Source organism: Paenibacillus sp. CB74, assembly GCF_055687625.1.
Genome location: NZ_JBVMUS010000002.1, coordinates 288,357 through 346,027, shown reverse-complemented (window position 1 = coordinate 346,027; position 57,671 = coordinate 288,357). Strand labels below are relative to the sequence as shown.

At 42.6% G+C, this 57,671-nt stretch carries 37 protein-coding genes and 2 pseudogenes (2 of these 39 cut by a window edge); 32 read left to right on the top strand and 7 right to left on the bottom strand.

Annotated elements, in window-relative coordinates:
• The 12 genes from ACX9NY_RS31775 to ACX9NY_RS31720 form a co-directional block, all read left to right on the top strand.
• Positions 1-2,505, top strand: partial view of a type IV secretory system conjugative DNA transfer family protein gene (locus tag ACX9NY_RS31775; RefSeq protein ID WP_472479561.1) — the 3' portion only. Its footprint begins 447 nt before the window's first position; 2,505 of the gene's 2,952 nt are visible here — the last part of the coding sequence; its start codon lies off the left edge, out of view; the stop codon is at positions 2,503-2,505.
• A 327-nt stretch (positions 2,506-2,832) separates the two neighbouring features.
• Positions 2,833-3,756 carry a S1 RNA-binding domain-containing protein gene (locus tag ACX9NY_RS31770; RefSeq protein ID WP_472479559.1) on the top strand — a complete coding sequence of 308 codons (924 nt, stop codon included), beginning with the start codon at positions 2,833-2,835 and terminating at the stop codon, positions 3,754-3,756.
• A 242-nt stretch (positions 3,757-3,998) separates the two neighbouring features.
• Positions 3,999-4,895: a replication-relaxation family protein gene (locus tag ACX9NY_RS31765; RefSeq protein WP_472479557.1), complete on the top strand. Its 897-nt coding sequence runs from the start codon at positions 3,999-4,001 to the stop codon at positions 4,893-4,895.
• 116 nt (positions 4,896-5,011) lie between these two features.
• Positions 5,012-5,227, top strand: a complete 216-nt coding sequence (locus ACX9NY_RS31760) for a hypothetical protein (protein WP_472479555.1) — start codon at positions 5,012-5,014, stop codon at positions 5,225-5,227.
• A 198-nt stretch (positions 5,228-5,425) separates the two neighbouring features.
• Positions 5,426-5,968: an NYN domain-containing protein gene (locus ACX9NY_RS31755; protein ID WP_472479553.1), complete on the top strand. Its 543-nt coding sequence runs from the start codon at positions 5,426-5,428 to the stop codon at positions 5,966-5,968.
• A 217-nt stretch (positions 5,969-6,185) separates the two neighbouring features.
• Positions 6,186-7,490 carry a CHC2 zinc finger domain-containing protein gene (locus ACX9NY_RS31750; RefSeq protein ID WP_472479551.1) on the top strand — a complete coding sequence of 435 codons (1,305 nt, stop codon included), beginning with the start codon at positions 6,186-6,188 and terminating at the stop codon, positions 7,488-7,490.
• A 206-nt stretch (positions 7,491-7,696) separates the two neighbouring features.
• A complete protein-coding gene (locus ACX9NY_RS31745; protein WP_472479549.1) occupies positions 7,697-8,041 on the top strand; it encodes a helix-turn-helix domain-containing protein in 345 nt (114 codons plus the stop codon).
• 217 nt (positions 8,042-8,258) lie between these two features.
• A complete protein-coding gene (locus tag ACX9NY_RS31740) occupies positions 8,259-8,813 on the top strand; it encodes an SMODS domain-containing nucleotidyltransferase (RefSeq protein ID WP_472479547.1) in 555 nt (184 codons plus the stop codon).
• A gap of 53 nt (positions 8,814-8,866) precedes the next feature.
• The gene (locus ACX9NY_RS31735) at positions 8,867-9,277 is read left to right on the top strand and encodes a hypothetical protein (protein WP_472479545.1); all 411 of its coding nucleotides are present in this window, start codon (positions 8,867-8,869) and stop codon (positions 9,275-9,277) included.
• Between the two features lie 43 nt (positions 9,278-9,320).
• Complete coding sequence (locus ACX9NY_RS31730; protein WP_472480366.1) at positions 9,321-9,731, top strand: type II CBASS E2 protein; 411 nt, start codon at positions 9,321-9,323, stop codon at positions 9,729-9,731.
• A gap of 1 nt (position 9,732) precedes the next feature.
• Complete coding sequence (locus tag ACX9NY_RS31725) at positions 9,733-10,698, top strand: CBASS cGAMP-activated phospholipase (protein WP_472479543.1); 966 nt, start codon at positions 9,733-9,735, stop codon at positions 10,696-10,698.
• A 165-nt stretch (positions 10,699-10,863) separates the two neighbouring features.
• Complete coding sequence (locus tag ACX9NY_RS31720; RefSeq protein ID WP_472479541.1) at positions 10,864-11,712, top strand: hypothetical protein; 849 nt, start codon at positions 10,864-10,866, stop codon at positions 11,710-11,712.
• A 97-nt stretch (positions 11,713-11,809) separates the two neighbouring features.
• Here the strand turns inward: ACX9NY_RS31720 and ACX9NY_RS31715 are convergent, their stop codons facing one another.
• From ACX9NY_RS31715 to ACX9NY_RS31700, 4 genes are all read right to left on the bottom strand, one after another.
• Positions 11,810-12,331, bottom strand: coding sequence for an NUDIX domain-containing protein (locus ACX9NY_RS31715; protein WP_472479539.1), 522 nt, complete (start codon positions 12,329-12,331; stop codon positions 11,810-11,812).
• 3 nt (positions 12,332-12,334) lie between these two features.
• The gene (locus ACX9NY_RS31710; RefSeq protein ID WP_472479537.1) at positions 12,335-14,068 is read right to left on the bottom strand and encodes a ribonuclease J; all 1,734 of its coding nucleotides are present in this window, start codon (positions 14,066-14,068) and stop codon (positions 12,335-12,337) included.
• 105 nt (positions 14,069-14,173) lie between these two features.
• Positions 14,174-14,593 carry a universal stress protein gene (locus ACX9NY_RS31705; protein WP_339296966.1) on the bottom strand — a complete coding sequence of 140 codons (420 nt, stop codon included), beginning with the start codon at positions 14,591-14,593 and terminating at the stop codon, positions 14,174-14,176.
• 16 nt (positions 14,594-14,609) lie between these two features.
• Positions 14,610-16,073, bottom strand: coding sequence for a SulP family inorganic anion transporter (locus ACX9NY_RS31700; protein WP_472479535.1), 1,464 nt, complete (start codon positions 16,071-16,073; stop codon positions 14,610-14,612).
• A gap of 164 nt (positions 16,074-16,237) precedes the next feature.
• Between ACX9NY_RS31700 and ACX9NY_RS31695 the strand changes: the two genes are divergently transcribed.
• The 16 genes from ACX9NY_RS31695 (at position 16,238) to ACX9NY_RS31620 (ending at position 45,695) form a co-directional block, all read left to right on the top strand.
• Positions 16,238-16,780 carry a recombinase family protein gene (locus tag ACX9NY_RS31695; RefSeq protein ID WP_472479533.1) on the top strand — a complete coding sequence of 181 codons (543 nt, stop codon included), beginning with the start codon at positions 16,238-16,240 and terminating at the stop codon, positions 16,778-16,780.
• A gap of 489 nt (positions 16,781-17,269) precedes the next feature.
• Positions 17,270-17,428, top strand: a complete 159-nt coding sequence (locus tag ACX9NY_RS31690; protein ID WP_472479531.1) for a hypothetical protein — start codon at positions 17,270-17,272, stop codon at positions 17,426-17,428.
• Positions 17,429-17,882: 454 nt separating this feature from the next.
• Complete coding sequence (locus tag ACX9NY_RS31685; RefSeq protein ID WP_472479529.1) at positions 17,883-21,911, top strand: S-layer homology domain-containing protein; 4,029 nt, start codon at positions 17,883-17,885, stop codon at positions 21,909-21,911.
• Between the two features lie 331 nt (positions 21,912-22,242).
• Positions 22,243-26,634 (top strand): AAA family ATPase, encoded by a 4,392-nt coding sequence (locus ACX9NY_RS31680; RefSeq protein ID WP_472479527.1) that lies wholly within the window; start codon positions 22,243-22,245, stop codon positions 26,632-26,634.
• Between the two features lie 164 nt (positions 26,635-26,798).
• Complete coding sequence (locus ACX9NY_RS31675; RefSeq protein ID WP_472479525.1) at positions 26,799-29,141, top strand: InlB B-repeat-containing protein; 2,343 nt, start codon at positions 26,799-26,801, stop codon at positions 29,139-29,141.
• A gap of 746 nt (positions 29,142-29,887) precedes the next feature.
• Positions 29,888-31,231: a carboxylesterase family protein gene (locus ACX9NY_RS31670; protein WP_472479523.1), complete on the top strand. Its 1,344-nt coding sequence runs from the start codon at positions 29,888-29,890 to the stop codon at positions 31,229-31,231.
• An 825-nt stretch (positions 31,232-32,056) separates the two neighbouring features.
• Complete coding sequence (locus ACX9NY_RS31665) at positions 32,057-33,256, top strand: Ger(x)C family spore germination protein (RefSeq protein ID WP_472479521.1); 1,200 nt, start codon at positions 32,057-32,059, stop codon at positions 33,254-33,256.
• A 971-nt stretch (positions 33,257-34,227) separates the two neighbouring features.
• On the top strand, positions 34,228-35,634 hold the full coding sequence (locus tag ACX9NY_RS31660; protein WP_472479519.1) for a sucrose-specific PTS transporter subunit IIBC: 1,407 nt from the start codon (positions 34,228-34,230) through the stop codon (positions 35,632-35,634).
• Positions 35,635-35,654: 20 nt separating this feature from the next.
• Positions 35,655-37,898 (top strand): beta-glucosidase BglX, encoded by a 2,244-nt coding sequence (gene bglX, locus ACX9NY_RS31655; RefSeq protein WP_472479517.1) that lies wholly within the window; start codon positions 35,655-35,657, stop codon positions 37,896-37,898.
• A 2-nt stretch (positions 37,899-37,900) separates the two neighbouring features.
• A complete protein-coding gene (locus ACX9NY_RS31650; protein WP_472480364.1) occupies positions 37,901-39,274 on the top strand; it encodes a glycoside hydrolase family 32 protein in 1,374 nt (457 codons plus the stop codon).
• Between the two features lie 12 nt (positions 39,275-39,286).
• Positions 39,287-39,790, top strand: coding sequence for a PTS sugar transporter subunit IIA (locus tag ACX9NY_RS31645; protein WP_472479515.1), 504 nt, complete (start codon positions 39,287-39,289; stop codon positions 39,788-39,790).
• Positions 39,791-40,019: 229 nt separating this feature from the next.
• Complete coding sequence (locus tag ACX9NY_RS31640) at positions 40,020-40,847, top strand: helix-turn-helix domain-containing protein (RefSeq protein ID WP_472479513.1); 828 nt, start codon at positions 40,020-40,022, stop codon at positions 40,845-40,847.
• 482 nt (positions 40,848-41,329) lie between these two features.
• A complete protein-coding gene (locus ACX9NY_RS31635; RefSeq protein ID WP_472479511.1) occupies positions 41,330-41,530 on the top strand; it encodes a thiaminase II/PqqC family protein in 201 nt (66 codons plus the stop codon).
• 665 nt (positions 41,531-42,195) lie between these two features.
• Positions 42,196-43,053: an ABC transporter permease gene (locus tag ACX9NY_RS31630; protein WP_472480362.1), complete on the top strand. Its 858-nt coding sequence runs from the start codon at positions 42,196-42,198 to the stop codon at positions 43,051-43,053.
• 17 nt (positions 43,054-43,070) lie between these two features.
• Positions 43,071-43,949 carry a carbohydrate ABC transporter permease gene (locus tag ACX9NY_RS31625; RefSeq protein ID WP_472479510.1) on the top strand — a complete coding sequence of 293 codons (879 nt, stop codon included), beginning with the start codon at positions 43,071-43,073 and terminating at the stop codon, positions 43,947-43,949.
• Positions 43,950-44,009: 60 nt separating this feature from the next.
• Positions 44,010-45,695: an extracellular solute-binding protein gene (locus ACX9NY_RS31620; RefSeq protein ID WP_472479509.1), complete on the top strand. Its 1,686-nt coding sequence runs from the start codon at positions 44,010-44,012 to the stop codon at positions 45,693-45,695.
• A gap of 63 nt (positions 45,696-45,758) precedes the next feature.
• On the opposite strand, the gene ACX9NY_RS31615 is transcribed toward ACX9NY_RS31620, so the two are convergent.
• On the bottom strand, positions 45,759-47,393 hold the full coding sequence (locus tag ACX9NY_RS31615; protein ID WP_472479507.1) for a response regulator: 1,635 nt from the start codon (positions 47,391-47,393) through the stop codon (positions 45,759-45,761).
• Positions 47,371-49,101 carry a sensor histidine kinase gene (locus tag ACX9NY_RS31610; RefSeq protein ID WP_472479505.1) on the bottom strand — a complete coding sequence of 577 codons (1,731 nt, stop codon included), beginning with the start codon at positions 49,099-49,101 and terminating at the stop codon, positions 47,371-47,373. Before ACX9NY_RS31610 ends, ACX9NY_RS31615 begins: the two co-directional genes overlap by 23 nt.
• A 1,039-nt stretch (positions 49,102-50,140) precedes the next feature.
• Between ACX9NY_RS31610 and ACX9NY_RS31605 the strand changes: the two genes are divergently transcribed.
• From ACX9NY_RS31605 to ACX9NY_RS31595, 3 genes and pseudogenes are all read left to right on the top strand, one after another.
• Complete coding sequence (locus ACX9NY_RS31605) at positions 50,141-51,310, top strand: stalk domain-containing protein (RefSeq protein ID WP_472479503.1); 1,170 nt, start codon at positions 50,141-50,143, stop codon at positions 51,308-51,310.
• Positions 51,311-51,677: 367 nt separating this feature from the next.
• Positions 51,678-51,932: a hypothetical protein gene (locus ACX9NY_RS31600; RefSeq protein WP_472480368.1), complete on the top strand. Its 255-nt coding sequence runs from the start codon at positions 51,678-51,680 to the stop codon at positions 51,930-51,932.
• Positions 51,887-52,033 (top strand): annotated as a pseudogene (locus ACX9NY_RS31595) (IS110 family RNA-guided transposase); the annotation flags it as partial. The gene ACX9NY_RS31600 and the pseudogene ACX9NY_RS31595, both read left to right, overlap by 46 nt.
• A gap of 133 nt (positions 52,034-52,166) precedes the next feature.
• Here ACX9NY_RS31595 and ACX9NY_RS31590 read toward each other — a convergent pair.
• A pseudogene (locus ACX9NY_RS31590) lies at positions 52,167-52,426 on the bottom strand (nickel ABC transporter substrate-binding protein); the annotation flags it as partial.
• A gap of 275 nt (positions 52,427-52,701) precedes the next feature.
• Between ACX9NY_RS31590 and ACX9NY_RS31585 the strand changes: the two are divergent.
• A protein-coding gene (locus ACX9NY_RS31585) for an S-layer homology domain-containing protein (protein ID WP_472479501.1) crosses the window boundary here: on the top strand, positions 52,702-57,671 show its 5' portion. It continues 4,870 nt past the right edge of the window; 4,970 of the gene's 9,840 nt are visible here — the first part of the coding sequence; its start codon is at positions 52,702-52,704; the stop codon falls past the right edge of the window.

Genomic DNA, 57,671 nt, shown 5'->3' with positions numbered 1-57,671 from the left:
GCACTGAATGGTAGCGCACTAGCAATTCACTATTGTGCTATATTCGCCTGGTACATCGAACATTATCTGTTTGACTTCTTTAGCCAGATTAAGTCTGATCAAGATTACTTAATTGTCCATTCCATGACTAGTTTTGGTTATATTTTGATGGCTATTCCAGTTTTGATCTGCCTAAACGGGCTGTATCTAATTATGAAAGAATTCCATATGAATGAAGATCTACGGACGATGTTCTTTAGCTGGGAATTTGGACTTCTCGCTCGCCATGCATTCAGTCTTAAATCTGATAGCACCGATGTAATCGTCGGATGGGATGAAAAGACCAACAAACCTATCGTACTCTCCGAAAAGTCACGCTTTTTACATGAATTAATTATAGGAGCTACAGGAACAGGGAAAACCTCTACAACCATTCTCACGAGGATTGTCCAAGATCTTGTGCGGATTGCTAGAGGAAAGAGGGTCGGGATCTGCGTCCTTGAACCTAAGGGTGACCTGATTGATGATGTGTTGCTGTTGTGCGAAAAATTGGGTATACCGAAAAGTAAGATTCGAATCATCGACCCAACTAAAGCGGATCGCACGATAAAGTTTAATCCGTTTGTTGGACCGATGGATACCGCTGCAGAAACGTTCCGTGGTGTTCTTGATGCACTCGCAGGAGACCAAGATGACTTCTTCAAAGGGCAGCAATCAGAGACATCAGCCTTGTATACCATGTTGGGAAAGATAAGACATGGAAACTCCTTCTCCATCATGCACATGCAAAAAATGTACGGTGACCCTCGGTACCTCGCTGATATGACAGAAGATGTGCGCAAATGGTTGAAGGAGACTTATGAGAACCCTGTCCTAACTGAGGAAGATCGGTTGCAATTAGACCGGTATGAGCGCATTTGTTCTTACTTTGAGAATGACATCTTGGACTATAGAACCTATCGAGACAAGGAACAGAAAACCCAGCCTATTCTTTATCCTGATGGACACCCTTATGAAGGGAAACAAGTCGTAGAAAACAAAAAGGATAAATTCGTTGCTGGAGCCAAGAAATACATCAATGATATCTGTACGAATGCGCTGCTCTCTTCCCTAATGGTAGCTGAAGAAGGGGATGAAGTGCTCGATATCGATCAATTCTTAGCTGAGGGGGGCGTACTCCTGGTCAACACTGCCCTGGGGGAACTAGAAGAATTAAGTCTAAGTTTCGGACAGTTCTTCATTCGTCAGTTCCAATCCAGTGTATTTAGAAGACCGAAGGAAAATCGATTCCCAATATACTTTGATATCGATGAATTCCCACTGTTTATCAATGAGGCGTTCCAGCGTTTCTTGACGGTTGGACGATCCTATATGGTTGGTACGTTAATTGCAATTCAATCTCTGGGGCAACTGGAGACCGTTGTTCGGGGTTATGAGAAAATCATTATGTCCAATGCGTCAAACAAGACCGTTTTTGGCCGTGGTGAGGTCAGCGATAATGAATTGTTTAGTAAACAATTTGGTGAAGAACCTGTCGTTGAAGAAAGCATGAATGAGTCAGTATCACCAGCTAGTCAGCCAAATCCCTCTACGGGATACCGGTATAATACGTCAAGAAAGGAGATGCCGAGATTCACGCCTACCCAGATTATGGAACAGAAATTCAAAGGATTCATTGTTCAATTAGTCGGGCGTGACCAAGCTATTGAAAGACCAGTACAAGCTTATGGTAAATTCATTAATGAAACCAAATTCATTAAGCGTTTTGTGAAGATCGGACAAGCCGAATTGCAAACGGTGACTCATAAACCGATACAGAATCCGCTTCATTGGGTGAAAAATCTCGTGATCAGTATGGAAGCAAAAGAGGATGTACTTGAGGCCATTGCTAGAGAGAAAAGTGAGGAAAACGCCATACAAACAGCAGCTGAAGAGGGAGATCCGATTGAAGAAAATGCTGCAACCGTTGCGGAAGAAGTGCCAAATAACAGTGAGGCATTCCTAAGTCAACGTCCTGGCTTGCCGGTGCGTAATGATTTTGAAGAAGAAAACCAGGAACCGACAATCTCGGTAGACTCACCTGAGATTACGATAACTTGGCCAGAGATGCACGAGCCAGCTCAAGTAGTGCATCAAGGAGAGTCGGATTTCATTTTCTATGAAGATCCCAACCCTGAAGTTAATCCAGAGCCAGAGAATGCGAGTCGAAATACCGAGGTATATTCTGAGCCAAATGCTGAGGTTAAAGCCGAGGTTCAAAATTTTATTCGCAAGGTAGGTAATGAAAAAGGTGAACCTCCAGCAAGGTCCGATGAGTATTCTCAAGAATTGCAAACATCAAGCCAAAAAACCTTAACCATCCTTGATTTGATCGCATCAGATGCCACACCTAGTGAAACGGAATTGCAGGGATCATCACATGACGATAGCATGCCAGAAACTGAATCGGTCTCAGATGTTCAACCCAATTTCGATGATGGAATTCAGAAAAGAGTACCTGTAATGATTGCAGAAGATGATCTCTAAAATGTAATTATCACCGAAATAGTTTTAATATGTTGAAAGTAATGATGGGGCATGTCTAACTCACAGGTTTACTGTTTTTTAGAGATGCTTCTCTTATGTTCGATCACCTAATAGAAAGAGGAGAAAACACTTTGCCAAACAAGAAATAATTAACGATTAATAACTGAAGCAGCGATAAGTTGACAACTGCCCGGTAACTTAATACTATAGGGTAATCATATAGGAACTACAAAGAGGAAGCACCTCTAAGGCACAGGGAATACCTGTCCTTAGAGGTGCTTATTTTTGTTTTTTCACTAAAAATAAAGAAAAGAAGGTGCCTAATTCATGTCCACACTTACAGAAGAACAAAACACACCAAAGGCAGAAGTATGGAGAGATCTTCGTACTTCCAGAAGTCGTACGCGAGTCCTTTTTGCTGAAGTAGTCGGTCTAGAGGATCTGTCCTTAGCAGGTCAATCCATGAAGTGTCTTAAACTGGACTACAAAGGTATTTACGGATATATGCCTAGCAACAAGATTGATAATTACGAGTTTAAAAACTTGCAGCATCTTATGGGCAGCATGTTTGAATTTGTTGTGGATGAAGTCATTACGCCGAGGCAGCAGGATGAGGCTGAACCTCAAGAAGAAGTAGAAGTTGAGTACTTCTTGGCCAACCGTATTAAAGCACTCGAAGTCATGAGTGAACTATTCTGGAAGAAGGTTGAGATTGATCAGAGATATACCGCTTTTATTAAAGGTATCGATGCTTTTCGGCTGTATTTGTTAGTTGAGGGTGTCGAAATTGTTCTAGACCGTACCGAAGTGGATTACAACCTGTATGACGACTTGCGTACAGTATTTGAAATCGGTCAGACCATTGACGTGAAGGTTACGAAAGTGGATAGACCAACTGAGGACAAGCCTAAAGGCGACGTATCAGTTAGTGCCAAGGTATTGATGGAAGACCCATGGCGCTTCATCAAAGATTTCAAAGAACGTGGTACGTACCTGGGTACGTTACAAAGAGTACACCCTGAATTCGGCATGTTTGTTGAATTGAAACCTGGACTCACCGTCAAGTGTAATGTTCCTGCAGGAGCAAGTCGCCGGCCATTCAAACGGGGTGATAAAATCAATGTAAAAATCCGTCATATAGATCATGTAAAACATCAAATTCTGGGAACGGCGATTAATCTAAACAATTCAATTGGGGCAAATAACAAAAATATGTCGAGGTCCGGACTTCGTTGGTCCGGTAAATACTAATTACAGTGGGAAAAGGAATACTCGAATTCCCCGAAGGAAAACAAGGGTCAGTAGAGCGTGCTTCTACGCTGTCCCTTGTACCTCCACCGGCTACAAAGAATCCTTATGCTGAATCGTTGTGCCCCAACGACATCATGGATTTCCTTCTACCCAACGGAGAACTCTTCGGATTATATTCAGATCCCTATGCTACGTTAAGGTATCATAAGCCAGGGGAAGGATTGAGAAACGGCAGGTTTTGGTTGGAAGAACGTGTTGATGACGGCACGTTTACAGAACGTGAGATCCGATTGCTTGAATTCCTTACAACGGTGCGGGTAGCTACTCGCAATCAGATCCGTAAAGCGGTCTTCAAAGTCTCCGATGATGAAGTGGTTGTCAAAGAGTTTTTGCGAAAGTGCCGTAGGAAAGGTATTTTATGTGCCTTTACATGGGTGAGCCCTCTAAAGTCTGATCGGAAAAAGCCGTTGGTTTACGCCTTGACGAGAATAGCCGTTTCAGCAGCTCAGTATGTTTTGAAACGTAACATCCATGATGATTTCTGGTTCCAACCGATCGAAATTCAACCAGGTCGTGGTCCAGAAATGGGTCCACTATTTCAGGACCTAATTTCAGCTGAGTTGTATGCCGAGTTAACTCATATTGATCGTCTTATAACCTGGCAAAGAACACCTTTGCTACGACTCCAGAATGGTCATATTCACCATCCTACTGCAACGTTTGAAGTTATCAAAGATGCCAACGCAATCAAGCTATTCTGGCTGGAAACAATACGTGTCGGACAGGACTGGGTAAGTAAGACCCGTAACAGATTTCAGAAAATCAAAATTGCATATGATAATGTAAGTGAGTATCAAAAGCCACTACGAATTATCATTGTTGCGGACGGGGATTCTCGTATTTCCTTTCTTGAGGAGCTGGCGAAGCAATATATGCCTGATATCGAGGTACGCTTTACAACAGATGAACGGATCATCGCCGGTCTTGGTGAGGATACATTTTTGAACTGGGACCAAGAAAAAGGTGAACCCATTGCCAAACGCATTAGTTTTCTTCAACCAGGTGCTCCGGGAATGACGGCTTCAGAGTATCGCTCAGCGCAATTTGATGCACCTTATGATGAAGATTATGATGAGTAGACGGCCCTTCTTATTATTGCAACTGTACTGCTTAAACTAAGAACTAGGAAGAATAACTCCTGGTTCTTAGATTTCTTTTCTCATGAGTGTCTGGTATGAAAGGGGAATAAGAACGGATGAACGATCAAAATCATCAAAATCAACAAATGTACAGAATTCAACCCGGTGACAACTGGAGATTTGTAGAATTTGAAAATGAACCAGTCACTATTAATAATAATGAATATTCTTTCAATTCTTTCGTAAATTCGGGGAATTTCATAATACATGAAGTAGTTGCTATGAAGCAAAAGTATAGTGTACTCTACCACGTTTGGTATGAGGAAAAATAGTCTATCTGAAGCCCATTACATAATTTACCCACCAGGAAAAGAATGATATAGTTATAGTAAATTATGAGAATAAATGAACTACTTCCTGCCACGCGGCAATAGGAAGATTAACATTCACTAGCATGCAGCTTAACCCAATCTTTGATGGTTAAGTTTGTGTTCTAGTGTTTTTTTATTTAAAAATAGTGGGGTGTAATAATGATTAAAGCAGCAATACTAGTCGATGAGAACAATTTAGTATCACAGTTGAAGATGATGGGTATCCAAGGATTACATCCATGGGGATCTATCAGAGAAGTCATGAAAGAATTATTAGAAAGAGAGTATGGACCTACGGAGGTCGTATGCCACTTTTACGGAGCAGCTGCACCATTAAATAAAAACATCAACGAGCACTACAATAGAAAAAGATTCTTTCAAGCACTGAGGAAAGATAATATTATCGTGCACGAAGGGAGATGTATAAGCAATAATTCTAAATGGGAAGAGAAAGGGATTGACGTCATGATTGCATTGGATGTCGTTGAGCTCAGTAGAACCCAAAATATCATATTCTTATTTTCTGGAGATTCTGATTTAGCACCGGCTGTTGAGCGAGTGAAAAGTCCTTGTAAGGTTGTCACGGTGATAAGCAATCAATTATCATCCAGATGGATCAAGAAAGTCTCCGATAGCGTGTTGCCTTTAGAAGCGTTAATGGCAATCATCGACAAGTCCCATATTAGATATATTGATAAATAGAAGTGCGCATGTAGCACTTCTTATTTTTCAATAACTATGGTAAAATGATAGATATATTATTGGTTTTACTCAGAATCTTGCCAAGCGGCTAAAGATTAAGTTTTGCGCTAAGAATGGCCATTTATGGTATTAACTTTCCTGAATTGGGTTTGTTGATGCTGTAAATGGCCTTTTTTGGCTTTTTTCACAACCCATATTACTACACGGAGGAAAAAGTATGAAATTTCTATCAGAAGAGACCGTCAACCTTGTTAAAGCAATACCAACAGATGAACTTGCAGAGCGTTTAGGAATGTACTTGAAGCGATCAGGAAAATACTATAACCTTTGCTGTCCGAATCCTAACCATAGCGATGACCTAAAGCCATTAACTTTTATTTTTCAATCAGGTCTATTTGTTTGTTATGGGAGTGGAGGCTGCGGGGCTAAAGGTGATGCAATCGCATTCTATAGCTGGCATAAGTATGGAACATATACAGCCAAAACTGACTTCTATTACATGGTTGAAGAATTGGCTGACTTTATGGGTATTCAAGTGAGGTACAAAGATGGATCGGTCAAAGAATTAGATGCTTCAAGACCAACTTATGTTCCAAAGGAACGGACTGTCGTTCAAATTGAACCAGCGAGTGCGGATATTTGCGACCGGACATATCGTAGGTTTTTAGACTTATGTCCTCTTTATACTGACAATTTAGAAGAGTGGACCGGCCCTAAGCGTCAATATACCAAACAACAAATAGGCGCAATTGGGCTTAGATCCATACCCAGATCAGTGGAAGAAGCTAAACGCATCGTGAATACTCTAATAAAGGAAGGATATCAAATTGAAAGGGTACCTGGGTTCACTCAGTTTTTAGTAAAGGATGGAGATCCATCAAATGACCTGGATTGGTTTTGGCTCATTGCTGGTGTGGGGAAATATTACATACCGGTTCGTGATTATTTAGGTCGTATTGTACGTTTGCGACTCCGTTCCAACTTTGAAGACAAAAAGAAATACTTGTGGTTCAGTACTGAGCCCATTGAAAACAAAAGCCGTGGAGGTGCCTCTTCTGGTGCTCCGGTTAATGTGGTCATCCCTTCAGCTTATCTCTCAAAGTGGAGTCCTGGCACTGATCTTATGAAGGTATATCCGTTCAAAAAGGTACTGATTATTGAGGGCGAACACAAAGCTTACATTTGTGCGGATAAGATACGTGAACTGAATGTTTTTGGAGAGCCTATTGCAATTTTAGCGGTACCCGGCTCAGGCAATTACAAAGAGGTAATTGGTATTCTGAAGTATTGGGGGATAAAAGACGTTGCTTTAGCATACGACATCGATGCATTTTACGATGAAAAAAAAGCAACCAAAAAAAATGAATACGTTAATAAACATTTAATTGAATTGACTCAGACTTTGTTGGAGGAAGATCAGATGAACTGTGAATTACTCACATGGAACCCGAGAGAGGCCAAAGGACTCGACGATCTATTTTTGCAAACTAATAAGTTTCCAGTTACTAATAAAATAAAATAAATTATGGTTGTTCTGTTACATTATAGTTGGTAAATTGCCATTATAGTTTGACAATTGCCATTATAGTTGGTAAATGGACATTATAGTTGGTAAGTGAAAACGACGATCAAGCTTAATATAAGCTAATAACTTATAGAGTAATATTAAACAGTCCTGATGATTAAATGTCATCAGGACTGTTCTTTAATTTGTAGGGGGGTGTTAATTTGTCCACCATTGGAGAACGAATTAGAAGCATCCGGAAGCTACATAAGTATAATCAAACGGAGTTCGCAGTAATCATTGGGGTTTCTCAGGGGACACTGAGTGAGTTGGAACTAGATAAATATAAACCTTCGTTAGACATTGTTATGGCACTTCACGATCAATTTAAAACAGATCTCTATTGGTTAGTTTATGGACTTGACCAAGTCAGTGATGTATCTATCAGTAAAGGACTTGGAGATAGTGAAGTCAGACTTATTTCAGAGTATAGGAATTTAAAACCAAGTGACCAGGATGAAATTAGAGACTTTATTAAGCTGAAAATACATCGATATCATCTAAAGTAATGATTATTAAGGCGTTACATTTCAACTAAATAATATAGTAAAAGGGTAGTGCTGAGTGAAATAATCAGACACTATCCTTGTTTATTGTCAGGCATCAATAAGTTGCTTATTGAAAAGGTGAAATTCTCCTTATCATCAGTACACACACAATATATTGTGGTATAATGTATTATCGACACTATAATTAGTGTGTAAAATGAATTTTAGGAGGGGAATCATGAAACTATCTGATCATTTCAAGCAACTACTTGGGGATATCTCATTAAATCCTGCTCGGGTAGACAGAATCGATAGTGCATACGAAACTTGGAATAATATTCTAGAGAATGATGATGAGATTAAGGAGAAGTATCTTGATTTTTTTCTTCAAGGTTCTTATGCTACTAAAACTTCAATTAGACCTCAGAAGCAGGGAGAAGAATTTGATGTTGATGTTGTCCTAAAGCTTGATTTAGCCGAAGATATAACTCCTAAAGACGCATTAGATTGGCTTGTTAAACGTATGAAAACAAATGAGAGTTACAAAGATAAAATCAAGGCAAGAGATCGTTGTGTTCGTATAAATTATGCTGGTGATTTTCATATGGACATCGTCTTAGCTAAGACGTCAGAAAACGACCACATTTTAATACCTAGTAAAAAAAAGAGGGCGAGTGGAAGAAGACTAATCCCGAAGGGTTTCAAGAATGGTGTAGAGATGTTCACTATGATCATAATGAACAATTTAGGAAAATCACAAAATTACTCAGGTATTGGAGAGATCATAAGGTAGGTAAACAAACAGCTCCAAAATCGATATTATTAACGACTTTGATCGGAAATAGTATGGTTGGGAAGAATTCTGTAGCCGAAAGCTTGTTAGAGACCATAAAGCAAATACTTATTGATATTGATTCGTATATTCAACTTGATGATACTGTTTTTATTGAAAATCCTTCGTTAACTGAAGAAAATTTGGCAAGGGATTGGGATAAGGAAAAATTTGATAAATTCAAGAAAAAGCTTTCTACTTTAAAAGATGACGTTCAGAGTGCTTATGATGAGAGTAACAAAGCTGAGAGTATTAAAAAGTGGCAAGCTATCTTTGATAAATTCCCGACAGAGCTCAATGAAGCATCTGCAATGGCAACTAGAATTAATACGGGAGCTGTTCTAGTAAATACAAGTGGTCTATTAAACACAGAAGAGGGGATTAACTCACCGAAGCACCGTTTCTTTGGGGTGAATTTAAAATGATAAAGAAACGAAAAAAGAGAATTCCACCTAGACGCGTACACTCATTAAACTTAGCTTTGCAAAACTTCTGGATAAGTTCTTTCCTCAGTTCGAATATCAAGATGACGCCAAACAGTGGAGTGGCAGATTAATATCCACGCATATGCAGCAAAACTATTCAGTCAAAATTGTTTATAAATCTGAATACCCTCAAGTGTTTATTACACATCCGCAAATTATAAAAAATAGCCCGCATACATACGATGATAATTCTTTGTGTCTGTATTATCCACCAGATAAGAGTTATAAAAAGGATAAACTAATTGCAAAGACGATTATTCCTTGGACCTGTGAGTGGCTATATTACTATGAAATCTGGTTAGAGACAGGAGTTTGGTGGGGACCTGAGGCTCCCCATAGCATTCATTCATCCAAAGGAGAAAAGATTTTAAGAAAAATCGGTAGGGGGCTGTGATTTGGACTGGGAGCAAATTAAGAGTAATGGTTGGATACCACGTGACGGGAAAAACTTACGCATATTATCTCTTGATGGGGGCGGCATTAGAGGAATATTTCCTGCAAGATATCTAGCGAAATTTGAGAAAGAGACAGGCATGCCCGTCAATCAATACTTTGACATGATCGTAGGAACATCGACCGGGGGAATATTGGCATTAGGGCTCTCTATTGGGATACCAGCAGAAGAGTTAGTCACATTTTATGTATCTAATGCGCAAAACATTTTCAAAAAAAGAATGTTTAGTATGAGAGGTATATTGACTAACCAATATAAAAATACGGGGTTACGTGAAAAGCTGGCAGAGGTATTTAAAGATAACAAGATGATTGATGCTCAAACCATGCTATGTATTCCGTCCGTTGAGCATAGTAGGGCCTCGCCCAAAGTTTTCAAAACTCCACACTGTCAGCACTTGTTTAATGACGCTCAATATCTGATGTCAGATGTTGCTTTAGCAACTTCAGCTGCACCAACATATTTTCCCGCAGTTTCAATTGACGGCAATGATTGTAAAATTGATGGAGGACTCTGGGCTAATAATCCGGCTTTAGTGGGTATAGCTGAAGCTTTTGTTCTTGGTTATGATGTGAGTACGGTAAGAATGCTATCATTGGGGACAGGATCTCATATCTATAACGTGAATAATAAGATAGCGGAGAAGAGTTCACTCATTAGGTATCGAGATCGAATTGTGGATCTTACCATGCAACTGCAAACGACAAGTGCAGCATACACTGCCGGCCATTTATTAAATGAGAATATACATCGTGTTGATTTTCAATTGAAGCAACCGATGAGGTTATCTGAAACTAAGTTATCTAAACTAAATGAATTACAACACGAGGCAGATACTCAGTTTACAAGTTCTTATATGAAAGTAAGCTCATTGTTCTTACAAAGTGCCACTAAATCAGTCGGGTAGTATTTTGGATGTCGCATTCAATTCAATTAATGATGAAAATAGATAATTAATAATTTGATACACTCCCATTTAGAGCGATCACATTGAGATTGCTCTTTTCGATGTGTTTAAAAAAATGAAATTAGTTAATACATGATCCTAACTTGACGAAAAGGGGAAATGGGAGTGCCTTTCAAAGCTTTGGAGGAATTTGTGGAGAACTTACAGTACAGTAAGATGGTAAAGCTAAAAAAATGTATGGATCTACTTCGAGTATCTATAGGAGAAGATCAAATCAAACGAGGCTTAAGACGAATGGAGTGGACTGAATTAGGGATTGTCGGTTCATTTAGTTCGATGAATGTATATGAGAAGCACAATAAAAAATTAACGGAGTGCTTCGATAATCATGGTGTAATAGGGCAAGTCATGAACATAAAATGGCGGGAACTGCTATCGCACGAGCAGTTGCTTATCTCAGGCCTATGTAAACCGAAAGAGCCTTATATAAGATTCACCCCAAAAAGAACCAAGAATGAGTCTGCTTATGATTTTGATGTATACCAGTCAAAACTTGCGAACCAATCGATTCACTCGCAGTTAATCGAATGGAAATCAAATAAATGGCTGTATAACCGTTTATTCGACTCGTGGGTGATTATTCGTAAACGAGCTCTTCAGGGACTACTGGAACAAGAAAAACGTAAAGAAATCTTGCCAGTCGGAAGTATCTCTTTGATTGAGTCTGATCCGGAGATAAGCTCTTTACACGTGCAAAAATATCTGGGAAATGAACCCCTTATAAGTCGTGGTCGTGTGGATATGTCGAAAGTAAAAGAGTACGCGGCAAGAGGATTTTTTTCTCTACCTGAGATTCAACAGCTTCAGAAAATATCAGATGTAAGAAGCGCATATAGCTTAATGGAAATTAGTAGTGAGAGGCAAGCATTAATAGTACAACTTAGGAGAAATATGCACTACTCTTTCCTAAGCCCTCCTCCTCAAAATTACGTTTTGATGCGAAATGAAATGTGACATGTTTTTTCACCTTGGCAATACTAGATTAAATTAGAGACCTCAAACATAACTAGATGTTTAAGGTCTCTTCTAAATCAACTATTGAACCTGTGAATTACTTAAGTAATTCAGAAGCAATAAGCTCCATAACGACCGTCTCTCTTTCGATAGAAAATCCCATAGAGGCCTCTTTATTCCTTATTACCTGCCGGTTATGCAAAATGGCCTGGTGAATGTCGATCCAAACGGCAGACATACCATTATTCATCTCATAATCTTCGAGTTGAGCTTCTCCAAGCTGTTCATGAATGTTGCAAACATAGTAATAAGATAACATATGGATCAGATCATATTCGGGTTTGTAATGGGGACGATACTCTTCAATGTAGCCGAACTCGTTTGTTACCTCAACCTGAGTAGCGCCGGTTTCTTCGGCAATCTCTCTTCTTAGCCTACGAAGTAGGTCTTCATCCGCTTTCACACCACCTCCGGGAAAACTGTAGTCATTATATCTACGGGTATAGAGTAGAAGAATCTCAGAACCACGCATAATAATGCCACGTGCTGCTTTTCGTTCAAACATTCGTCCATTTAGGGCGGGTGTATCGGGATGAATTAACTTTTGAATCATTCTCATTGTTTAGTCGTCCTTTACTTGAGTAGGATGTGAAAGGCTATGAATGGAAGAGAAAATCACAGGAGTACGTTGTAATTGTGAGTAAAAGAAGTTCTGGAGTACTTCTGAGATCTTATGTTCCCAGATTTCACAGCGGGCTTCTTTTTTCTGCTCTAGTCCATATAGTGCGGATTTCAAATGGGATTCTGCTGTTTTCATCAGTTCATTAGCATCTCGTACATAGACAAACCCTCGGCTAATGAGGTCAGGCCCTGCTATCATTTGGCATGTCTCATTGTTTAAGACAAGTGCGACAATAAGTACACCATCCTTAGCCAATCTATTGCGTTCATCAATAAGTTCAGGCTCATGCCTCTCAACTTTACCACGTATCACAAATGACGATCCCGAAGGGAGATTCCTTCCTTTTCGAGCATGATATTTAGTAATGAGGAGAGGCTCTCCATTGTTCAATACATAGATTCTGTTGGAGGGTATTCCAACTTGCTCAGCTAGTTTTTGATGACTTACCAGCATTCGATATTCTCCATGGATCGGTATGAAATATTTCGGGCGCATGGTCCGAATCATCAGTTTTAAATGTTCCCGTGATCCATGCCCGGAAGTATGAATGTCATACTCCGCTCCGTAGAGGACAGCGGCTCCAGAACGCATCAGCATATCTATGCTTCGATTGACTTGAATGACGTTACCAGGAATCGGAGAAGAAGAAAAGACGACCGTATCTCTTGGGAATATTTGAACGTGACGGTGGGAGCCGGCTGCAATACGGGTTAAAGCTGCATTAGGCTCTCCTTGACTACCCGTGCATAAAATGATGACTTGATGATGTGGAGTGGTGTGGATCTCCTTCATATCCATTAGCATACCTTGTGGTATATGAAGGTGTCCAAGTTCTTGACCAATGGAGAATATTTTTTCCATGCTGCGGCCCTGTATTATAATTCTCCGATTACACTCCGAAGCAGCATGAATAACTTGTTGTAACCTGTGGACATTGGACGCAAAAGTCGCAAACAAAACTCGACCTTCACATTGCTGGATTAATTCCAAAACAGATTTACCCACTGTATGTTCTGAAAGAGACTGACCTTCGCGTTCACTGTTGGTACTATCAGACAGCAAAGCAAGCACACCTTTTTCACCTAATTGCATCATTTTATGAAGGTCCGCTGTCTTTCCTTCAGGTGTCATATCAAATTTGAAGTCACCTGTGTGCACAATAGAACCATAGGGTGTATCTACGACGACACCAAAGGTATCGGGTATGCTGTGTATTGTTCGAAAAAAATGAACAGAAAGATGTTGGAATGATACGCGTTCGTGATCCTGAATGATATGAAAATCCACTGAATTCGTTAACTTGTGCTCTTCCAACTTGGCTTTGACCAAACCGATTGTTAGTGCACCGCCATAGATTGGAAACGAAAGATGTCTGAGTAAATAGGGAATAGCGCCAATATGATCTTCATGTCCATGAGTAAGGAAAAGAGCTTTAATCTGTTGAGGCTTGTCCAGCAAGTAACGTATATCAGGAATAATGTAATCTACACCGTTCATATGAGCATCGGGGAATTTCAAACCTGCGTCAATCAAAATGATTTCATTTTTATATTCGATCCCATACATGTTCTTTCCAATTTCCCCGAGACCTCCAAGCGCAAAAATACGTACAGCAGGAGGAAGATAGCGTGATGTTTTTTGTGGTTTTTGAGTCTTTAATTTGGAGTGTTCCAAGATTTCCTCTCCTCCAGTCAACGTTTAAATGATCTAATCTAATTCCTTTAGAAAAAGAAGCGAGACCTCTGCAATTGCAGAGGTCCTGTGCTTCATATCCATCATCTATTTCACAATCATAACTGGACAATGAGCCCTCTTAACGACTTTATGACTCACACTTCCAAGTACGAATTCCTGTAAGGAGTTCAGTCCCCGGCTACCGATAATAAGCAGATCAACGCTGTTCTTATTCGCGTAATCAACAATCGTAGGACCAGGATCTCCATTTACGAAGGTAACTCGATATTTCACATGTTTCTCTGTAAGTTCTTGCTGAACAGGCATAAGTTTCTGTTTACGTTTCAGTTCAATTTCCTCATGATTCTGAGAATGGAGCACTTCATCTTTGACCTTGGATAGGTCTACAACAAACAGAATCTCGACCTCAGCATCAGGGATTAAGGATGCAATATAAGCGGCTTCTTTCGCTGCCCGAATGGCATTATTAGAACCATCTGCAGCAAGTAGAATATGTTGATACATGTTCATCTCTCCTACCTTAATGTGATTTTAATTGTGCATTTGGATCTTGATAAACCGCTAACTTATTTACGAGTTTTTCACTTGACGTATTCAGTCCTTTAATCTTAACTCGGTTATGATTCTCCCGATATCTAATGACTACTTTATCGACAGCCCCTACACCTGAGTCATCCCAAATATGTGCATTTGAAAAATCAATACTAATGTCCGAATCCGCAATCTCGAAGTCAAAAGATTCAATAAAACCTTCCACTGATGCAAAGAAGAGCTGACCCGACACATCAAATCTTACGTTTTTCTCCGTTGAGAGCTGCTTCACACTCACCTTTGAAATTTTAGAAGCAAAGAAGATGGCACTGAGAATGACGCCGACAATGACACCCAATGCAAGATTATCGGTTGCTACAACAACAATAACGGTGACTAGCATCACGAGTGCATCACTTTTTGGGGCTTTACGGAGATAAGAGAAGGAAGACCAGTCAAATGTTCCGATGGCGACCATAATCATAATCCCGGCGAGTACAGGCATAGGGATCTGAACAACGACACCGCCAAGTACAAGGATAAGGAACATGAGGAATACGCCAGCTACGAGTGTGGATAATCTCCCCCGTCCACCAGATTTAACGTTGATCACAGACTGCCCAATCATGGCGCAGCCTGCCATTCCGCCGAAGAAACCGGTAATGACGTTGGCAATTCCTTGTCCGCGAGCTTCTTTGTTTTTGTTACTGTTCGTTCCCGTCATATCATCCACGATGGAAGCGGTCAAGAGAGATTCGACCAATCCGACAATAGCCAGTGAAATAGAATAAGGGAATATAATTTGCAATGTTTCGATATTAAAAGGAATATCGGGAATAAAGAATGAGGGAAGAGATTGTGTGATAATACCTAGCTCTCCAACCGTTCCCAAATCCAGGTTACCCCAAATGGCAGCTGCGGTTAGAACCACAATGGCAATAAGAGGTGCTGGAATGGCTTTGAAGAATCGGGGTAAAACATATACAATAAGTAAGGTAACTCCAACGAAGATGTAGGTCAGCGTAGATATGCCTACAAAATGGGGAACTTGTGCCATGAATATCAGAATAGCGAGAGCATTCACAAAGCCGATCATGACAGCCCTCGGGATGAATTTCATGAGTTTCCCGATTTTGAATACGCCAAAAAGCAATTGGATAACCCCAGTAAGAATGGTGGCAGCCAGTAAATACTGAACGCCATGTTCCTTGACCAAAGGAACCATAAGTAAGGCCATGGCTCCAGTAGCAGCCGAAATCATCCCTGGTCGGCCACCAATAAATGAGATGATTACCGCAATACAAAACGATGCATACAGACCCAACATGGGATCTACACCAGCAATAATAGAAAATGCAATGGCTTCGGGGATGAGTGCCAATGCCACTACTATCCCTGCTAATATGTCCCCTCGAATATTAGAGAACCAATCTGTCTTAATCCGTTCAATCACGTGTACTTCCACTCCTTATCTTTTTTTTATGACTCTTACTCGACTAAAAGTCATATCCGGTTGAAGTATATTGATCTTATCACAGAGAGTTCCAAAAAGGAACCATTTTGGTTCCTATTTTGTGTTATAATTTTGTAAAGTCAGTTGCAGTTAGGAGTTTTAACATGATTATTGGCTATATGAGACCTTCACAGGATGACCCGAAATGTCAAAATCAACACGAAATTTTAAAACGGAAATCCTGTGATCTTTTGTTAAAGGAAGAACATTCGTCTACTAAGCAAAGAACTCAACTAGAAGCTATGATGAACCAGCTCGAAGCAGGAGATGTCGTCGTTGTTACTCGGTTATTCTCTTTAGCTGACTCTACAAAACATCTTGTCGATCTGCTGAAGGAATTTCAAAAGCGAGAGGCTCATCTGTATTCTCTGAATGAAAATTTGAATACCAAAGACAGTTCTGGTCGTATTTTTCTGGAGCATGTGAAAGCTTTACTTGATTTCCAAGGAGATTTAAGTAGTGATAGTACAAAAAAAGGTATGGATGAAGCGAAGGAAAAAGGGACAAAGTTAGGTCGTCCTCGTAAATTAGATGGCAATGTTATGAAGGCGATACAAATGTATGAAAGTAAAGAGTACAGTCTTGCTGAAATTCGTGAAGAAACAGGTATTAGCAAAACAACGCTGTACCGATATCTGGATAAGTAAGTATGTGTTATTACGCCCGTAGTGGTAAAGAACAATCATTCGCCAGCTGAGCTGATCTTTTAACAGTATGATAAGGAAAGTATAATGAGGTAATTGTTACGAGTAAGAGGAAGGGCCTGATAACTTTATGGGCTCTTTTTGAGTTTTCTAAACTTATCACAATTGATACAGCCTGACGTAGAAGTGAAATGAATATAGTAATGCTCACCGAGAAAGCTGAGGGATGTAAAAGCTTTTCTACAAGGACTACAGCATTTTAAAATTAGCAAGCAGCCTTGTTGATGCTTAATTGTGGCTGAGCAAGTTGCTCAAAGTAGTGAGTTATCATTCTTTTCATGGCAGTGTACTACTTTCGTATGACTACAAGCTCCTATAATTCTCTCTACAATGTCTAGATGGAGGAAGAATTATAAGAGTTTTTTTGTGCGAAGACAATCAGGAACTTTTATCGGTTGTTGTGCAATGATTGAATACAAGGAGCGATCATCAGTGAAACAAACGGTTACGAATAAAGTGACAGGTGAACAAATTACATTTATAGAGACGGCAAAGGATACGAACGGTGAATATTTATTAATTAAAGTCGCACTTCCACCACGTGGCAAGGTCGACCCCTACATATCCATGATCACTTCGAAGAGAATTTGAAGTGATCGCTGGAACGCTCACAGTTACCTTGGGTAAGACAAGCACTTGTTAGAGACTGGAGAACGTTGTATTGCCCCGCTCCGACCGCCACATACATTTACAAATGATCACGATCATCCTCTGTTGTATATCGCGTTCGATTAACGCCACCAAGCAAGTTCGAGCAATCCGTGCGCATTCATTACGGACTTAGGGACGATGGATTAACCGATGAGAAGGGCAATCCCAAATTTCTCGCCCATACCGCTTTAGTATTAACATTACAAAACACACTGATCATTGGTATTCTACTCTGGCTGCAACGTTGTATCTTTGGACTAATCATCAAGAGTGCCCGTAAAAAAGGCATTTATGCTGCGCTAGAAAAGTATATATGACAGGAATTCTGAATGAGATGAACGATGAGAAGGATAACTGGAAAAGTTAAAAACAGGCAAGGGGGAAGATCGTAAACATGCGTCAACATTGGATAATCAATAAAAAACGATGGTTAATTTCATTAGTCGTCATAATGCTATTCGTCAATACGTATTCCGCAGCTGGGGCATACGAGGAAAGTGAAGTCAGCTCGGTGATGGCTCAAAATCCTATTTTGTTTAAAACACCTGTTGCACTAGCCATAAATGATCAAGGCATGATCCACGTTGCTGACTATGGTAACAATCGAATCGTAGTATTAGATCCTGTTGGGAGATATGTTGCGGAGTGGGGCGGGATGGGAAGCGGCAATGGACAATTTAACTACCCTAGTGGGATCGCCTTCGATTCACACAGCAATGTATATGTTGTGGACAGACAGAACCACCGGATCCAGAAATTTGACGCGAATGGCAACTATCTGGCGCAATGGGGGACAAGGGGCAATGGAGATGGGCAGTTCCTAAATCCTTCAGGAATCGCGATCGCTTCTAACGATATCCTGTATGTGGGCGAAAATGATAACCAACGAATCCAACGCTTTGACACCAACGGAAACTTTCTAGGCCAATGGGGGAGTCTGGGCAATGGAGACGGGCAGTTTAACCGACCCTACGGGATAGCGGTTGATGATAGAGGTCACGTCTATGTAACGGATAGCGAGTTGCATCGGATCCAAGAATTTGATGCAAATGGCGTATTCTTGAACAAATGGGGAAGTCAAGGAACTGGTGATGGCCAGTTTCGGTATCCTTTTGATATTACTGTTGATAGAAACGGTTATATCTTCGTTACCGATGCTCAAAACAATCGAATCCAAAAGTTTGATCTGGATGGAAATTATATAAGTCAATGGGGCAGCTCGGGAAGTGGAGATGGGCAATTCAGCTTTCCAAACAGTGTAGCGATTGATAGCAACGGTGACGTCTATGTATCCGAAGCTAGTAATCATCAAGTCCAAAAATTCAATGCGAATGGAAATTTCCTCAATAGGTGGTCTGGCACAATCACAGTTCCCGAAGCACCTGTGAATGTTACCGCTGAGCCTGGTAATGGGCAAGCAATAGTTTCGTTCGACCCACCTATATTTAATGGAAATCATCCGATTAAAGGCTATGACGTCATTACCTATCCCGGAGGCCTCACAACTCAAGGATCTGGAAGCCCTATTACGGTTAGCGGTCTAACTAACGGCGAAAGCTATGCATTTACTGTAAGAGCAAGCAATTCAGCAGGTAGTAGTGCAGAGTCGACTGTTTCCGACAGTATAGTTCCTTACGCGCTAACCTACACAGTGAAGCTGGATGCACAAGGCGGGACGGTGCATCCAGCTGAACAAGTCAAGCAATATCATGCGACGTATGGCGAAGGTTCGGATGGCGTGACCGTAGATCGGTTGCCGAAGCCGGAGCGAGGAGCTTATACATTTGAAGGGTGGTTTACTGAAGCTGGCGGAGCAGGACATGAAGTAACCAACACCTCTCCTGTCACCAGATCAGAAGATCATACGCTTTATGCAAAATGGACGTTGAATTACCCGTCCATTCCAGTCATCAGTTCCGTTGAAGCAGGTGACTCTTCCGTCACGCTTAAGTGGCAAGCCGTCCCTAATGCAGACGGGTATAACCTTTATCAAAGGACAGATACTGGCTCGTATGGAGCCCCCATTATAATAGCGGATAGCTCTGTACTTCATTACACATATGAAAAACTTACAAACGGCACACGTACTTTTTTCAAAATAGAAGCGTTCAATAGTAGGGGCGCAAGCGGGGCTTCAGTAGAAGTCAACGCTATGCCGATCGCGGTTCCCTCCATCATTTCCGTGAGCATGCCCGCGAATGGCAGCTATACAGCAGGTGATACGCTCAACTTTAGCATCAATTTTAGCGAACCCGTGACGGCAAATGGCTCTCCGTCGCTGGGAATGGACATTGGGGGCGTTATACGGCAAGCGAACTACGTAAGCGGGAATGGTTCATCAAGATTAACCTTCAGTTATAAGGTCCAAAATGGGGATTCGGACTCCGACGGAATTAGCATCGGCGCTTTTGAGCTTAACGGAGGAACTGTGCGGAGCAGTGCCGGAATCAATGCGGTCTTGTCTCTTGCAGGGGCTATGATTCCATCCACTGCCGGCATCATCGTTAATGGGCATAATCAATATACACTGCGCTATGATGGCAACGGAAACACGGGGGGCAGTGTCACGTCAGATATCTACTCACATGTAAGTGGAGAGACAATACGTGTACTGGGCAATATCGGCGTATTGACAAAGGATGGCTTTACGTTTAAGGGCTGGAACAACAGTGCGTCTGGAAACGGCACGGATTATGCACCAGGCTCAATGTTTGTGATGGGCGCCACCCATATGACGTTATATGCGAAGTGGAATGCTATTCCCCCCACTATCGACAATGATGCTAAGCTGGCCAATCTGTCCTTATCAGGTGTAGCGTTGATGCCGGTGTTCAGTTCGGGTGTGACCACCTATACCACAAATGTGGGTTCGAGCATAAAAAGTGTTGTTGTTACAGCGGCACCTTCCGATCCTAATGCAATGGTGGTTATAAACGGTCAAGCCATAGTTAGTGGCAGTCCATCGCAACCGATCTCGCTCTATGCCGGTAATAATCCAGTCGACATCGTTGTTACCGCTGCTGACGGAGTAACGACGCTCACTTACTCGATCCAGGTGAGGCGAGCATCCGACTCGATTGATAATCCTGTAGTTAACCATCCTATAGTCAACAACCCGATACCCTCAATATCTAACGTTCAAACGATTCAAGTCCCTATAGAGAGTGAGGATGGAGACGTTTTGTTGTCAGTGCCGATTACCCGTACGACTGAGTCATCGGGCAAAAAGAAGGATGATATCATCATGACTGCACAGCAAGCGGAGCAACTTAGAGCGGCATTGGAGGGAAAAAACGTCTCTGTAGCAAGGCTGGTTCTGCCGAATGACAAGGATGAAGTGTCCGAATGGACGACGAACTTACAGAAGGGAGCAGTTACGCTCCTTACAAACATGGGCATTGATCTTGAGGTTGTCACAACGAATGGATCTATTCATCTATCGAAGGATACCCTGGCCAAGCTCAGTAGTGATACCACATTTGAGATCGTCCCACTCCATTCGGAGAGTGAACGCTCTGCGCTTCAGCAGCTGGTTGAAACGAATTCTTCCATGCTTGAGCGATTGGGGGCTTCCTCGATTTCGGTTGTCGATACTCCTGTCAGTATTAAGACGAATGTTTCGAGTATGCAATCGGAGGTTACTCTCCCTCTGAGTGATCTGAACATTAGCGAGGCTGAGGCGAAAAACTTGGCCGTCTTTATCAAGCATAGTGATGGTACGGTTGAACTGCTGAGAGGAAAAGTCGTTATTTACGACAAGTCTGGTCAAAAGGGGATTAGTTTTGCGATCGATCGTTTCAGCACATTCGCTATTGTTCGCTCGGAGGCACTGATCATCAAACATCATGACGCCTACATTGCAGGCTATGAGGACGGCACGTTCCGGCCAAATGCGTCGATCACGCGTGCTGAAATGGCGGTGTTGCTCTCCCGCATCTTCGAAGATCGCAGTTTGAATGAACCATCTAGTATCAGCTTCAACGATGTTTACGCATCTTATTGGGCTAGGGATGCGATTACTCTCGTATCGGCTAATGGCTGGATGATCGGGCAAGGGAGCGGAAGCTTCCTGCCTGACAAGACGATTACACGTGCCGAGATGGCAGCCATTGTAGCAAGATTCATTGAGCAGTCCGAAGTGAAGGAGACAAACTTCACGGATGTGAGAGGACATTGGGCAGAAGCTGCGATCGCTAAGGTTCAAGCCTCAGGTATGATGAATGGCTACGCCAGTGGCAAGTTTCGTCCTAATTCACCGTTAACAAGAGCAGAGGCCGTTGTTCTTCTGAATAAGCTTCTAGGTCGTGAGCCAATTGAGGGAAATATCATGAAGTGGAACGACGTTGCCCAAGGGTTCTGGGCGTATGACGATATTCAAGCGGCTTCCAACGTCTATGTAGAGGATGTACTCGCAACGCAATAGTAGTTACTAGAGGGCACCTAATCAGGTGCCCTTTATTTTTTCATTCTATACGATGATGTAATCATATAAAGAGACAGCTATTACTAAGTTGCAGCTTATCCCCCTATGCACATACGTTTAGAGGAGAGCTGCGGCTTATATTGGTTGTTATTTATGCCTGCATTATTCAAAAAAAATGTTTATGCATCACGCAGGCTAGACTCTACATGCATCATAGATTAAAATTTATTTAAGTAAGCATCTTAATAAATCCATTTCATCAAACCAAAATTTTGATAATTAAATTCTGATATCCTTTTCCCGAAACGAAATATAACTTAGATAGGTGTGCATGAACATCAAGATTTTAAGAGACTACATCACAGATCCCCCGATAGAGCTTACTATGTTCATTGAACTGTCTATTATACTGGCAGAAATGGTGCACCGTGAACACGAGCAGAATAGGATCATTGGATACCTTAGCCCAGACCATATCAGTGTGCAGTGGCAGGGGAAAACTGCGCATATAACCTGGTATACGGAAAGCCACGCAGCTTATCATTCTCCCGAGCAATTTGGGCGTTTCAATCTCGTGCCGAGTGAACGCAGTGATCTTTACGCATTAGGTGTCGTTCTCTACGAGTTGTTGACCGGGCAATTGCCTTTTCGTGCTGACAATGATGAAGACTGGGGTACCGTGCATACCCGCAAGGTGCCTCAGCCTTTTTCCGATATTCGGCAGGGATTAGACGAAACACTGCAAGCGATACTGATGAAATTACTTGCCAAATCACAGGTAGAGCGTTATCAGAGTACATATGGGTTACTTGAAGATCTGAAGTTGTATCAGAATATGCTGGAGAACAATGGAGCATTTCCGCCATTGGAAGTGGGTCGTTTGGATAAAATTCGTAGGCTTTCCCTATCCGATTCGTGGTATGGGCGTAGTGCGGAAGTGATGCAAATGGAGGCCGGGCTGGAGAAGGCTTTTCAAGGAATGAACACCTTTCGTTGGGTGTTTGGCAAAGAGGGAACGGGTAAAACGACGCTTGTCCATAGACTCCAACAAAACGTGTTTCGGCTTGGAGGCCGGATGATCGCCATCCAAACGGAACCTTTCCAAAAAAATGTGCGGTGTGGGCCGATCCTTCAGGCGTTACGGGAATGGATCTTTCAACTGTGGAGTGAGCCGGTTGTACTCATTACACGTCTGAAAGCCAAGCTGCAAGCCGAGTTCGGGCCAGAAATGCAGGTCATCGTCTCCTGCTGGCCCGAGGCCAAGCTGTTGTTCGACAACGCTGCGAACGTATTGCATAACTCGGACGATGCGAAGGTCTGGGATCGGTTTGAAGAATTACTGCCCGACTTGATTTGTTGTATGGCTGAATGCAAACCACCGCTTGTTCTGTTTATGGACAATCTGCAATGGGTCGACAATGGTACACAAGACGTAATTCGTGAACTTGCATTATCACAAAAAGCGCATGGATTATTCCTAATCGGGGCTTATCGTACGGAGGAAGTGATCACTTCCGCTGGGGATGAAGCGAATGCCGAACAAGAGGAATTACTGGCTTGGTTAACCTACAGATGCGGTGTGAATCCAGAGGAACAAGTGACTCTACAGCCGCTGGCTTACGAAGATGTGAGGCAGCTGATCTCAGAAACTCTATATGAGAAATCCGCTCGCATTCAACTTCTGGCACGGTCTGTCTACGATCAGACAGGTGGTAATCCCGGATCGGTGCGTCTCTTGCTGGAGGGATGGTTAAAGGAGAACAGACTAAGCTTTGACGAGAGACGACGTCAGTGGATATGGGACTCAGAAATAACCCGGCAACTAAACAGCTCGGAAGAACATCTACGTCTTCTGGAAATGGACTTCTCCAATCTCCAAAAAGATCGGAAGGAGTTCTTGGCTATGGCAGCCGCAATAGGTCCGGTATTTCAGTTAACACTCTTGGCCGATGTGTGTGGCATATCAGTGGATGGGGTATTCCGTTGGCTTCAAGAGGCGGAAGCGGAAGGGTTAATTTATCGAGAAGACGAAGTAGAGCAAGAAGATGGACAGGATTCAATCTATGTGTTTGCCCATGAGTTCATTCACCGAATAGCATATGCCTTCGAGTCAGGACGTAATATCCACCGACACCGAGCAATTGGACAGTTGCTACTGGATCGCATGCCGGAGGCACGCGATAACCTGTCTAGAACAGCGATTGATCATCTGAACTTGGCTGCTTCGGTATTATCGGAGCAAGAAACGAAGAAATTGATCGAGCACAATCTTCAAGCGGGACAAGAGGCGTTGGCATCCGCACGCTATGCGAAAGGGAAGCATTATGCTGAGAACGGGCTTCATCTGCTGGCAACATTCAAGGTGGACGTACCAGTTACACTCGATGTCGGGTTGCAGTTGGTATTAGCATGGACGGAGTATATGAGTGGCAATAGCGCACGGGCTAAACAACTGCTGGTGGACTTGAACCAAGACAGCCATCGACTGAGCCGATCAGAGCGGCTCAAAATCTGGGCACCTTTGATCCGATTCCATGCATTCGCGGACAATGAGACTGCGGTACATTTTGGAATGGAGGCGCTAGATTCGTACGGTTGGAAGCCTGGGAAGCAGAGTTCTCTGTTGTCTATCGCCAAGGAAGTGACCCGGACCGCGATCCTTTTACATCGACAACGTGAGAAGCATCTTCTACTGTCCAACCCACTCGACGAGGAATATGAAGAATTATGCCATGTAATGGAGCTGTTGTTTCTTCCATTGCTTGCACACGATGCGCGATCGCTTCTGGAATTGTATGCCCGATTTATTCGTTATGGGTTGCATAAAGGGGTGAATGAGACATTAGCAGCAATGATCGGAGCATACGAACTGATTGTGCAAAGGTCATTTCCGAGCTTCGTTCGAGCGACTCCGATTGCTGAGCGTTTTTTTCTGCAAATCGCAAACACCTCTACATTGAGGAAAAAGCATGTATTTACGTTTCTGAGCGGAATGATCAAGCAAAAGGACAGTCCTTTGGAATCTTCTGTTGTCCTGTTCAATGCGATGCGTCAAGGGATGGAAGCCGGTGATCATGACTTTGCTAATCCTGCCTTAATTTTCAGTGTTATGTGTAATCATGGGAATGTATATGCCCTAAATGATTTGCTTCAATACTTTGAAGAGAACATGCGACAGGTTGCCGACGACAAGATAATGGAAATGATGCGGCTGACGAGCAGTTACGCAGCAGTGCTGCAAGACGATTCTTTGATCGACAGTTTTATTGCTATTCCACAAGTGCCGACTGACAGCCAGTTGGAGCCACGGGACGAGGACAATTTTAGCTGCGGTTGTCGGCTCGAGGTGGCATACCTGTCGGGCAGGTACAGGGAAGCGCTGTATTGGTCGCAGCGAGGAAGGGTAAACGAATTGCATTTGGATTGGATGCGAATTCGTAAACAACGCATTTACGAGACTTTGGCATTAGCTGGATTATATTTCGAGACGAATAAGGAGGAACGTAAGCGGATTCGGAAGGCCATACGCGCGCAGTTGCGATTAATGAAGAGTTGGCGAGGATATTTGGACAGTACGTCCTCCGCATATTTGCTAATCAAAGCAGAGGGTGAACGGATCGCAGGGAATTCGGTGGACGCCATGCAACAATATACGGCTGCAATTAGGCTGGCGAGAACCGAGAAATACGTGTTGCTGGAAGCCATTGCTTGCGAACGTCTTGCGGTATGTTATCAAGATGATCTGCTCAGCCGATCCGGAGCGGCAATTACAATGATGGATGCTTGTGCGGCATACGCCGAATGGGGAATCACCTTCAAAGTAACTCAGATTAGAAGCACACATACTGAATTGCTGGACCCGGTATACAAGCGTTATGAAGGTCCCGTATTACAGGAGCGAGCCCAAATGACTCAAAGCGGTACATCGTTACCTCAACAGAACGGCTCCAAGACGGGTGAAGGCTTGAAGCGTGAAGAGGAACTCGAGCTTGTGCAACGACTCATCCATGGATTAGCACAGCCGAGTGAGGTCGACTGGAAGGTAAATCTCTTGGAAACGGCATTAAGACAAGCTGGGGCAGAGCGTGGTCTGTTGTTGAAGCGTCATATTAATGAATTCTTTATTGAAGCTAACAGTTCTGACTGGACTGATCAGGAAAAAGGAACCGGCCTGTATGCGGAGAGCGTGCTACGTCATACAACAATGACGGCGAAACCGCTAATTCTGCATGACGCGCTTCAGAGTTTTTGGGTGAAGGATGCTTATATTGCAGCAAGAGAACAGAGGTCGATTCTGTGTATGTCAATTGATGTTCCGGGAGAACAAACTTCCTATCTACTCTACCTGGAAAATCGACAGATGCCGGGTGTGTTCACCAAGAAGGATGTTCAGATGTTGGAGCTTATTGCGACACGGATCATTTATCTCAAGTTGCTGGAAGACGAAGCTGCGGATACAACAATCTTGGGTGCTTTCGGAAGTAACGCTTCGTCCGTGGTGCCTAGTCTCGGTCAACCGGGGCTGACTGAACCTCTGACCGAACGAGAAACGGAAATTATAACAGCGATTGCAAAAGGCATGTCGAACAGGGAGATTGCCGATCTTTTTGGGATCGCAGAGACGACGGTCAAGACACATACATCTAGAATATACGCCAAGTTGGGTGTAAAACGACGGGGGCAAGCTGTTGTACGTGCCAGAGAGTTGCAAATGATAGAGTGACAAATAAGGAAGCGAGCCTGAAAGGTCCGCATCCTTGTTTTTTTATGGAGTACTACTTTAGTAGGACTTAAATATCCTGTGACGAGACTATGATGTTTAGATGGGGTCAAATAAAAAAAGGTCTATTTGAGCAATAACGAATTGTATGAAAGGAAGTGTACGTAATGAGAAAGAGAATTGTCTCGATTGCAAGCTTGCTAGTGATCATCATTTATATGGCATTTATCGTAATTTTTAATAATCAAAGTTTAGCTCAAGCCAACATGGGAGGCAGTCCGTATTCCATGATTACATCCTCCGTAGACATTGAAATAACAGGAATTGTCGATGGAGGCCTATATAATACAAATGTAACGCCAAAATTCAACATTGGTACAGCAACTATGAATGGAAAACCATTTACAAGTGGAACACAGGCTACTGCTGAAGGTTCATATACATTAACAGTTACAGCAGGTAGTCATTCAGAAACGATCCAATTCCGAATAGATAAGACCCCTCCGACAGGAACGGTAATTGTAAATCAAGCGAATAGTGCAGGTGTATCTGTTTCAGTCATGCCAGACGTGGGAGTAACTGATATTACGCATATTCGATATTCAGTTAATGGACATCCATTTACACAGATGCATTATGTGCCAAGCTTTATGATAGGTATAGGAAATGATGATGGAGAAAACGTTTTGATCTTTAAGCTAGTTGATGGTGCAGGGAATGAATCTTCGGAATATCAAACAATCATAACGATGGATACAGTAGTACCAACAGGCTCTGTTGTTATTAATAATGGAAACGCGTATACAACGAGTCCTGATGTAACGCTTAATTTATCCTTAGATAGCGGTGTAACAGATGTCGTAGGCGTACAATTTTCGAATAACAATAGATCTTGGTCGGGTGTCGCAGCCTTTAGTTCACCTAAAAGCTATACGTTAGCAGCTGGAGATGGAAGCAAAACGGTCTATGTGAGATTTATTGATCGAGCAGGCAATGTCGGGACGGCCCAAGCAAGTATTGTACTGGACACTACATCCCCGATCGTTACGGGTGTAACAGATGGAGAAAGCTATAATTCCTCCCGGACCATTACCTTTAATGAAGGTACAGCAACATTGAACGGCCATGACTTTATAAGTGGCTCACCTGTGGACACTGAAGGTTCCCATGTACTTGTTGTTACAGATGCCGCAGGTAATTCGATTACCATTGCATTCACCATAATTAAATATAGCGTAGGCTATGACGGGAATGGAGCTACTGGAGGAGAGGTACCCCTAGATAGTCAAACCTATGAAGCGGGGAGTAGCGTAACAGTTGCCGATAATGTTGGAAGTCTAGTGAAGACTGGATTTACATTGATTGGTTGGAATACGGAAGCAGATGGAAGTGGGACAAGCTATGTAGCGAATGATACTGTCCATATAAACGAAGCTGATGTCATGTTGTACGCGGCGTGGGAAATTAATCACTATACCTTGTCTTTTGAGTCAAATGGAGGAAGTATGGTAGCGCCTCAGAATAAACCTTACAATGAACAGTCAACTGAACCTAGTACACCAACGAGACCAGGTTATACGTTTGGCGGTTGGTTTAAAGAGGTAGCCCTCACTAACCAGTGGAACTTTGCGAAAGATGTCATTACAGCGGATAAGACGTTGTATGCGAAGTGGATTACAAACAATTCTTCTAACAATAATGGAGGAGGAATTACTCCATCGCCTCACCAAAATTCAATTGTATTTTTTGAAACGAATGGTGGGAACGTGTTAGATCATCTGACTGTCGGGTATGATACAAAGTTAGCAGAGCTACCCATCCCCACAAGAGAAGGTTATACATTTGGCGGATGGTATCATGATATTGCGCTGACAAACAAGTGGGACATCACTAAGGATCGAGTGACCAAAGATGCAAAATTGTATGCAAAATGGATCGAAAGCACATCATTGGTACCAACACCAGAGGAACCAAAGGCTGAACGACCCGTTGTTACTTTTGACGATCTTTCAGGACATTGGGCAAAAGAAATGATTGAGGAATTAGCAAATCAAGGGATGATTGCAGGGTATCCGGACGGTTCTTTTCATCCTAATGTAAGCATTAAGCGCCATCACATGGCACTATTATTTACACGTGCTTTCGAGTTTGAACCCATACGTGAGGCAGCTTCATTTACTGACGTATCACCAAGCCATCCTTACTATGAAGCCATTATGTCACTGCAACAAGCAGGAATAGTCGATGGATCACATGGGAATTTTAATCCAGATCATTCACTGACTCGTGCGGAGATGGCCAAAATTTTGACGCTGGCCCTTGAGATAGAACCAGGTGGAACAGTTGCTTTCCAAGATATATCTACAACACATTGGAGCTATGATTACATCGCTGCACTGGCAGAACTAGAGATTGTACTAGGTGATAACGGCAAATTTAAGCCAGATGAACCCGTGACACGTGCACAGTTTGTGGCAATGGTGTACCGAGCATTGAATGTTATACAATAAACGTCTAAATACATTAATCAACAAATTAATCGGAAGGTAAAAAACAGGCTACGGTTAATACTATACAATGGCTGTAATTCATGAATCAGAAAGTCGTGCGGTTATCAAACTGCACGACTTTCTTTGCAGGATACTAATTTGCTTCATTGTAATTTGAAAAACACGAGGATGTGTATTAACGCCTCGTGTTTTTTCTATATCATCCCAACTAATGGATGTTTATTGCAAATATGGTCGATATAATCAGAACATCTTCCAGTCTGTTTATACAAGGAAAAACTTTCTTTTTTGATTCGATTGAAATTTCCGCTAAGATCCGGATCTCCCTTGCCCAGCAGCGTGGCTAATACCATAGCATGATAATGAGGAAACATTTGTCTGGGTGTGCATCGATCTATAAAATATAAGATCATCTCCATTTTTTTCGGTCAAATATGCAAAAGTCGCAAGTTTAACACTGCAATCAGCACTTAGAGACAAGACGATCAGGCTGTGGACCATAGATGATCTCGGAAGCGCGTTTAGTTTGTAAAATCAGTAGTTGCTAGTATGCTAACGGGTAGCTTAGTTGAAGAAGCAAAAAAATAAATTTTATCTTTACCTTGAAGTATAGTTCAACCTTTATAATAAAATATATTATCAGGATACAGTAATAGAGGAGAAGTCATTGGGTTTGAAGACAAGTGAAAATCTTCAAAAACAAGAGTAAATACTTAGGTAACTAGAAGATTAGGAGTTGAAAGGCAATGAATGATTCTAACCTATCCCCATCATGGAAGTGTCCTTGTGGAACTATTGTGGGGTGGAATGACATTACAGATGGAGTTGTAAGGGCAACAGGTATCAAATATGCTACTTCAAAAAGGTATACAGTTCCTATTGCAGAACCATCGATAGATGGAATGATTGATGCTACAGCGTGGTCTCCTGCGTGTCCGCAGCCGAAAGATGAATTTACCAGGCAATTCCTAAACAAGCTCACTAGAGAAATGAAGTTTGACGAACACTGTCAACGTCTTTCAGTAACTGTTCCACTGAATGCTAAACCTATAGACAGCTTACCAGTAATGATATGGATACACGGTGGTTCTTATGTAACGGGGGCAGGAGATCACCCTATGTATAATCCAGCGGCTTTGGTAAGAGAGCAAGACATTATTGTAGTTACAGTCACATACCGATTGGGTTTGTTTGGTTATTTAGGCAGCGAGAAAGGCACCCCTGCAAATCTAGGTTTACTTGACCAGATTGAGGCTTTACGATGGGTAAAACAAAACATTCCTAGTTTTGGGGGGAATCCAGAAAATATTACTGTATTCGGTGAATCTGCTGGAGGAGATGCAGTTGCACACCTGATGATTTCAAATGGAACAGAGGGATTGTTTAAGCGAGCGATTATTCAAAGTGCACCGTTTGGTTTATTGCAGAACCGAAATGAAATGACTACCATGATGTCGATGCTTGGAGATAGTACACTCACCTCCATTGATGTTTCCACAGAGGATGTGGTTCTGGCACAGTCTCGTATACAAGAGAAAGTGAATTCTTTTGGTTTAAAATCTTTAATGCCGTTCGGAATTCAATATGGACACTTTCCTCTACCAAATGAAGAAAATGTAGAAGAAGCATGGCGGAAAGTTGCATCGCGTATTGAGATAATGGTAGGTTGCAATGATCGTGAAATAGCATCTTTTATCCCTCAACTTTCGACTTTGCAAAGAATCACATCTATCCCTTTTTTAGGAGGAATAATATTGTGGGGGGGGATAAAGTGGGGTACTGCTAAAATTTACGGTTCAGGGGTCAAAGAGTTTGCTAAGAGACATTCTCTTGGAGGAGGACGGGGTTACAAGTATAAAATCAATTGGGGGGCTTCTGAAAACAAGTTTGCAGGAGGCCATGCTACTGAAATCCCTCTATTGTTTGAAGACAGAGAACTTTGGGAAAATGCACCTTTACTTGAAGGTACCTCTTGGGAGGAATTTAAACATCAGGGGGAGGAAATTCGTCAGATATGGGGAGAATTTGCTCGAACAGGATTAGTACACAAAACTCATGTCCAAGGGCTAATTAAAATTGATAGCATTTAAGTCACAGGAAATAATAGAATAGGGTTTGAGTATGTATGCACAGTTTACTATTTAATTTTCTATGAATATTATCTGTATACAGTACTAACGTAACCTGCCCGTTCAGTCTACAACTTGGAAGCGTATGATATATATTATTAAACTGTCGGAAAACGATAACTCAAAAATACGAAGAAAGCAGCTGATTAAAGTAATCGGCTGCTTTTATTTAACAACCGGCAGGTTATATAACTGAATATAGAGGTTCGCTGGCACCAATCGAAACTACACAGTCTATGGCTATAGTAACATTAGATCCACTCCGCCCACAGTTTATCCTCAAGACATGTAAAAGGATAGAGATAATACATATCATGAAAATTAGATACCATTGCTAGACTGTTATGACTTATGCAGATTCCTCGAAGCGAATAAGCCCTCAAGGAATATATGGACTTACTAAAATAAGTAACAATATTAAGACAGAGTGAGAGTTGAGTATCGTTCGAAAGGATTAAGTACAAATATAAAAGGAGTTTCCAAGTAATCTAATTTACCGTCCCCATCTCAGGTTAGAATAGTGGGGAATGATCATCCCAGGTATTTGCGAAGTCATATCCGTTGCTGATGTTTTGAAAGGTTGGAATTGCTACTGCAGGGAAGGGATAAAAGTGGAATTAAAAAAATCAAGTATGTTTAGGATTTCATTATTATAAGAGAATTAATGTGTTAATGTGAACATAAAGGGAAATAATACTCATAAATACCTATTATTTAAAATAACCCGATGTTTTTATCGTACACCCCGAAAGGATAGCACAATCCAATAAATGGAGGAAAGCAGGCATGAATCAAATTATTCGATTGGGATTGTTGCTCTCTGGATTCCTTCTTCTTCTGCTTATCACTGGTTGCTGGAGCAGCAAGGAGATCGAGGATCTTAGTCTATATGTCGGACTTGGAATCGATATGGAGCGAGAAACGTCATTTGAAAGAAGTACAAATCGACAGGGAGGTCGCTATCCCAAAGAGAATAATATTACAGCTACGATGCAGATTGTACCGAGAGGAACGGCTAAGGAACAGTCGGGGGAGGGATCACCAGAAGCAGGGAAAGCCTATATTAATGAACGGGAAACAGGCGATTCCCTAATTCAAATTCTTCGTCAGTTTTTACTGAGAAGAGATCGACCACTGATTAGTCATCATCTTAAAGTCATCGTTATTTCAGTCGAGGTCACCAAAAAATATAGTTTAAATCAACTTCTTGATTTTGCGCTTCGGGATAATGACATTCGTCCAAGCTGTCTGGTTTTGGTGAGCAATGGAGAAGCAATAGAGGTACTATCATCCAATGAATCTGGTGCAATTCCAGCGTTTCATCTTATAGGACTCGCTGAAAATGCGAATAATACCAATAAGATACTTCCGAAGATGTCGCTCAGCAAGCTGGATGCAACTATGCAGTCAGGATCAAGCTATTTATTGCAAAATGTGATTTCATTTGAAGGAAAAAACACATTTTCAGGAGCAAACGTATACAATGGTAAGACCAACCGGTGGGTCGGTAGTCTGAGCCAGACTGATATCGAGGGGGTATCCTGGATTCAAGGTAGGGCACATGAAGGTATTATCAAAATGTATCGGGAAAAATCAGGGAGTACTGTGTCCTATGAAATTAAACATAACAAGAGTGAAATTATACCACTGGTCAAAGGAAATGACATCTCTTTCCATGTCAAGGTGGACTCGGATGGCTGGTTAATGGAAGACTGGATTTCACCAGATAAAGAGGGTACTGAGATTTATTTGGATGAACTAGAAGAGGAATTCAGCGATCTGACCAAACAACAGATCCAGGAGATGTTATACAAAATGCAGCATAAGCTCAAAGTTGATGTAGGTGGATTTGGAGAAAAGCTTCGTATTAAATATCCGAAAGTATGGAAAAGAGTCAAACCAAACTGGGACCAGATGTTTAGTGGAATTCCGATTACATACGACGTTAAGATCAAATTCACAAATCAGGGGTCATCGACGGAGTGATCTCATTTTAACATTCAATTTGATTATGAAGAGATGCCGTTAGCCTATAAAAGGAGATAAGGTTAACTCGCCCTGTTGATTTAGTGAACTCATTAGTCGCTATTATAGCGGCTTTTTTTGTTTTAAGGAACCAAATTCTTGTCCTCAGCTTAGGACAGAAACATAGTACCATTTCCGAAAAAGACAAGAACATTGCGTCATTTCGGATTAGATTGTTATCTAAATATTATCATGACAGAACTTATGGGCGTGATAAAAACACAATTCTCTTTCTGAAGGCAAGAACTCAGTTCCATTGCAGAAAAGATTGGGAACATGGTATCAATGTCGATTCGAATATTTTGTCTGTTTCATTAGCTAACGGACAGGTTAGCTTAGCCACATAATTTGAATATATCTTTGTTAAATCTTCACGGAACCTCCGATTTATCAATAATCTTATGTAAGTTTTATAAATCATTAAGAATGAGGAAGCATAACAATTCGCAATAATAATATTTTTTTCTAACTAATGAATTTCCAAAACGCCTGATGCTTATTATGGAGATTGGGCTTTTCCGTTCTATCTCCAAAAAATACTTGAATATCCAATGGAAGCATCTGTAATAGAGTACTCTACTAAAAAGGATCGGGAGGAAATCTCATGCACTCAATATTGCAAATCATTGGTACATTTAGAATCATCGAGGTATATTTTTTTACTTTAGTGTGGAAATAAACAATAATGTACGAGTAAGAAAATCCAGCAAGGATAAGATGACATCCATGGCTTCCATGAAATTATTAAATCTTATTTTGGTATATATGGAATCTTTTTAAATAAATTTGTTTTATATCCATTTCATTTAGGGAAAGGCGGGCAAAAGGTAAAAAAATGACCTTAATCGCGTAAAATAATTCCGCTGTTTGTAAGCGCCATCTTGATATGCTTAGAAGCAGGAAAATACTTATGAATCGAAAGGAAGAGACAGATGGGTGCTGATAAGGAGTACGCAAAAATTGCCCAGGATGTAATTAAAGGGCTTGGTGGGAAAGACAATATCATTTCGATGGCACATTGTGCCACGCGTCTCAGATTGATCGTTAAGGATCGGGACATCATTGATGATGAATTTATTGAAAACGTAGACAAGGCTAAAGGTGTATTCTTTACTTCCGGACAATATCAAATCATATTTGGAACCGGTACCGTCAATAGGGTGTATGAAGCCATGATCGGCCAGGATGTCTCATCAACTTCCAAAGCGGATTTGAAAGAAAAGGCCTCTGAACAAGATGATAATTTCTTCAAACGAATGATTCGGATTTTCGGAGATGTATTTGTACCCATTATCCCAGCGTTGGTAGCAACGGGATTATTTATGGGTGTCCGAGGCTTGATCACGCAGCCAGCCATCCTCGGATGGTTTGGACTTACACCGGATAGCATTTCCGACAATTTCTTAATGTTCACTCAAATTTTGACTGACACTGCTTTTGGTTTCTTGCCTGTGCTGGTTTGCTGGTCGACGTTCCGGGTATTTGGCGGATCACCGTTGCTCGGAATTCTGCTCGGTTTAATGCTCGTCCACCCTTCCCTGCCAACTTCCTGGGATGTTGCCCAGGGTGTTCAGGAACCGCTAAGGTTCCTTGGATTTATTAAAGTAGCCGGCTATCAGGGATCGGTGCTACCTGCGTTTATCATCGGTATAGTCGGAGCTCTATTGGAAAAGAGAATCCGGAAAATCGTTCCTGAAGCATTGGATTTGATCTTGACCCCGTTCCTGACTTTACTAGTTTCTCTATCACTAGGCTTATTCGTAATTGGTCCTGTGTTCCATGAAGTTGAAGTGTTGATCTTGTCAGCAGTTACATGGATTCTGCAGCTACCGTTTGGAATCGGCGGATTTATCTATGGTGGTATAAATCAATTTATCGTAGTAACCGGTTTGCATCATGCTTTGAACCTGATTGAAATACAAATGCTGAGTGACAGTGGCTGGAATATGGTCAATGCGATTAGTTCTGGTTCGATTGCCGCACAAGCTGGAGCTGCTCTGGCTGTCGGTCTGAAGGCAAAAAGTAACAAGATTAAGTCCGTTGCCTATCCTTCTTCCCTGTCCGCACTACTGGGGATTACGGAACCTGCCATTTTCGGTGTAAACATTCGTTACGGAAAGCCATTCTTAATGGGATTAATCGGTGGTGCATTCGCCGGATTCTTTGCACGAATTCTTGATGTTCAGGCAACAGGCATGTCGATCACAGTCATTCCGGGTATGCTGTTGTACTTGAATTCGCAGATTTTTCCGTACATTGCAACCTGCGCTATTGGATTCGGAATAGCATTCGTCCTTACTTGGATGTTTGGTTTCAAAGAGACAGCTAAACTTAAATAAAGAAACAGGTGGAGAGAACCATGCATAATAAACTACTAGAAAAGTTGAACAGTCTTACTGTAAAAGAAAAAATTGGCCAACTAGTTCAACTAACTGGTGATTTCTTTGAAGGAGATTTAGATACCGTTGTAACGGGACCAGTTAAAAAATTGGGTCTACATCCTGATTATAATGTGTATAACACCGGTTCCATTCTTAACGTAACGGATTCAGACAAAATCATCCGGTTGCAAACAGATTATCTGGAAAAATCCAGTCACAAAATACCGCTGTTGTTCATGGCGGATATCATCTACGGATTCCGAACGATCTTTCCCATTCCGCTTGCTCAGACATGCAGCTGGAACTTTGAGGCCATTGAGCAAGCGGCTTCAATTTCAGCTCGGGAGTGTTATGACGAAGGAGTTCACGTAACCTTTTCCCCGATGGTGGATGTAGTTAGAGATCCCCGTTGGGGTTGGGTGATGGAGTCACCCGGTGAGGATACGTTACTAACCAAAAAATATGCTGAAAGCATGGTCTACGGAATTCAGGGACAAGAAGCAGAAAGCATTCCTTCCGATAAAATTGCTGCTTGCGTTAAGCATTTTGCTGCGTACGGTGCACCTATAGCCGGAAGAGAATACAACGCTGTAGACATGTCTGAACATATGCTGCGCGAATATTATCTACCAGGATATCAAGCTGCAATTGATGCAGGGGCCAAGCTTGTCATGACTGCGTTTAATACATTAAATGGTATTCCCGCCACGGGAAACGAATGGCTGAACCGTGATTTGCTCAGACAGGAAATGAAATTTGATGGAGTCTTAATCTCTGATTACGCGGCGGTCGAAGAGTTGATCATGCACGGTTACGCGGAAAACGTAGCTGAAGCCGCCAAACTTGCTCTGGCGGCAGGGGTTGATATCGATATGAAGACTGCCGTATATGCCAACCAGCTGGAGAGCGTGATCTCGGGTCACGAACATTTGGAGCAGCTTCTGAACGACGCTGTCTACCGTGTGTTAAAGCTGAAAAGTGAGCTTGGACTATTTGAGGACCCGTTCCGTGGATTGAAGAATCGTCAGGGGCAAGTAACTCGTATTCTTTCAGATGCACATAAAAAGGCTGCACAATCCTTGGCAGAAGAATCCATTGTTTTGTTGAAAAACGAAAAGAATCTGTTGCCATTATCGAAACAGACTACGATCGCTTTAATTGGACCCTACGCAGAAGAAAACTCTACCCTGGGTATGTGGGCAATCAAGGGAGACGAAGCGGATACCGTAAATTTAAAAACAGGACTGTTAAAGCATCTGGATGCTGAGAAACTGTATGTATGCCGGGGCTCATACCTCTTACCTGACCATGCACGAGAAGCCCTTGGTAAGTATGTAGATAAATTACCTGTTGAAACAGGAAGTGAGGACGCTCTACTGCAGGAAGCAATCCATAACGCGAAAGAAGCAGATGTTGTTATCCTCGCTTTGGGAGAAAGCATCTATCAAAGCGGAGAGGGCGGTTCACGCACAAACCCGACACTACCAGAACCACAGCTGAAGTTATTCCGAGAATTAAAGCAATTGGGTAAACAGCTTGTGGTCATCGTGTACAGCGGACGTCCATTGATTCTGACTGAAGTTGCCGACCAAGCCGACGCTCTCATTCAAGCTTGGTATCCAGGAACGATGGGAGGGGATGCACTGTCGAATATCCTATACGGGACAGTCAATCCGTCCGGTAAGCTCGCAATGACCTTCCCGCGCAGTGTGGGACAAATTCCGGTCTATTACAATGAGCTCAATACGGGACGGCCAGATTTATCAGAGAACGGCTCCTACCGTTTTGCAACTAGGTATATCGATGAAGTAAACGAACCGCTCTATCCGTTCGGGTATGGAAAATCCTATTCCACATTTGACTACAGCCTCCTCTCCATCAGCCGGAAAGAAATGGGCACTGATGAGTCAGTCGATATTGAGGTGTCTGTCTCCAATACAGGAAGGTTCTCCGGAAAAGAGACGATTCAGCTGTACATTCGCGATCGGTTTGCCAGTGTAACGAGACCGGTGAAAATGCTGACCGATTTCCGGCAAATTTTCTTGCAGAGTGGCGAAACGGGGACTGTCCAGTTCTCCATTCGTGAAGAGATGCTCAGATTTGTTGGAAGCACTATGAAGTATCAGAGTGAGCCAGGTGATTTTGATGTGTACATCGGTACAAGTTCACAAGATACTCCGCTGACCTTCAACTTTTCCTTCCACCGGGAGGAACAATCATGATCATGACCAAAAGTGAAGCTTATACGCTGAAATACCATATTACGCCGCAGCAAGGCTTGCTAAATGACCCAAACGGGCTTGTTTACTTCCGGGGTCACTATCACGTTTTCTATCAATGGAATCCTTATGGTACAGAGCACAAAAATAAAAGCTGGGGACATGTGGTGTCTACCGACCTAGTAAACTGGAGTAGGAGAAAAGTGGCACTTGTACCTTCGGAACCATATGACAAAGACGGCATTTATTCTGGCGGAAGTATTGTCCATGATGGAAAGCTGTACTTATTCTATACAGGTAATGTGATCCGAGACGATGGAAGTAGAGCGAGTTATCAATGTGTTGCGGTTTCTGAAGATGGCGAGGAATTCCGGAAGCTAGGTCCATTGTTTGAGCACCCTAACGGCTATACGAGACATGTTCGAGATCCAAAAGTTTGGCAAGACAGTCAAGGGACATGGTGGCTCATTGTAGGCGCGCAGCGGGAGGATCTTACAGGGGATGCGCTTATCTATACATCCGAAGATTTGATCCACTGGTCGGGTCAGGGATCCTTCTTCGAACAGGAACAGTCTTTCGGGTGTATGTGGGAATGTCCAGATGTGATGCAGTTTCCGGAACAGGATGTTTTTGTATTCTCTCCTCAAGGGTTGGCAGCGGAAGGGGATAAGTATAGAAACCCCAATCAATCTGGGTACATTGTAGGCCTTATATCAGAGACAGGGAAGTTCCTCGGTAAGCTGTCTGAATTTAAAGAACTTGATCATGGGTTTGATTTTTATGCTCCTCAGTCATTTAAGACGGATAAACGAATCATCATGTTCGGTTGGATGAGCGCGATGACAGGAGAATCAGAGCAAGCTGTTCCAACGATTCAGGAAGGCTGGGTTCATACACTAACGCTTCCAAGAGAAATGGTTCTGAAAGACGGTGTGCTATATCAGAAACCAATACATGAGTTGCAACTGCTGAGAAAACATGAAGAACACGGAGAAATTCGGAACGACGGTCAATGGATCCTACCTTCTCTTGGAGCAGAAGTGATCATGCGGTTTACCAAGCTACGGGAAAGCTTCCGGATTGTGATCAGAAATGATGTTCAAATCGAATTCAATCACGAACATAACAACCTAACGGTGTGGCGAACGAACTGGTTGATGAATCAGAAAGAGCACCGGAGAGCTGTGCTCCGTCACCCACTCGCAGAATTACACATGTTCATCGAAAGTTCAAGCATTGAGATTTTTGTGAATCAAGGGGAAGAAGTATTCTCTTTACGCTACTTTCTAGAGGATATCCAAGAGCGGAGTATTCGTCTTGAATCGTCAGGTTTAGAAGGAGCCTTCAGCATATATTCACTACAGAGAAGTATAGATTAGGAGGGAGTTCACATGTTTCAATGGGGGAAAAACAAAAAGACATTGGATTTGCTGGATATTATAGCTCCAATTCCGGGTGAGGTCATAGAGCTGAATCAGGTTCCTGATCCCGCCTTTGCGGGAGGCCATATGGGCGAAGGGGTGGCAATTAATCCCGCTGAGGGAAGTGTCTACGCTCCATTTGACGGAAAAATTGCTCATATCATGGACAAGAGCAAGCACGCTGTCATCATCGAGCACAAAAGCGGTATTCAGGTTCTCATCCATGTGGGTATTGAAACGGTATCACTTAAAGGAAATGGATTTACACTACATGTAAAAAACGGCACCAAGGTGAGCAAGGGTCAACTGCTCCTCGAATTCGATATTCCCTCTATTCAAGCATCGGGCCTATCAGTGATCAGTCCAGTCATTGTTCCGGATGGGCTGGATTCTGTGGATCGTGTAGAAGTACATGACCTTCAAAAGCCAAAAGGCTCTGATGATCCGGTCATGACAGTGCATTTGAAATCATAATGAGACAAGCATTGTACTTTGACGAAACTTTTGTAAATGGTACATGCACTCTAGAGAAGGCGGTGATCCCCTCCGGGGATGAACCTGCCTTCTTTTTCTAGTACCTTAATTCAAAGGAATCGCTTGTTTGTGTGTTTTACTGTCGGTATAGTATAGGTAAAAGATACAGGTTATCGACTTAATAAACACGTGAGTTACTGGTTTATGGCCTTGTGAACGGAGTGACATCATGAAAAAAATGTATGAACATATTGAAATAGATCGAAAAAAGCTAATCAACCTTTTTATTTTCCAAGCCAATGATACGGAAAGAGTTATTCCAATGCATTTTCACAGCAATATGGAACTCATCTATTGTATTAGCGGGAGCTTGCGGGTATGGCATGACGGAAAGGCAATCACACTGATGGACCAAGATTTATTGTTCATCAATAGCAACGTTCCTCACTCGACTCAAAGTCTGACTGAAAATCGTGTTCTTGTACTACACTTTACGGAATCCTTTTTTGCTCATGAACAGGTTGTCATCCAGTTGAACACGTCGGAGGAACATCTGGATGAGGAAATCCTGTCTAACCTCCGAAACTTATTGATGGAAATCTACAATCTTCATGTATCTACGGATACCTATGACTATATTCTTGCACAGAGCCGGGTCATCGAATTGAAATATAGACTGGTGCACCATTTTGGCCAAGTCGTTCAGAGTACATCTGCGATTAACAGTGCGAGGCAGCAAAGAATTCAGACTATTTTGGATTTTATAAATGAACATTATACGGAGAATATCAGTTTAGCTGAAACAGCCCGAGAATGCGGTTATTCTAAGGCTTATTTGTCCCGTATGTTTCATGAATACACAGGGCAAACCTTTACGGAGTACAAACAGATCCTTTGCCTAGAAATGGCGATCGAATTTCTGGATTCAACGAACAAATCGCTTACGGAGATTTCTTATGAAACTGGGTTCCCTAACGTGAAGTCCTTTAGAAAAGCATTCAAGGATGTCATGGGGAAAACGCCTTATGAGTACAAAAAATCAGGTGAAGTTTACTAATGTGAGGGACTGCAAGGATAAGAATATCCTTTTCAGTCTTTTTTTGTTTTCTTTAAAAAAGAACTCTAGTGAGGCAGTAGATGTATTGTGAGTTTGAATGATTGAATTTGGATATGTCGAAAGACCATCCAGTCCAATAAACTCAATATACGCCGAGTCTTAGTTGGCAAACACTAAAGGAGAAACAGTCCTAGAACTGAATGGATAGGCTGTTGGATACTACAATCATTGTTGATGGCAAAAGCTACGAACCAGTACTTGCAATTGGTGAGCCAGCTGGGAATGACATGAGCATGCAGAATAAGAAAATTAACTAGGATTAAAGAAACCATATAAATACGTCCATTATGAATTAGAGGAACAAATTATTGACGGAGCAACTATATCATGCAGCACAGCCTGTGTGGAAGGAATGTCTTGAGCATCTCTTTGTTAAAGGGATTTGAGATGGTTCCTTACCGGTTGAACAATTTCTTTATTATTTGCTGAAAGAATACTTGTACCTATACAATTATGCCCGTGTATTTGCACTAGGTATCATCAAGTCACAAGATCCCAAATTGATGCAGTTTTTTAGTGAAAACGTAGATAACATACTGAATGGTGAAATGAAAATTCATCGTTCTTATATGGAGCGATTAGGAATTACAGATAATCATGTTTTTCAGGTAAAACCTGCCTGAAAAATGTAGCCTATACTAACTATAAGCTCTCTGTTTCCCATGCGGACGGCACAGCAGAAGTACTTGTATCCATTCTGGCCCGCTCATGGAGCTATGCAGAGATTGGTCTAGCCCTCGCCCCAAAACCAGGTCAGCTGATTATCACTTAAATGGAGTAGAATACAGGATATGCTTCCTTTGAATACAATAGCAGCAATCAAACCCTTGTGACGTTAACGGATAAGCTATTAGGAGCTGTAGCGAGAAGACATGTAAATATATGGAGATGTGCAGTTGCTTTAAGCATGATTTTTTGGAGATGTCATGGAGGCTGGAACCTTGAGTTCACTGTTAGTTAATTCAATTGGTGACTAGCGTCCATAAACAGGATGTTGCTCTCTTTTTCTCTATCCGTTGTGCAAAACAGCCTGAATACCTTACTTCTATACTAACAATTTGTTATGGAAGTTATGGTTTTATCATGTTGACTTCATTGCGACGAATCTATACTGAATATACAGAGATACACCTGAGTCCGGCATTTATCTCTGGATACAATAGAGAGGGGGAGCACACGAATGATTAATGCAAAAGCGATAACACCGGTTGAAGCCGAAGTGAAGAGTCCGAGTCCTCGGCGTCCCCAACGCAAAAAAAGCCTCAAGCGTACGCTGGTACTGGATCTCATGTTGTTGCCAGCAGTCGTCTTGACGTTCATATTTGCGTACATCCCGATGGGCGGATTGGTCATTGCTTTTCAGGATTACAAGCCCTGGCTTGGCTTTGCCAAATCTTCCTGGATTGGCCTAGAGCATTTCCAATTCTTGTTCAGCATGCAGGAGAATGTGCAGGTGATCTGGAACACCCTGATTATTGCCGGCATGAAACTGATAGGAGGTCTGATTGCACCACTGATATTCGCCTTGCTGCTGAACGAAGTACGAAAAGAAACTTTCAAGAAAACGATACAGACATTCGTTTATCTGCCGCATTTTCTTTCCTGGGTTATCCTTGGTGGAATATTGCTGGACATGCTTGCAACGAAAGGTATGATCAATCAATTTCTCGGAGCAGTGTTTGGTCTTGAGCCTATCTTTTTTCTGGGGGATGGTACCTGGTTTAGAACGGTCGTTGTTACAAGCGATATCTGGAAAGAATTCGGATTCGGGGCGATTATCTTTCTCGCCTCACTGGCAGGGATTAACCCGGCGCTGTATGAAGCTGCTGAAGTGGATGGAGCGAACCGCTGGCAACAAACCTGGTCAATTACGATTCCTTCCCTTATACCGATTATGATCGTAGTAGGAACGTTATCCCTAGGCAATATCTTGAACGGAGGATTTGACCAGATTTTCAACCTGTATAATCCGCTGGTTTACGATAAGGGTGACATCATTGATACCTTTGTCTATCGAGTAGGTCTTGTGGATGGCAAGTTTGGATTCTCGGCAGCAGTCGGCTTGTTCAAATCGGTGGTCGGATTCATTCTGATCGTGATCGCATACCGAGCCGCTTACAAATTTGCGAACTATCGTATTTTCTAGAAAGGAGACCAGATGACATGTATCATAAAACCAAGCCCTACAAAGTATTCACCGTGTTCAATTATACGTTTCTTATTCTAATATCCCTGATCTGTATAATTCCGTTAATCCACATTCTTGCGGTCTCCTTCAGCGGGAAAGCAGCTGCCAACGCTAATCTGGTTGGACTCTTTCCGGTAGAATTTACGTTAGACGCGTACGCCAAAACATTAGTCAACGAAAATTTCTTGCGCTCCCTCTGGATCGCGGTACAACGAACGATACTGGGAACGCTCGTGAGCATGATCGTTGTGACTCTGGCGGCATATCCACTATCCCGGGAGAATCGTAACTTCAAACGTCGGAATATTTACACGTGGTTTTTTGTATTCACGATGTTGTTCAGTGGTGGATTGATTCCATTTTATATTTTGATTCAGAAGCTGAATTTGTTGAATACGATGTGGGTGCTCATTCTCCCTGGAGCAGTATCCGTATGGAACATGATCCTGTTGTTAAATTTCTTCCGCAACGTCCCCAAAGAGCTGGAAGAAGCCGCCTTCATTGATGGTGCTGGTTACTTTCGAACATTGATTCTTGTGTTTTTACCTGTGTCGATGCCAGCCATTGCAACACTATCCCTTTTCTCAATGGTAGGACACTGGAACGCTTGGTTCGATGGATTGATATTTCTGACGGATCACGAAAAATATCCACTGGCTACCTTTCTCCAGACAATCATTGTACAGCAAGACTTTAGTAAGGTGTCCGTGCGTCCCGAGGACCTGGAAAACATCTCGCAACGAACGATCAAATCCGCTCAGATTTTCATTGGCATGGCGCCGATTTTGATTGTATATCCATTGCTGCAACGCTTTTTCGTTAAAGGTATTGTACTTGGTGCTGTGAAGGAATAACACGAGGTCAACTTGTTTGATAGGTTAATCGAATTAATTTCATTTATGGGGGAGACAAATATGTTTAGAACATGGAAAAAGCCGCTTCGTATTTTACTCGCTACCACGATGTTGTCCGGTGTACTCGCGGCGTGTAACAGTGAATCCACATCAGAAACTGAGACTAGCAACGGTGATGGTTATTATTCCGCCCAGTTTGAGAATGGGAAATATGTAGAGCCAGTAACGATCTCAACGGTTTTTCCGATCACGAGTAGTCTGAAATTCAAAAATGGGGAGAATATCGAGAATAACGTCCATACCAAGTGGGCCAAAGAAATGCTCGGAATTGACATCAAATATCTGTGGACTGTCAGCGAACAGAATAATGCGTACCAGACCAAACTTCGACTCATGTTGACATCTGGTCAGAAAATGCCGGATATTGTCTCCTTCCGCGGTGATTCTACGCTAATCAGCGATTTAATTGAATCCGGTCAATTCACGGATGCGGGAGAACTGTTCGATAAATATGCATCGGATACGTACAAAAAAGCGATGGTGGAAGATCCGAACGTGTGGAATCCATATATCCGTGATGGTAAGAGAATGGCACTCCCTATCTTGGAGAACGCTTACAACAATGATCCGGTGATGTACGTTCGGGAGGACTGGCTCAAAAAGCTTAATTTGAAAGCGCCAACTACAATCGCCGAACTGGAAACAGTAATGGATGCTTTCGTAAACCAGGACCCGGATGGAAACGGTGTGAAAGATACCATTGCTTTATCCGTAGGTTTTAAGAATAACCTGAATACATGGATGTCCGATTCCGGCTGGATTTTCGGAATGTTCGGAGCGATGCCTAATCAGTGGAACAAAGCACCGGACGGCTCGCTGGCTTACGGCTCGGTTCAGCCTGAAATGAAGCCAGCACTTGCCAAGATGAAAGAATGGATGGCTAAGGGATATATTGACAAAGAAGCAGGCCTTTATGACGAGAACAAGGCAACTGAAGCGTTTACCGCAGGAAAGTCTGGCATTATTGTTGGTCCATACTGGATGACAGGCTGGCCCATCCCGGATCTGCTAAAAAACATACCGACTGCTGAATATAAGGTTCATCCGCTTCCAGCCGGTCCTGACGGCAAGATTGGACGTCATGGAACTCCAATTAGTTCAGGAGCTGTTTTGATTAATAAGGATATGAAACATAAAGACGCTTTCTTTGTATATCAGAACTATCTGTACGATAACTGGGCTAATCCGGAGAGCACAACATTCGTAAACGGATTTGCTAAAGGCTATGACTATGAGATGGGTCCAAACGGAGAGGTATACAAAGAGTTGCAAAGCGACAAGATCCCAGGTGGTTGGATTGATGCTATCCGTTATACGTTAACGTTTGATGGAGCGATAATACCTAATCTGATGATGAATACATTGGCGAAACTTGCAGACGGTCAAGAGCCAGCCAATCAGTATGAGAAGAACTTGTCAGAACGAATACCTGAACAGATTATAGCAGCCAAGATCATCATCGATCAGAAAGATATTGTTATGCCTGAGATGTTCACGGGCGTGCCGACTAAAACGCAGGTGTCTCGGGGCGATATGCTGAGTAAGTTGGAAAAAGAAGTATTGAATAAAATCATTTATGGCCAATCGCCAGTCGATGATTTTGACAAATTCGTTGAACAATACTCGACCTCAGGAGGTAAAGAGATTACTGAAGAAGTGAACGCCTGGTATGACACTGTGAAATAATACTAACCGCACTCGATACACACGGGCGAATGAAGCCTATGTGCGTCATGTGCGGTTTTTACTTCATTGCTCCCGGTAATCTTGAGGCGTCATACCAAATTTGTCACGGAATACCTTGATGAAGTATTGGGAATTGGCGTATCCCAGTTTGTTGGAAATCTCATAAATTTTATCCTGCGAATGGTTAAGAAGGTACACGGCAAGGTCCATTTTGACGCTTAGAATATACTCACTCAAGCTTATCCCTTGAAGTTGTTTGAACAACTTGGAGACGTAGACCGGATGCAATGACAGATGATCTGCAATGGATTGAAGACTGAGCGAATCCAGATTGTTGGAAACAAACGTCTGGATTTGATGAATGACGTCATGTTGTTCATTGAAAGACTGTTCTTCCAACTTCGTTCGCAGCCGTTCAAGAATGTTGCCAGCCCAATCCGTAAGTTGAGATACTGAACGAAATGGAACCCGTGGAATCCATTCGTTACCGACCAGATCTGATAACAGCGCATGATTTTTGTGGGCAATGTAATGATAGGCGGATAACAATACAATTCGAATCTCATCCAGATGTTCTTCTGTTTGTTCAGGTAGAGCACTGTACGCAGCCTCAATTCGGTACAGGCGCTCTTGGAAAGATTCCCACTGTCCTGTCTCCAGCAAGTGATTGAAGGTTGGTGGTTCGTACAGAATATGCAGTGATCGAACGGAAACGGTGCGCGACCTCTCCTCGAGAGAGAGGAAATACCCTGTGCCATTGCCTACTTGCTTTTTTAACGCCGAAATGGCTTGCTCATGCATATCACGGATATCCTGCTGAAGTGTCCCTCTTTGGCTGAGAATAACGGAAATACCTCCGTTCAAGTATTCGTTGACATTGTGATGCAATTGCAAGGAAAGGTGTGTAATATCCTGATCCTGGATTATGGGCTGCACGCTGTGCATTGTTACTGACGGGGGATTTAACGCACTTGTCCCAACAGGCTTCAATAGAAATACCAGGTAATCGTGATTATCGCGACAATGCCAGGTATGAAATGCCGTGTTGAATAACTCACATGCAATATTGGTCACTGCATATTCAAACAGTTGCAGACTGCTCGTTGTAGATCGGGTGAAATGTTCTTCCAGCCGAACGAGAACGAGCTGCACGTCATCTCCGTCTTTGAAGGGGAGATGATAACGTTCCAACTTGTCGTTTAGTACATCTTCTGTATAACGGTTGCCCTCAAGCAACTGATTCAGCAGCTTGTCCTTCAGCGAAGGCAGATGTTCTCGAAACGAGTTCATTGCTTGTTCATAGGATAAGGCTCTGCGAATCTGATCTTCGATCAACAGAACCGTTTTTTCCAGACATGCTCCTAACTTTTCCACATCAAGCGGTTTCAGCAAATATTCCACAACACCATGTTTGGTCGCTTCTTTGGCGTACTCGAACTCGGCATAACCGGTGAGCAAAATGCAGGGCAGGTTGGGTTTTACCGCCTTGATCTGTCGGATCAGCTCCAACCCATTCAAGACAGGCATTGAAATATCGGTAATGACGATATCGACGGTCTGTTCATCCAGAATCGATAATGCTTGCATGCCGGAATAAGCCTTGTGAATGCGCTCAATACGATATTGATCCCATGGAAATGAGATCTCAAGATCGTCAATAACATATGATTCGTCGTCAACTAACAGTACCTGGTGCATCTGCAATATCCTCCTTATGTATGGTAATGATGCACAGTGTTCCTTCGGATAAGCTGGAATGAATGAACAACCCTGATCGTTTGCCGTATGTAAGCCTTAATCGCTGATTCACATTACGTACCCCAGTTCCGATCTGTTCTTCCGGACGGGTTAATTCATCCATATGTTTGCGAATCTGTGCCAGCCGCTCCGCCGACATTCCTACACCATTGTCTGCAACCAATATACGTATTGTCTCTTCATTTTGCTCCGCGCGAATCGTGATTTGGCCTGAACCCATGGAGGGCTCAATACCATGTTTGACTCCATTTTCAACCAGCGGTTGCAAAATCATGCGGGGGATACGGATGGAGAGAAGTTGGTCTGGCACATGGATATCAAAGGTAATACTTTTTTTTCGCATATGAATGATGGACATGTAATGATTCACAAAACGAAGTTCTTCACCCAACGTGGAATCCATATCTTCAATTCGGTGAATATAACGGCAATAGGAAGCCAGCTCCAAGGTCATGGCTGTAACGGATTCATGATCTTTTATACTCGACTTACTTTGAATATAGTTGAGGCAGTTGTACAGGAAATGTGGATTGATCTGGGCTTGATATTGCTTCAGCCGTGCCTCTTTGACGGAAATTTCACCAAGCAGAACTTGTTCAATCAACGTCTGGGTATTCTCGGCCATTCGATTGAATGATCGACCCAATATTCGGAATTCAAGAGTGTGTGTTTCATCGACACGGCTTGAGAAATCTCCCTGGTCAAATCGATCAATCGCTTTACGTAATCGAATGATCGGCTGTTGAACCTGATTGCGCAGAGCCAAGCTGTACAAAAGAGAGAGCAGGAGCATAGCTATAAGTGCTAGCACAAACAAAGTGTTGTTACGTGAAATTGATTCTCGAAGCTGACTGGTGGGAAGATAGTCGATAAAGTACAACTCCAGAATACTTGCTTTCTTATAACTAATGAAATAATCCCTGTCCTGAAATGAGATATCGAAGAAACCACTATCATTCCTGATCTGTGGAATAACCTGAGAATCGGCTTGTACAAGTTGAAGGGAGCCTCTACCCCGGATCGCGGTCCCATAATGGGAATCATACAGCATCAGGGTCCCGGAAGTGTATTCTGACATCATTTTTTGCAGCACATCCAGTGAGATCCTGATCTCGATGTACATAGGGCCTCGATGTCCTTTAGTAAGATGAGAATAATACCCTGTGCCGTCCTTGTTCATATGCAGCGTCCATTGATTTAGCGGATCTTCGGACATGGAGAACGGTCGAAATGAAAATTCGGGATCAGAAGATACTGTATCTTCTTGGTCCGGATAATAGAGAATGATCGTATTGTTCCATGAGGTTGAAGCACTGTTAAGAGCCAACTTGTCAATCAGCTCAAGCTTGGCTTTATATTTCGCAAAATCATTCCCGTAATGAAGTACATAAGTGTAACCCCTGACAGATTGATCCTCCGATAATGTGAGCGCATTCATTAATACCTGTTCAAATTGATTAGACAGTTGAGAGGACATAAACCCTACTTCACCAAGTTTGTTCTTTTGCAACTCACGCTGTATTTCCTTTACGTTTAATTGATAGATCCACCAGAAGATTAGCACGATGAGCATAAACATCAAAACAAGACCCAGCGCCAGTTTTTGAAAAATAGATCCATTCTCCATTGCATACTTTGCTTTCAACATGTGGCTTCCTCCCATACAACGGAACGATAAACTCTAAGTTATATTTTACAATAACTTTCTCTATTAATCACCCAATTCCCTAATCTGAAGATAGTGCAATGGATTTGAATATTCGCAGAGTGAAGGAGATGAACTTAAATATGATTGCTATATTAAATTTATATAACAACGATATGGGAGGATGAATACAAGATGCAGCAGGGCAGCCTTGTTTCGATTATACCGGGGAGATTCCATACTCCTTCAGATTACCTGAAGTGAGCTATTAAATTACCAAAGACTTGTGGTTCCTGTTTGGAAATTATCAGCTAACACTTTTTACACATGATGTGTCGAGGGGCAAGAACATGGTCTGATTGCCGATTAGATGTGTATCTAAATATTGAGCATACACTTAAAACCTCATTAAGTACCGTAACACATGAAAATGTTCGTATTGTTGTGGAACAACTGACACGATGAGAGGTTAAACACGAGCGGCTAGTTAGACTAGCTGCTGAGGACAAGAACTTGTACCGATTACCTATATAGACAAGAAGATGTTCCCATTTCCAATTAGATGAATATTTAAATGTGAGTAGTGATTCTCTTTTGAGCGACTAACAGGCTTCGAGGATGGAAAAATTGTTTCTCCTATGCGGTTAAATCTATGGCGCTGATTGACAAAGGTATTCTTGGTGCAACAAACAAAAACTCGCTTCAACCTAAGGAAGGTTTTTAGTAACGATACCAAAGCTTTAATCAAAAGCTGTTACAGTCAAAGCTTCATAATTTTGAATTTATTCAAACCTTATATTAAGGCGGTTACCCGAACGATCGTTTTTTTCAGGGCATCGTACTACTTTCGAATGACTACAACTCTTATAATTATTTCTATAATATCTACGTGGAGAATGATAGGATTCTTTTGTTGCTCTAAGATAATAAGGAACGTTCTATCCGTAGTTTTGAGCTTTAGTTGAAATCGGCGGACTCGAATTCTGCAGATGATCGCAACCGGGAGTAAGGGATAAAATTCATTTATATGGGGGAAAGTTAAGTGGTAAAGAGATTGAAATTATCCATTGTATTTGTGCTTGTAATGACGTTGTTTGTGGTTTCTGCTGCTCAGGCGGCTCCAATCGGCCAAATAGAGGAGATCTCTATTATTGTTAATGATAGTGTAGTCCCGAGTGACGTCAAACCGATTGTCCATAAAGGAACCACACTTATACCTTTAAGGGTCCTTGAAGAATCGCTCGGTGTGTCTCTTAACTGGAACAGTTCTACACAAACCGTAACGGTTTTTAAAGGAGATACATCGGGTAATCTGGTTATTGGCAACCCGAATGCCAGCGTTAAAATCGGTGATGTAGAAGAGAAGGTCGCGCTCGATCAACCTGCTAAGATCATTCAGAACCGGGTTATGGTACCAGTGCGTTTTATTGCGGAATTATTCGGAGCAAAAGTAGTATGGAATTCCACCGTCAAAACCATCATCATCAGTACTTTGCAATCGGTTGTAGAAGAATCGCAGAATTCTACAGGCGATGGAGTCAAGGGGGATAAAGGCGATACCGGGGCGACTGGAATAGCAGGAGTACAAGGTCCAGCAGGCCCCTCAGGAGCGCAAGGAGCTTCGGGGCCAGTAGGAGCACAAGGTCCAGCAGGCCCGGCAGGACTGCAAGGAGATCCAGGGCCAGCGGGAGCACAAGGTCCAGCAGGCCCGGCAGGGCCGCAAGGAGATCCAGGGCCAGCGGGGACTTCATTTACCTCGGAAGGATTTTCTGTTACCGGTACGACATACTCAATTAATAGTAGCACGTTATTTTCGAATTGGAGCGAGGCATCCCCATATTACGGTAGCCCTACATTTAATCCTGCTACAGGGATATTTACGGCACCGGACACTGGCAGATATGCCATACATGCAACTGTTAATTATAAGATTGACGCGCCAATCAATATAAGCATAGGAAGAGGCGTTGATCCGACATTTACTGTAAAGAAGAATGGCAATATTGATTTAATAAAAGGTTATATGCCTTTCCTTGACGTTAATATACCGTTAATTTTAACTATGAGGACTGTACTAGGTAGTGCGACGGTGACTTTAACCGGTGACGTTGAGCTGCAGGCAGGTGATCAAGTCGGGATATATTACGAATCTGATGGTCTACCCATTGGATTCAGTACGGATATAGTATGGTCGATTCATCGGCTATCCTAATGCAAGGTTACATGAGGTGCAGTTGGACCTGTGGTAATAGTAATACTTCTAACATGTATAGAGTCGGGCCTTTCTCTTTGGGAGAATGTCTGGCTCTATTTTTTGGTGGTGGATTTACAATAATAGAGCCGCTGAGCGACTTTCGTATTATCAGGTTAGCAGTAATTACTGGTTGGCCTTTTTTAGTCGTTTTACGATGGGGGGAGCTGGGAGAAAGTAACGGCTTTAGGGGGAGTAACCCCGTACAAAAAAATGTTCTATCACGACCTCCAGCTGGTGGAGGCGGTAGACCCCGCATAACAAGCGAAGCTATGGATTTGGAACCATCTTGGAAAGAGACAGTGAAATTAAAACAAGGAGTGATAGGATGGAACCTGTTGTTGGAGTGGATGTCGCTAAAGATTCAAGTGTAGCTCTGTTGCTTCCAAAATCACTACGGGAGCAACATCCGTTTCAGCTTGAAGGGTATCCAACATATCCGCAAATTTTTCGAACCCATTTGTTCCATACACAATCTCTACTGCTTTTCCAACAGGCTCGTTTCGTTTCCAAAACGCCGGGCATTACCACATTGCATTGGTTTCTTATTTGGATGGACGTGGATACACCTACTATATGGTAAATCCAATGCAATCCCAACGAGCACAGTTGCGCAAAGTGAAAACGGATACTTTGGGTGCCTTGCATCTGGCTGAAATGTACGATCGTGGTGGTGTGAAGCCACACCATACCTGGGATCAGACGTTAACGGAGTTGCAGCATTTGATCCGGCAGCATGAATTCGTTACAGGAATCTTTGTGCCTTCGTGCAGCGGGATGCCCCACGTAAACTACTTTCCAATGACACTGATCGACAGTCTTCGCTCTCCCAGCTCTCGGAGAGCCATGGAGCAACCGTCAGATTCTCCATCTAAGCGAACCAGCGTTTCCGTAATACCCGCGCGTAGCGGCACATAGCTGGAATCCACATGCGGATCTAGCGATCTGGTGGAGAAGTTATATAGGAAGTGAACATTTTATTATCGGTGGATGGTTGCGCAGCAGGATTGGACTCAGATGATCGGCAGGCGCACAACAGTCCAGCTCCAGCTCTAGTAGTGGCGTCTTTTTATTCAAGGTAATGCCCTCTCTCTTAATCGTAATGATCACGTTTTGAAAAGAGTTATATGGGTAGTGGAATGAGAGCGATTCTTAGTGCTAACCCGATGTAAATATTCTATCGCATACGCCCTATAAGTGATAAATTATATATCTTTTCTACCAAGTACTACTTTAGTGGGATTCCGATTCTAACTTCCTGCAATATAATCGCTAAGGATTAAGCAGATGTATTGAGTATTTATTAAAGAAATGCACCTTAGATGCATTTCACATCAATGAGGAGGAGAATCATGCAGGTTTGGGTTCGATGTAAAAAAGTAGTAGCTATTGTGCTTATTCTAGTTATGTTATCTACTTCCTGGATGCCAACGTTTGCTGCGGCAAGCGAGATCGTTGGTTCATCAGGAATAGAACAAAACCATTTTTCAGAGAGTGAGCTTATGCGTGTACTGACTGAAAGTTATGGCGCAGAGCAAGCTCCAGTTGTACTGGACACGTTGCAGAAGTTAGGTTTGATTGACAGAGAGGGTGGAATTGTTCAGGTACCGATTCTATTTAACGGTAAATCCTATACTTTGGAGGAGATTAAGATTTTGCTAGCCGACCCTGCAACCGATCTTACCCAAGTTGCCGAGGTAGATGGACAATCTATTACTTTAGAGTCTCTTCAAAAAATCATTGCCATTGAAACGCAACTCGCTGAATTGGCGAAACTGCAGGACACGTCTGACGTCCAGATTTCAGAGGAGCATCTGGACAATCTGGAGTCCTTATTTGAGCAATCGAGCACGGAGGGATTATATACTGTACCCGATGCCGTTTATTCGGAGGCCATGAATTCACAGGCAGTGACTCTGGCAAACACGGCCGGAGATACATATGAGGATGAAGTATATGCGACAGTGACGAATATTGAGCTTAATATTGGCAATGGCTCAAATGCATCCAATGTCCCTTCTCCAAGTGCTTACGGCACATTTTATGTGACCTTCCAGTTGAACAGGGCGTTGGATAAGGAGGCTTCGTTTGCTTATGAAATGATTGGAGGCTCTCAAGGGGGGCTTGTGGAACTGGTCGATGGAAAGAGACCAGTATTTCAAGGCGGGGGATACATTTACGAAGACGTGGTCAATGCGCAAGCGAAGTCTAGCATGACGGATGGACCGCTAACGCGCTATGTTACAGATACAACTTCGGGTGTGGTCACCTTTGCGCCCAATATAACAACAGCAACCTTGGCAATATCTAAAAGCGCGGAAGAGCTATACGGGATGACTGAATTTTCCGGCTTTACACCAGATGGACTTACAGAGAAAGCGTTGGCCAGAGAGGTTATGCTGAACTACTTCTGGAGCAATTTTGCCAGAGGCGACTATTTGCATTTCCATCAGTTTAAGAATTTGGATGGAATTCATTTCGCAGCAAATCTGGGAATCAAGTCATCTTATGATAATGATCGTACGTTTACCAGCCTCTATACGTATTCGGATGGATCACGCAGTACAAGAATCCAGAATCGCTATTATTACCCTTTTGTTCATACCTATGAGGGAGGTGCCTATCTAGCTTTTACGAATTATCGCAATCCTACGGGTTCTCCAAGCACGGATCCCTACGGAGCCGAAGGCTTTCGAACCAATTTGAAAATATTCAAGTTAACGGATATTTTCCAGAAGTCAGATACTCCTGATATCTTAGAAGTACAAGCGAAGCCAGGAATTTATTCAACCGGACAGATTGTTCCGATGATTGCCAAATTTAATCGTCCGATGGCGCTGGGGATGTTATCAGATAATAATTTGTCCAAAATGGATGATCAATACCAGGCTCGATTTACCCAAGGCCCTGTGCTTCAGCTTGCAAATGGAGACGTTGCTATGCCCGAATTGTTAGGGGATGCGGCCAGCAGTAATTATTTTATGACTCATTATACAGGCGATTTCAGTCTTAAAAGCGGTATTCGCGGGCCGATGAATGTGAATCAAGGCTCGCTGTCACCTGTGTTGGGCTTCAATGCGGTTGTGAAGAAAGGCAGCACGCCAGATGATCTGAAGGTGCTGAGTGCACATCAAATGATTGATGGGTATGTGCATGACAGAAATTATACCGATCAGAAGGTTGGTGGCTCAGATTTTTCGCAAAATACACTGTCGGATATTGCGTGGAACAAGGATTTCAGCAATCAACCTAACATAACTGTTGTTCCTGCTCGCGCCGATGCCTTCGCATCTTTGAAAGCGGACAAATCCGATTATAACGTAGGAGATACGATTACCTTTACCATTGAGCTTGATCCGACGAATGGAGCGAGCGATTGGGTCATTAATGGCGCAATGACTGCCGAGGAATTGAATAAAAGGCTGCGTCTGTCCATCGGAAATAAGGAGCAAGGACTGGTAACCAGTCTGGACTGGAAGAAAGGCGAAGACGGTCTGGCTCTGGACCCGCCAGTGCTGGAGGGGAAAATGTCTGTCACTCCAGACACATTGGATCTTGTGACCAGTGCCAATACGTCTACAGGATCGCTTCGAGCTAAAATTTACTACAACCAGGATAAAAATAATGCAGATGCTATTGAGAATTTCATTATACTTCAAGACAAATTTGCTCCGTTCCAAGTTGCGAATGTGAAATATATCATGCCTGGAGACTTGCAAATCGAGTACCCTAACTCTTGGCCTTCTGGTGAAGAACATGTGGTATCTCTAATCGATACTGAAGCAACACAACTGAAATTTACTTATCCGCATGATGCGACATATACTTCCGCAGATCAATTTGAATGGAAAAGCAGTGACGATACGATTGCATCCATTCTAGCTGATGGAACGATTGTACCCAAACAATCAGGAACAGTAACCTTTACGCTTATTGCCAAAAATAACGGCGCACTTTCACAAGAGACGTCTGTGGATACTGTTCCGATCGAGATTACAGCAGATGGTGTTCCTTCCCTTGTTATACCAGCCTTTGCTAACCAGGTGAAGACCCAGCAAAATCAGGCTGCAACCATCCTTTGGATAACGAATGTGATGGACAAGTATAAGGAACAGGCTACGTCAGGACAGACACCGAAAGCAGCGAACTTTACTGTCGAGCTGTATGCGGGGAATTGGTCCATGCAGGATATGCAGGGAAAAACCCCGTTGCATACCTGGTCCGCACCTGATACACCCGCATTGAGTAATGCAACTTCCTTTCAGATTCCAGGAAGCTTACTCAGTCAAATTTCAGCACCATCCCAACCAAGTTATACGGTTAAGGTCAGTACAGAAAATCCTGACCCGTCCAAGCAAGGGAAGCTTCTGTCCGCAGTAGCATATGTTTTTGTGACATCACCCGCAGCCAAAGTAACGTTGGATAAGAGTATAGGGCAATTTATTACGGATGATAAAGGTGTCCTGCCGTTGAGCTGGACTCTGCAAAATTTTGACCCTCTTAATAAAGGGGACTTTGAATTTCAGGTGACCAAGAACGGACAGCTTCTTCCAGATAGCGTCATTACGTTTGATGCAGCGAAGGCTCAGTTTGATCGATCCGGCATATCGGAGACCGGGGGAAGCTACAGTCTTTCCATTGATCAGGTGACAGGTGCCAATCGTGCAAAGGACGTTTATGCCATTACCTTGAAGGCAAAGAACAGTCTGGATTCGACATGGTCTTATGATTCACTCTATTTGCAAGTGTACAAACAAGGGGCATTTGACATTCAGGTGGATGGACAAAAGCAAAGCTCCTATACCATGAGTAATATACCGACAATTGAGTCGATGAGCAGTGAGCAGATTCTGGCGCTCAAGCGCAAAATCAACTTGGCCCATACCATCGGAATCAATCATAAGGATTTTTCTGATTTAGGTGCCATTACAGACCAATTTGCCTGGAACGCTGAAGACAACCAGGTGGCAGGAGTGTTCTATCAATCCGGGAAAGATATCGACGATATAACGAATTTCTCAAACAGCTCTTATCAACCCAAACAACAGTTAACACTTGGAGGCGTAGGCGATGGAGATACGACGATTACGGCCAAGCATGTTAACACAGGTATAGAAGCCAAGCTTGATCTGGAAGTCCAGACTTTAAAGGATAAGCTGTATTTGTTCCAACTTTATCCTAAGACCACCTCAGAGATTGCATATACAGACAAGGCAGGCGTTGAGAAGAAGGTACTCACTAATGCAGATGGAGAGCTGGCTTTATATGATGAAAAAGGAATCGGGAGTGATGTTTATATTACTTCTTCCTTCAATAACACGACCTATACCGGCGTGATGAGTCAGGCGTCCCTCAAAAGCCAGGAGGGTAGTACCAAGACGATGGATCTGTACCCGGTCAATATCCTTCAACTTCGTCAGTTGTCCAAGGTTGAAGTGTTCTTCAAGCAACCGGATGGTCAGCCTTATACCGGAAAGGTCACTTATTATGGTGGGGTGTACAAAAACGGATTCTTTGCTGAGAAGACAGAAATCGGCGGGGAAGGTAGAACAGAAACGTTGGGTGCTGACGGCCGTCTGGAAGTTATTTTTGACACCACAGATTTCTATTCTGCTGAAGCGGGAGAAAGTAATGCAGCCGGACTATCTGCCAAAGATCAACTGGAATTTCTCATTGAAGCTCATTTTGAAGGAGATCGTTACTATCCACAGTTGTATAGTCTGAATGGCGATACAAGCCCGGTTGACATGGTTGCCGTGGGATCGAAAATTTCTCGTTTGATGGACAATGAGAGCGGCAAGCCAGCTTTGTTTATGGTTAACCAGTACGTGGAAAGTGAATTGTACAAAAATCGCAGTTATATTACGGATTACAAAGGAAGATTCGGCCCGAGCACCAGCAATTCTTCGATTAATCTGGTTACCGAATTTTTATGGTGGGGACAGCAGGTTGATGAACAAGCGTCCGCGACCTTGCAGAATGACCTGGGTACAACCACACAGGGGCAATCTTACCAGACTTTTCAATATCCATTTTCGAAATGGTATACAACAAAGCATGTTCAGTTGTTGAACAAGGATACGATATGGCTGGACAAAGGGAAATCAGGGTCTACTTCTTTCAAAGTGTATGACACGCCCGATCATTTTGTACAGAGCATGACGACATCGGCTACACTTGTGAACATGATCGGTGTTCAGGAAGCGACAGCAGCTGAGATGAAGGCCAAGCTGCGAGACATCAAGCAGGAGATGACAGGAGCCAACGGACTCTTCAAAGGTCCGAGCAACAATGATAAGGTCACTCTCGATACACTGGCATT

What these genes read in the sequence shown, in the direction of transcription:
- ACX9NY_RS31625 (WP_472479510.1), top strand. Translation starts at nt 43,071, where the DNA reads ATGTATCATAAAACCAAGCCCTACAAAGTATTCACCGTGTTCAATTAT.
- bglX (WP_472479517.1), top strand. Translation starts at nt 35,655, where the DNA reads ATGCATAATAAACTACTAGAAAAGTTGAACAGTCTTACTGTAAAAGAA.
- ACX9NY_RS31740 (WP_472479547.1), top strand. Translation starts at nt 8,259, where the DNA reads ATGAAACTATCTGATCATTTCAAGCAACTACTTGGGGATATCTCATTA.
- ACX9NY_RS31665 (WP_472479521.1), top strand. Translation starts at nt 32,057, where the DNA reads ATGAATCAAATTATTCGATTGGGATTGTTGCTCTCTGGATTCCTTCTT.
- ACX9NY_RS31650 (WP_472480364.1), top strand. Translation starts at nt 37,901, where the DNA reads ATGACCAAAAGTGAAGCTTATACGCTGAAATACCATATTACGCCGCAG.
- ACX9NY_RS31750 (WP_472479551.1), top strand. Translation starts at nt 6,186, where the DNA reads ATGAAATTTCTATCAGAAGAGACCGTCAACCTTGTTAAAGCAATACCA.
- ACX9NY_RS31715 (WP_472479539.1), bottom strand. Translation starts at nt 12,331, where the DNA reads ATGAGAATGATTCAAAAGTTAATTCATCCCGATACACCCGCCCTAAAT.
- ACX9NY_RS31735 (WP_472479545.1), top strand. Translation starts at nt 8,867, where the DNA reads ATGGTTGGGAAGAATTCTGTAGCCGAAAGCTTGTTAGAGACCATAAAG.
- ACX9NY_RS31680 (WP_472479527.1), top strand. Translation starts at nt 22,243, where the DNA reads ATGAACATCAAGATTTTAAGAGACTACATCACAGATCCCCCGATAGAG.
- ACX9NY_RS31660 (WP_472479519.1), top strand. Translation starts at nt 34,228, where the DNA reads ATGGGTGCTGATAAGGAGTACGCAAAAATTGCCCAGGATGTAATTAAA.
- ACX9NY_RS31770 (WP_472479559.1), top strand. Translation starts at nt 2,833, where the DNA reads ATGTCCACACTTACAGAAGAACAAAACACACCAAAGGCAGAAGTATGG.
- ACX9NY_RS31670 (WP_472479523.1), top strand. Translation starts at nt 29,888, where the DNA reads ATGAATGATTCTAACCTATCCCCATCATGGAAGTGTCCTTGTGGAACT.
- ACX9NY_RS31645 (WP_472479515.1), top strand. Translation starts at nt 39,287, where the DNA reads ATGTTTCAATGGGGGAAAAACAAAAAGACATTGGATTTGCTGGATATT.
- ACX9NY_RS31620 (WP_472479509.1), top strand. Translation starts at nt 44,010, where the DNA reads ATGTTTAGAACATGGAAAAAGCCGCTTCGTATTTTACTCGCTACCACG.
- ACX9NY_RS31705 (WP_339296966.1), bottom strand. Translation starts at nt 14,593, where the DNA reads ATGTATCAACATATTCTACTTGCTGCAGATGGTTCTAATAATGCCATT.
- ACX9NY_RS31610 (WP_472479505.1), bottom strand. Translation starts at nt 49,101, where the DNA reads ATGTTGAAAGCAAAGTATGCAATGGAGAATGGATCTATTTTTCAAAAA.
- ACX9NY_RS31615 (WP_472479507.1), bottom strand. Translation starts at nt 47,393, where the DNA reads ATGCACCAGGTACTGTTAGTTGACGACGAATCATATGTTATTGACGAT.
- ACX9NY_RS31695 (WP_472479533.1), top strand. Translation starts at nt 16,238, where the DNA reads ATGATTATTGGCTATATGAGACCTTCACAGGATGACCCGAAATGTCAA.
- ACX9NY_RS31685 (WP_472479529.1), top strand. Translation starts at nt 17,883, where the DNA reads ATGCGTCAACATTGGATAATCAATAAAAAACGATGGTTAATTTCATTA.
- ACX9NY_RS31675 (WP_472479525.1), top strand. Translation starts at nt 26,799, where the DNA reads ATGAGAAAGAGAATTGTCTCGATTGCAAGCTTGCTAGTGATCATCATT.
- ACX9NY_RS31640 (WP_472479513.1), top strand. Translation starts at nt 40,020, where the DNA reads ATGAAAAAAATGTATGAACATATTGAAATAGATCGAAAAAAGCTAATC.
- ACX9NY_RS31755 (WP_472479553.1), top strand. Translation starts at nt 5,426, where the DNA reads ATGATTAAAGCAGCAATACTAGTCGATGAGAACAATTTAGTATCACAG.
- ACX9NY_RS31630 (WP_472480362.1), top strand. Translation starts at nt 42,196, where the DNA reads ATGTTGTTGCCAGCAGTCGTCTTGACGTTCATATTTGCGTACATCCCG.
- ACX9NY_RS31600 (WP_472480368.1), top strand. Translation starts at nt 51,678, where the DNA reads ATGGAACCTGTTGTTGGAGTGGATGTCGCTAAAGATTCAAGTGTAGCT.
- ACX9NY_RS31760 (WP_472479555.1), top strand. Translation starts at nt 5,012, where the DNA reads ATGAACGATCAAAATCATCAAAATCAACAAATGTACAGAATTCAACCC.